Source organism: Neorhizobium sp. T25_13 (assembly GCF_002968675.1).
GTDB lineage: Bacteria > Pseudomonadota > Alphaproteobacteria > Rhizobiales > Rhizobiaceae > Neorhizobium > Neorhizobium tomejilense.
Genome location: NZ_PVBI01000013.1, coordinates 56494 through 112729 on the forward strand (window position 1 = coordinate 56494; position 56236 = coordinate 112729).

Here is a 56236-nt window from a genome sequence, read left to right on the forward strand (position 1 = left end):
GTTGGGATCGAGCGAATTGCCGGGAATGACTTTCACGCCGTGCTCGCGCCAATCGACGTTGGAATGACCGTCATGGTCATCGTCATGAGGGTGGTGATGATCGTCGTGGCTATGGCTCAAGATCGTTCTCATTGACTAGGACGGGGCTCACCAACTCTTGCGAGTAGGGGGTCCGCGAGCCCCTGACCGGCGTCATGCCGGCTGGAGGCCACGTAGCTTTGCTCGAGGAACATGATCAATGGGAACATCCCAAATGTCAAAGACTTGGTAAGGAAAGAATAACTTTCCTGTTTCAAATCAACGCACTGCCACGCGCCGATGGCCCTTTAGCCTCTCCCGCGCGAGCGGCAGATCGAACCGCCGCTTGCCGGTTGCATCGCGGATCGCGGATCGCGTCGCGAACACCGCCGAGGTTCGCGAGTGAAGGAGCCTCAAACGCCCTGAATGAGCGGCAGGACTTCAATCGAGCCCTGGTAGATCATGTCGAGGGCCACATAGACGATGACGGCAAGGCCGACATAGGCGATCCAGCGGAAGCGGGACAGGAGTTTGGCGACGAAGTTGGCCGCCACGCCCATCAGCGCGATCGAGATGATCAGGCCGACGATCAGCACTATGGAATGTTCCTTGGCGGCACCGGCGACGGCAAGCACATTGTCGAGCGACATGGAGACATCGGCGACGACGATCTGGATGGCAGCCTGGAAAAAGGTCTTGTTGGCAGCCTTTTCCCTCGCTTCGGCGGCAGAATGTGCATCGTCGCTGTGGCCTTCGCGCAGTTCGCTCCACATCTTCCAGCAGACCCAGCCGAGTAGCAGGCCGCCCGCAAGCTGGAGCCCCTTGATCGCCAGAAGATAGGTGGCGACGACCGCAAACACGAGGCGCAGCACGGTGGCGGCGGAAATGCCGAAGATGATCGCTTTCTTGCGGAGCGCGGCTGGGAGACCGGCGGCAGCAAGGCCGATCACGATGGCATTGTCGCCGGAAAGAACGAGGTTGATGGCAATGACCTCGAGAAGCGCCGCAAGGCCGCCTGCGGTGAAGAGTTCCATCATGAAGCGTGAACCTGAACCGGGAATAGATTGAGGGTATGAGGCTATGCTGATCTTCTAGTCATGCTTTTATGCGAACTGGTACAGAATATTTCCAAGCGCTTGGCAAGCGTATTTTGCGTTTTGTCAAACGGCATCGTCCGCTATCGAAGCGGATTTCGCCCGGGAAGAAGGCAGACGATCCGAGCCGCAGCTTTTCACCGCGCTCTACCTCCACTTGCCGCGACTCACCTGCCCCCTATATGGCCTCACGGCGGAACAGGTCCCCAACCTGCCACTCAAGGCGCGGAGTTTTTCGCCTCGGGAAGCTGTGGGGGCAAGCGTCCAAGGGATGAAGGAGACGTTGATGGCGCAGAAGGCCGTTGTGCTTGTCGTCGAGGATGAACCGCTGATCCGCTTTACCACGCTCGATGCGCTGGAAGAGGTCGGACATCACGTATTGGAAGCCGGCAATGCCGACGAGGCGATGGTGCTGTTTCGCAACCGCGACGATATCGACATTGTCTTCACCGACGTCAACATGGCCGGGTCCATGGATGGCATTCAGCTTGCTCAGCGTATCCGCGCCATCCGCCCGAGCATCGGCATCATCATCACGTCGGGCGTTGTCAGCCTCGATCCGATGCTTCTGCCGACCAATACGGTGTTCCTGCCGAAACCCTATCAGCACGACCTGCTGTTGTCCTCGATCCACGAGATGATGCCGGGCTGAAACATCGGTGGACCGAAGACGGGTCGCCGGAACCAAGTGGTATGGCTTCCGGTTACCTCCTTCGATCAACCGGAGGAATTTCAGATGCTGAAGAGGTTCATCGCGTTTTCCGCCCCAATCCAAGCGCCGAAGCCCTGACGGTGCCGCGGCCTGAACAGGCGTGCAACTGATAGAGAAACGAAAACGCCTTTACTCTTCGTCAATCTCTATTAAGTTGGTAGACATTGAAGCGGCCACGGAAGCGGATCCAAAACCGTCTTCCCGTGGTCCCCAAGACAGCCTTTCGCCCAGAGCAACCAAGGACGAGGAGTGTGCTTGATGACTTATGATGTCGCCGTCGTCGGTTCCGGTTTTTCCGCTATCGCCCTTACCATCAATCTCCTTCGCTTCCTGCCGTCCTCAGCCTCGATCGCTGTGGTCGGCGATGATCCCGGCTTCGGGCGGGGCACCGCCTACCGCACCGAATTTTACCTGCACCGCCTCAATGTGCCGGCGGCGCGGATGAGCGTGTTTCCGGACCGGCCGGACGAATTCGTCGAATGGCTGCGCCGTCAGGGCAGGGCGGCCTTTCCTGAGGATTTTGCCTCTCGCGGCGACTACGGCCTCTATCTGCGCGACACGCTGGCCTCGTTGCTGAGGCCCCGCGAGCGGCGGGCGCATGTGGATTTCATCCGGGCCAAGGCCACCGCCTGCATCCACTGCGAACAGGACGGGCTCGTCTTCCATCTCGACAATGGCGGCGAATTGCGCGCCCGTACCGTTATCCTGGCACTCGGCGTCGGCAATGCCGATCTGCCTCTGCCGAAGGATCGCATCGATTCGGCCGTCGGCGTCCGAACCATCGACAATCCCTGGCGGCTCGGGTGGCTTTCGCGCGTGGGCCGTACCGACGAACTCTGTATCTTCGGCTCCGGGCTGACGATGATCGACCAGGTCCTGTCGCTGCGGGCCCAGGGCCATCGCGGCCGCATCCATGTCCTGTCGCGGCGCGGACTGGTGCCGCACCCGCATCCGGCCCGGCGCGCCGCTCCGGTCACGCCGGACCTGCCCGATACCCGAGAGATCAGCGCCCTGCTTCACGCTTTGCGTCGGCAGGTGGAGAAGGGTGCCGACTGGCGGGGCGTTGTCGATGGCCTGCGACCGCAGACACAGGCTCTGTGGCAGAGCCTCAATGCCAATCAGCGGTCCCGTTTCCTTCGGCACGCGCTGGCCTGGTGGAATGTCCACCGCCATCGTATCGCGCCTGAGGTATTTGCGCGCTTCGATGCGCTCATGAAGGACGGCACGGTTACCGTGCATGCAGGCTTCCTCCGCTCGATCGACCGGGATGGCGAGGGTCCGCGTGTCCAGTTCAGGCAGCGCGGCACGCCGGACATCCTCTCTCTCCATGCCGACTGGATCGTCAACTGCACAGGTATGGAGCGCGCCGGCATCGGCCATTCGCCGTTGCTGACCGAGATGCGCAATCGACAGATGATCTCCATGGACGAGCTTGGACTTGGCATTTGCGTCGATCGGCAGTCCCGGGTTCTCGACCCGGACGGCCGGCCGCAGCCGGGCCTGTTTGCAGCCGGAGCGCTCACGGCCGGCCAGTTCTGGGAGATCACGGCGGTGCCGGATATCCGTGTCCAGGCGAAGGCGCTTGCCGAAGAGATCACGACCCAGATCGCCCGCGCTGCGCCGCGGACGGCCCGCATCGCGTGATCAGGCATTCTCTGAGCATGATTTTCTCCTGACGGGATATCTGCGGCAGGTTCCTTGCTTTCATGCTGCGGTACCCACGCTAATCTGGAGAAACTCATTGCGCAGAGAGGAATTTCCATGGCCCTGAAACTCGTCGGTCTTGCGGGTAGTTATAACCGCCCATCCAAGACCTTTGCGCTGGTCGAACACATCGCCTCCGTGGCGGCCGAACGTTATGGATTCGACGTCCGGCTTCACGACCTTACCGATGTCGGGCCGTCTCTCGGTCAGGCACAACGCCAGGGCGATCTCGACGAAGCGGCCGCCAGGGTGCTCGCCGATGTCGTGGAGGCCGATTTCCTAATCGTCGGTTCGCCGACCTACAAGGGCAGCTATCCCGGCCTGTTCAAACATTTCATCGATCTGATCGATCCGGAACAACTGCGTGCCAAGCCGATCCTGATCACCGCAACCGGCGGCGGCGACCGGCACGCACTGATGGTCGAACATCAGCTTCGGCCGCTGTTCGGCTTCTTCATGGCCCATACATTGCCGACGGCCGTCTACGCCTCCGATCGCGATTTCGCCGATTATCGCATCGTCTCGGAATCCCTGCAGCAACGGATCGGCTTTGCCGTCGACGAGCTTGCCGCCTTCTTCCCCGTCCGGGAACTCGCTGCCGCCGAGTAACTTTACTTTCGCCGGATTTGTCGTCATCAATCCCCGCCATCGCAATCCGGAGGGGAACGCATGACGATCGAAGAAGACATGGCGAAGATCGCGGAACAGGAGAAGGCACTCGTCTTCGACCGGTTCGACCTGACCACTGCCTGGGACCTCGGATCGCTGCTTCGCCATATGGCCGTCGAACGGGGCCTGAGCGTCGTCATCGACGTGCGGCTGCATTCGATGTCGGCCTTCTACGCGGCATTGGCGGGCACCACCGCAGACAACGAAAACTGGGTACGCCGCAAGCGCAATCTGGTGTTCCGCTTTTTCCAGTCGAGTTATGCAATCGGGCGGAAGCTCGAGCTCCAGGGCGATACGGTGGAAAGCCGATATGGTATTCCCGCAGCGGACCATGCGCCGCATGGCGGCAGCTTTCCGATCAAGGTCGCCGGTGTCGGCTGCATCGGGGCGGTGACGGTTTCGGGCCTGCCGCAGCGCGAGGATCATAACATGGTCGTCGAAGCCCTTGCCCGGATGACCGGCAAGGATATCTCCACACTCCGTCTCGGCTAAGGAGATATGCGATGGCGCAGGCCGACATAAAAACCCCCGAGGAAGTTTTCACCTTCTGGTTCAAGGAGCTGACCCGCAAGGACTGGTTCGAGAAGAACGAGGCGCTCGACGAGGCGATGCGCCGGCATTTCGCGGCCACTCACCTTTCGCTTGCCCGCGGCGAGCTCGACGCCTGGCGGACGTCGCCGGAAAATCGGCTCGCGGCGGTGATCGTGCTCGACCAGCTTTCCCGCAACCTCTATCGCGGCACCCCGCTTGCCTTCGCAACGGATTGGCTGGCCTTGCGTGAGACAAGGCTGGCGATCGAGGCTGGCGCGGATATGGCGGTTCTGCCCGAGCAGCGCGGTTTCTTTTATCTCCCCTTCGAGCATTCGGAGACGCTCGCCGATCAGGATCGGTCGGTTGAACTCTTCGCCTTGCTGGGTGACGCGGAATATCTGGATTATGCGGAACGTCACCGTGCGGTGATCCGCGAATTTGGTCGTTTCCCGCATCGCAATGCGCTGCTCGGCCGGGAATCGACCGCCGCCGAACTCGAATATCTTGCCAAGCCCGGCGCCGGTTTCTGATCTCGAAGTAATTATCGGCGGAACATGCGTGCGACGGCAATCAGGATGCATGCACCGATGAAGCCGGCGATCAGGTAGCCGATCCAGCCGCCGAGCACGACGCCGAAGACGCCGAGAATGGCATTGGCGATGATGGCGCCGACAATGCCCAGGATGATGTTCATGATCACGCCCATGTCGCTTTTCATGAACTTTTCGGCGAGCCAGCCGGCAATGCCGCCGATGATGATGGCTGCGATCCAGCCGATACCTGCCTGTTCCATGACTTACCCTCAATGATTGTTGGGACGGGGAAACGCGAAGAAATGTTCCAGGTTCCAGGAATTGGAACAATTCCTGGAACCTGGACTACAGCATTCCTTTTCTTCGCCCAGAAGTCACTCTATTTTCGCCGACGAATCCGATCGAAAGACAAAAGAGCAGACATTTGACAGAACTTCCCACGACCGGCCCTTCAACCATTCAGCGCATAACCCGCGTGCTGTTCGCCGCACTCATGACCGCCGCCGTCCAGCTGGGCTCGCCGTCGCATGTGTTTGCCCAGACGCAACAGCAGGCGCAGGGACAGCGCCAGGAGCAGGTGCCACCCGACGTCACCCTCGATTCCATCAATTCGGACATGAAGGGCAAGATCGACACGATCCGTCAGCGGCTCGATAGCTTTCGCAACCGGATCCAAAGCGACGCCGATGACGATGCGCGCCTTGCGGAACTCAGGGTCCAGGCGGAAACGATCGTCGGCGAAATGCGCTCGGCCTCAGATGCGATGCGCACCCGCGTCGAACAGATCCAGGCCCGGCTCAAGAGCCTTGGCGAGCCGCCGGCAGCCGGCCAGCCTCCGGAAGCGCCCGCGGTCGTTGAAGAGCGCAATCGGCTGTTGAACGAGCGCTCCGAGCTCAATCTGATCGTCGACGACGCCGGCCAACTTTCCAACAGCGCGAACCAGGTCGCCAACACGATCACCAATTTGCGCCGCACGCTGTTTACCCAGACGCTGTTCCGCCACACCGAACTGTCGGGCGAATTGTTCGCGGATGCTGGCCACGCGTTCGTCGCCGAGGTCAGGAACTTCGGCTCTACCTTCAGCGGCTGGATCAGTTTCGTCTGGAAATTCAAGAAGCTGCAGCTGCTGGGCGCTCTGGCGCTGTCACTTGGCGCGGCCATGCTCTTCCTATCCGGAGGATACCGGCTGTTCGGGCGCTTCATCCGGCGAAACGACCACGAGCATCCTTCCTACATAAGGAGATTGTCGGTGGCCTTCTGGTCGACGGTGATCCAGACCGTGGCGCTAGCGGCCTTTCTGCTCGCTTCCTTCCTGTTCCTCGACGGCTTCAACGTGCTGCGGACGGATATCACGCCGATCGTGGTGACCTTCTTCGGCTTCGTCTGGTTCGTCAATTTCGTCTGGAAGCTCACCTATGGCGTATTGGCGCCGGGCGAGCCGGAGTGGCGGCTCGTCCGCATCACCAATCGCGGCGCCCGCCTGCTGACCCTTGCCGTGCTCGCCATGGCGATCGTCAACGGGCTCGACTATTTGCTCGGCGCGATCAGCGAGGCGCTGAATTCGCCGCTGGTTCTGACCATCGTCAAAAGCCTGCTCGCTTCGGTGATCATCGGCCTGATCCTGATTGCCATCTCCTTCGTCCAGCCGCGGCTTGTCGAGGGTGAAGATCCCGATGGGCCGGGACATCGGTGGCCGCGGTACTTTCCGCTGTTCCTCCGTGTCATGGGTCTGCTCCTGATCCTGTCGGTTCTGACGGGATATGTGGGGCTTGCCCGGTTCGCTTCGACCCAGATCGTGCTGACAGGTGCGGTGATCGTGCTGATCTATATCGGGCTCCTGTCGGGCAGGGCGGTTTCGAAACAGGGATCGTTCACGGATACGGCGGTCGGCCGCCGGCTCGCCGAAAGCTTCAATTTCGGCGAGGTCTCCCTCGACCAGGCAGGGCTCGTTGCTGGACTTGGCATCTACGCCTTTGCGCTGATCCTCGGCATCCCCCTCATCCTGCTGACCTGGGGCTTCCAGATCGCCGATATCGAAGCCTGGATCTACAGTTTCTTCACGCAGATCCGGATCGGCAACATCTCGATCTCGATCGTCGGCATCCTCGGCGGCATCCTGCTTTTCGGCCTCGGTTTCGTCGTCACCCGCTGGGTACAGAAGTGGATCGACGGCAATGTGCTGGCGCGCAGCCAGGTGGATCTCGGGGTCCGCAACTCGGTCAAGACCGGTATCGGTTACCTCGGCATCGGGCTTGCGGTGATCGTCGGCGTCTCGGCCGCGGGCATCGATCTCTCGAGCTTCGCGCTGGTGGCATCCGCCCTATCGGTCGGCATCGGTTTCGGTCTCCAAAATATCGTCTCGAACTTCGTTTCCGGTCTGATCCTGCTCGTCGAGCGGCCCTTCAAGGTCGGCGACCATGTGGTGACCGGGGCGACAGAAGGTATCGTCAAGCGCATTTCGGTGCGCGCCACGGAGATCGAGACGTTCCGTAAGCAGTCGATCATCGTGCCGAATTCCGACCTCATCAATTCGCCGGTCGGCAACTGGACGCATCGCAACAAGATCGGGCGTTCCGAGGTGCCGGTCGCGGTGAGCCACCACACCGATCCGCAGAAGGTGATGGATATCCTTCTGGAACTGGTCGATCAGGTGCCGGAAGTGCTGCGCAATCCGGAACCGCATGTGGAGTTTCTGAGCTTCGGGCCTTCCTCGCTCAATTTCGAACTGAGGTTCCATCTGGCCGACATGGGCGAGGGCTTGAGGATCCGCAACAATCTGCGGATCGCCATCCTCAAGCGGTTCAAGGAGGAGGGGATCGATATTCCGTTCCCGCAGCAGGAAATCATCTTTCATCGGGGCAGACCGATCCCGCAGGAGGAGAACGATGCAAGAGGGGGCGCATGACCGTGCCTCCGCCCGAGCCCGCACGGCCATTCTGAGGGTCGTCGCGGGCTGGCTCTTGGCATGTCGTAAACAGGCGTTTGGCCCGCCTGTCGGAATTGCATAGTCCCTGCAGTTCGCGAAAAGGCCGCACGAGGCCGAAGAGGGGTTCATTCCATGAAGACACATGCACGGGCGGTGGTGATCGGCGGCGGCGTGGTCGGTGTTTCGACGCTTTATCATCTGGCGAAAAAGGGCTGGAGCGATGCCGTCCTGATCGAACGCAAGGAATTGACCTCCGGTTCGACCTGGCATGCGGCGGGCCTTCTGCCGCTTTTCAACCTCTCCTATTCGGTTGGCCAGCTGCACAAATATTCGGTGCGTTTCTATCAGGAACTGCAGGAAGAGACCGGCATGAATGTCGGTTTCTCGAAAGTCTCGAACATCCGTCTCGCCCGCACCAGGGACCGCTGGGAAGAGTACATGTATTATGCCGGGATCGCCGAGACGATCGGCGTCACGGTCAACGTCCTGACGCCCGAACAGGTGAAGGAAATCTGGCCGCTCTGCGAGATGGATGGAATCCTCGGCGCCATCCAGCATCCTGACGACGGTTATATTCAGCCGGCGGACCTCACCCAGGCGCTTGCCAAGGGCGCGCGCGACCTCGGCGCCACGATCTATCGCAACACGACCGTCACCGCCATCGAACAACAGCCGGACGGGCTCTGGAAAGTGACGACTGACAAGGGCGAGATCACCGCCGAACACGTCATTTCCTGCACCGGCAACTTTGCCCGCAAGACCGGCGAGATGGTCGGCATCAACATTCCGGTCATTCCGGTCGAACACCAGTACATCGTCACCGAGCCGCATCCGGCGATCCAGGAGCGCAAGGCCAAGGGCCTGCCGGAAATGGGGGTCCTGCGCGAATCGGACTCCTCCTGGTACATGCGCGAGGAGAATGGCGGCCTGCTGCTCGGGCCTTACGAGGTGGGAGCACCCGTCTGTTACGTCGACGGTCCGTCCGACGAGAGCGAATACGAGCTCTTCAACGAGGAACTCGACCGGCTGATGCCCTATATCGAGACCGCCATCGTGCGCGTGCCTGCCTTCGGCGAAGTGGGCATCAAGAAGGTCTACAATGGCGCGATCGCCTATACGCCGGACGGCTCGCCGATCGTCGGTCCCGCGCCCGGCCTCAAGAACTTCTGGCTGAACGAAGGCCATTCCTTCGGCATCACCGCCGCTGGCGGCGCCGGCTGGCAGCTGGCGGAATGGATCGTCGATGGCGAACCTACCGTCGACATGATGGGCGTCGATCCGCGCCGCTTCGGGCCTTACGCAACGGAAGGCTACCTTATCGAAAAGAACGAAGAGGCTTATGCCAATGTTTTCACGATGCATTATCCTGACGAGGAGCGTTCCGCCGCGCGTCCCTTGAAGACGACGCCGGTCTATGACCGGCTGAAGAAGATGGGTGCCGTGTTCGGCTCCGTCTACGGTTGGGAACGCGCCAACTGGTTCGCGCCTGAAGGCTATGAAGTGCCTGCGGAAGACCTCGGCGTCGGCGTCGACGTGCTGACCGGCCACAATCATGCGCCGGCACTGGAAGATGGCCGGATCGTCGAGAAATGGTCCTTCCGCCGCTCGAACTATTTCGACCACGTTGGCAACGAGGTCAAGAATGTCCACGAGAATGTCGGCGTGCTCGACATGTCGGCCTTCGCCAAGATGGAAGTGTCCGGCCCGGGTGCGCGCGCTTTCCTCGACTCTATCTTTGCCAATGCGATCCCGAAGAAGCGCGGCCGCATCGCGCTCTGCCACCTTCTGACCAAACAGGGTGGGGTGCGTTCCGAGTTTACCGTCTACGAATGGGCACCGGATCGTTTCTATCTCGTGTCGGCGGGCGCCTATGAGGCGCATGACCAGGATTACCTGCGTAAGCTCGCCCCGACAGATGGCTCGGTCAAACTGACCCAGATCACCCAGAGGCTCGGCGTGCTGGTTTTGGCAGGCCCGAAGTCCCGCCAGGTCCTGAAGAAGCTCACCCGCACCAGTCTCGACAACAAGGATTTCCCCTGGCTCTCCGGCAAGGAGATTTCCGTCGGCATGGCGTCCGCCCATGCGCTGCGCGTTAATTTCGTCGGCGAACTGGGCTGGGAACTGCATCACCCGATCGAGATGCAGAACTATATCTTCGACAAGCTGATGGAAGCCGGTGCGGAATTCGGCATCAAGCCTTTCGGCATCCGAGCCATGCTTTCGATGTCGGTCGAGAAATCTTACCGGCTCATCCCGCGCGAAATGTCGATCGAGTACAATGCCTACGAGTCCGGTCTCGACCGTTTCATCAAGACCGACAAGGAATTCCTCGGCAAGCAAGGCCTGCTTTCCTACAAGGAAAAGGGGCTGAAGTGGAATTTCTGCACGCTGGTCATCGAAGGCGCCAATGATGTCGACGCCCGCGGTTCGGAGGCGATCTACAACGAAGATGGCGAATTGATCGGCCGCGCCACCAACGGCGCCTACGGCTGGCGTATCGGCAAGTCGCTGGCGCTTGCGATGGTCAAACCGGGCTATGCAGAGACCGGCACCAGGCTCAAGATCAAGATTCTCGGCAGCCTCTACAATGCCAGTGTTGTGCCGGAAAGTCCGTTCGACACCGACAACACTGCGCTGCGGGCCTGAAAACCGGCTAAAAGTAAGAAGTCATTGACGTTAGCGGGCGGTCTTCGGGCCGCCCGTACCGTTTTGATACCGTAGTGCTGCTCCGATTAACGGTTCTGCAAAGCGTTTCCACTAGGGATGTTATCAGAGGGGATAATATCTTTATTCGATAGGGGCACCATGACATTCCTCGGCATCTCCGGGATGCAGTATTCCGGCCAATCACTGGCAAACTCCCGCATCCTGCTTGCGGAGGATTCGAACGTCTTCACATCGATGATCGGGACCCGGCTCAGGGAGCTGTTTGGCATCGAGGTCGAGATCTGCCGCAACTTCGAGGAATTGCAGTTCGCCTATGACCGCTCCGCCGAGCCGGTGATGCTGGCGATTTCCAATATCAATCTGCCAGGCGCGGAAAACGGGGAAGCGCTGGAGTATCTCGTCGATTTGTCGATCCCGACCATCGTCTTTACCGGGACCTTCCATGAAGAAACCCGCGACAAGCTGCTGACCAAGGACATCGTCGACTATATCCTCAAGGACAATGTCTTCGCGGTTGAAATGCTGGCCGAATCGGTCTGCCGGTTCCTTACCAATCATCGCCACCACGTCCTGATCGTCGACGACAGCCCGACCGCAAGAGCGCTGCTCTCGAGCCGCCTGAAGCGCTACAATTTCCGGGTCAGCGTTGCCGAGAACGGTGCCAAGGCCTTGGATATTCTCAAGAAGAACCCGGATATCGGCCTCGTCGTCACGGACTACAACATGCCCGATATCGACGGCTTCGAACTCACCCGCCGCATCCGTTCGGTGCGCGGCTCGCACGAGCTCAGGATCATCGGCGTGTCGTCCTCTTCGAACCGGCTGCTTTCGGCCCGTTTCCTGAAGGCCGGCGGCAATGACTTCATGCTGCGCCCCTTCATCGACGAGGAATTTTACTGCCGCGTCAACCAGAACCTGGATACGCTCATCCAGATCCGGTCGATGCAGGCAAGACGTCAGGAAACGGCGGTGAAGAACGTCGCCTGATCCCAGAGGAACTCCGTATGCCGTACCTTCTAAGCCAGCATTTCCGGGAGAAGGAGCGCTTGACCCACGGTTTGGCGGCGCCGTTGCCGATCCAGATGGAGGCGGCCCGTCCGATTGCCGATCCGTTGACCGGTTTTGCCAACCTGAAGGAATTTTACCGGCTTGGCGAACCGGTGGTGAGGGAATGTCTTTCCGAGGGGATATCCTGCGCCGTCGCGATCGTGAGCATCGACCATTTCCGGCGGTTGAACGCTGTCCATTGCGAAGAAACCGTCGCCCAAGTCGTCAAGACCACCGCCGCCAGGCTTGGTTCCGCGTGTCGCGGCAGCCGTCATTTTCTTGCGCGGCTGGGTGACGAGGAATTCGGCATGCTGCTGGTCGGTCTCGACGTAGCCGCTGCGACGGAATTCTGCGAGAATCTGAGGCTTGAGGTCGCCGGCATCAGGATCATGTCCGGCGATATCGATTTTTCGATGACCGTTTCGATCGGACTGGCGGAGGTCTGCGGTCCGGAAACGTTCGACAATTACCTCAACGCCGCAGAACAATTCCTGTTCATGGCGAAAAGCCATGGCCGCAACAGAGTGTTTTCCGACTATACGATCGCGCTGCAGGCGGCGGACTGACCCGCCGCAATCCCAGGGCTCAGGCCACGACCCCGGTGCGTGACGTATTCATGTTGAGCTTGCGCTCGGCCCGTTCTTGCTGCGGCGAACGATTATAGACCTCCCGATAACATTTCGAGAAATGCGACGCGGACACGAACCCGCAGGCAACCGCCACCTCGACCACGGGCATCGAGGATTGCACGAGCAGGTGCCTTGCCCGGTCGAGCCGGATTTCCAGATAATAGCGCGCCGGCGAGCGGCCCATTTCCTGGCGGAACAGGCGTTCGATCTGGCGCCGGGAGAGGCCGGCGTCGTCGGCGATCTCGACCAGCGACAGCGGCTCGGAGAGGTTGTTTTCCATGACCTCGATGATCGTCAGAACCTTGGCATTCTGGACGCCGAGGCGGGCGCGCAGCGGCAGGCGTTGGCGGTCATGCGGGTTGCGGACACGGTCCGTCAACTGCTGCTCACAGACGCGGTTGACGAGGTTCTCGCCGAAATCCTGGCTGATCAAGTTCAGCATCATGTCGAGCGAGGCGGTGCCGCCGGCGCAGGTATAGAGGTTCGAATCGACCTCATAGAGATCCGCATAGACTTCCGCCTGCGGGAATGCCTCGGCAAAGCCTGGCAGGTTCTCCCAGTGGATCGCACAGCGCTTGCCGTTCAGCAGCCCGGCCTGGGCCAGAACGTGCGCCCCGGTGCAGAGGCTTCCAACGGCAATGCCGCGGTTATAGGTTTCGCGCAGCCAGGCGTTGACCGACTTGTTGTTGAACTCCTCCACGTAGACACCCGAGCAGACGAGAACCATGTTCGGACGGCTTTCACCGGAGAGGTTGCGACGTTCGTCGGCGAGAGAAGAGTTTACTTCGATCCCGATGCCGCTCGAGGAATAGACTTTTTCGCCGTCGGCGGAACAGAGCCGCCAGGTATAGGCCGAGTATCCGAGCATGCGATTGGCGATTCGCAGCGTCTCTACCGCTGCAGCAAAAGGCAGCATGGTGAAATGGGGAACAAGAAAAAAGACGAGAGAGCGCTTTGCTGCCGGGTTTTTGGTCATCACATTCATGCCGTCATTCCCCTTGTTCGTGGCCGTACATTGCGGCCCGCTTTTCTTCAAAAGCGACATTGGCACGGGGAAAGGCGGCGGAGAAGGGCTTTGGACGACAGGCTGATAACATTTTTGCGACATAAGCGGGTCGCAGACGTAATTGCCAAAGGCGATAGGCTCAAAGCGTGTCTCAGACTACATGGCCCGCTTCGCTGTTCGCGTCGGCGGGCCATGGAGCGGGAGGGTTATCGGCGATGCGGTGCGGCATTGGTCGTCGGCCATCCGATGTCCTTGCGGATTTCTGCCGGCAGACCTTCCAGCATTCTTTCGGTCTGGCGGCGACGCCATTGATCGCGAAGGCTGATAACCGCGTCCAGGGCAGGGCGGATGAGCGAGGCGAACGATGACGGCCGGGACCGGGAGCGATCGCTCTCCTGATAGGTGATCATAGTCATGTCAGTTCTCCTTGGGTGTCTCATGGGACAACGCTCAGTCGGGATAATGAGCGCCATCAATCCATCAATCAATCGGATGCAAGTTATGCGTCTCATGAAATTCTGTTTGGTATCGACGCTTGCTTCCGATGTTTTTGAGTATGCCGCCGGTTTGACATTCAATCAAACGAAATGATATGGTGCTTAAGTTCAGAATTATTGATAGAGGCTGACATGACTGTTCCATTCCGCCCGCCGCTTCCGCTGCTCGATAATGACGTATTGCGCACGTTCGTGGCGATTGCCGAAACCGGCAATTTCTCGACCGCGGCCGATGCAGTTCTGCGTACGCCGTCAGCGGTTTCGATGCAGATCAAGAAACTGGAAGAGCAGTTGAAGACGACGCTCTTCCTGCGTGACGCCCGCTCGGTGTCGCTGACGCAGCATGGCGAGATGCTGCTTTCCTATGCGCGGCGCATGCTGGCGCTCTCCAACGAGGCAGTGTCACGTTTCGTCATGCCGGAACTCTCCGGCGTGGTACGTCTCGGCGCGCCGGACGATATCGCCGAACGCCTTCTGCCGAAGGTGCTCAAGGACTTCGGCGAAAGCTTTCCGGGCATCATGGTCGATGTCACGGTCGACATGAGCCTGGCGCTCAAGAAGCGCATGGACGAGCAGCGGCTAGACCTGGCGCTGATCAACTGTGCCACCCGGCCTTTCTCAACGGCCGGCGAGATGATTCACACGGAACGACTGGTCTGGGCCGGCGCCAAATGTGGCACGGCCTATCTGCGCGATCCGCTGCCGATCTCCGTCTGGGAAGACGGATGCGTGTGGCGACATGATGCAATTTCTCAGCTCGAGAAGCACAAGCGGAGCTATCGCATCGCCTATGCCAGCGCCCATACGATGGCGCAGCGCGCTGCCGTGCTGTCCGATCTGGCGATCGCGCCGTTCCCGCGCTCCTACGTCACCGACGACATGCAGATACTCGGAGCGAAGGAGGGCCTGCCGGAACTCATCAACTTCGATATCCGACTGTTAACGGCACCGCAGCTTTCCGTGCCCGGCAAGGCCGTGGCCGAAAGCATCCGCGAAGCTTTCGGCTCGCTGGTCGCCGCTGCTGCCTGATCCTACTCGCGGCCGCGGCGACGTCTGCGGCCGCCTTCTCCCGAAGCCTCGGCTGGTGCCTTTCGCTCCGGCAGGGTGATGACTGCCGCCAGGTGCGGGAAGACATCGACCTTGTTGGGCAAGGCCATGGCATAGACGAAATGCTCCTGGAATTTCGGCTCCAGGGCTGTTTCGATCTTCTCGATCCTGCGCACGGTTTCCTCGATCTCGCGGCGGTAGCCGCGGTTCAGCAGGCACATCCGCGCCCCCGTGCCGGCGGCATTGCCGACCGATTTGACGCGGGCCAGATCGCAATCCGGGATGAGGCCCAGCACCATCGCGTATTTCGGATCGATGAACGTGCCGAAGGCGCCGGCAAGCCCGATGCGGTCGACATGGTCGACCCCCTGCTTGTCCATCAACAGCTTGACGCCGGCATAAAGCGCCGCCTTGGCGAGCTGGATGGCGCGCACGTCGTTCTGGGTCACGGTGATGCGCTGCTCACCGTCATGCACGAGATAGGAGTAGGTCCGGCCGTTCTGGAGGATGCGCGGGCTGCGCTCCGCCATCGTGCCGTCCACCACGCCGTCTTCCGAGATCAATCCGGCGAGATACATTTCGGCAATCACTTCGATAATCGCCGAACCGCAGATGCCGGTGATGCCGGTCGCAGCGGCTGCATCGGCGAAACCCGGCTCATCCGACCAGGGCTCGATGCCGATCACCCGGAAGCGCGGCTCAAGGGTTTCGGCGTCGATGCGGATACGCTCGATGGCGCCGGGTGCTGCCCGCTGGCCCGACGAGATTTCCGCACCTTCGAAGGCCGGACCGGTCGGCGAGGAGGCTGCGACGACGCGGGTCGAATTGCCGAGCACGATTTCCGCATTGGTGCCGATGTCGACCAGCAGCATCATCTCCTCCTGCCGGTGCGGACCTTCCGACAGGGTTGCCGCGGCGGCATCTGCGCCGACATGGCCGGCGATGCAGGGCAGGAGATAGGTGCGGGTGCCGTCGTTCATCGGCAAGCCGATCTCGGAGGATCTGAGCTTTACCGCCTCGGAAACGGCAAGCGCGAAGGGGGCTCCGCCAAGTTCTGTGGGATCGATCCCGAGGAACAGATGGTGCATGATCGGATTGCCGACGAAGACGCTGTCGAGAATGTCGGTCCGGGACACGCCGCCGTCGGCGCAGACCCTGTCGATCAACCCGTTCAGCGCCGCGCGCACGGCTAATGTCATCGCCTCGCGGCCATCGGGGTTCATCATCACATAGGAAACGCGGCTCATCAGATCCTCGCCGAAGCGGATCTGCGGGTTCGATGTGCCTGCCGACGCCACGGTGCGACCCGACAGCAGCGACGACAGATGCATGGCGATCGTCGTCGAGCCGATATCGCAGGCAATCCCGTAGGCCTCGTTCTTCAGGCCGGGGTAGAGCGCGACGAGGCGGGCGCGATCGTCGTCCCGGTCCTTGTGAATTGCGGCCGTGACCTTCCATTCGCCCTTGCGCAGGATCTGCTGGACCTTGGGAATCAGGTGGAAATCGACATCCAGATCGTCGAAATGCCACTCGGCGGCAAGCGCCGCCTTCAGGCGATCGAGATCGCCGAGCGGTTTTTCCATGTCGGGCTCTTCCACCTCGACATAACACATGCGGATAGCCGGATTGCGGTCGAAGACACGCTCGTCGGCGGCCTTGCGCACCACCTGCGCATTGATCACCGTATCCTGCGGCACGTCGACGACGAGATCGCCGAGAATCTGGGTCGAGCAGGAGAGGCGGCGCCCCTCGGGAAGCCCCCGCACGCGGTCATAGCGCTCTTCCTTCGGGCCGAGCGGTGACAGGTGGTCGTTCGCCGAGGTAATGCCGTGCTTGGCGAAATGTCCCTCCTGGACCGAGACCTGGCAGCGCCCGCAGGTCGCCCGCCCGCCGCAGACGCTCTCCACGTAGACGCCGAGCTGGCGCGCGGCATCGAGCACCGGCGTGCCGACCGGAAACCGGCCGCGCTTGCCAGACGGCATGAAGAGGACGAGGGGATCTCTCTTGGAAATATCCGCCATGATACCTGTACTTACTCCGTCCGCGCTCCGGCGCCAGCCCGTGCGGCCCGGCCGCCGCGTCGGCCGCTGGCAGCCGACGGTGCTGCCGTCGCAGCGGCTCCGCCGCCTTCGACCGGCTTATAGTCGCGATAAGTCATGATCCAGTTACCGCAGTTCTGATCCGTGCCGTTCAGCACGTTGGCGGCGCGCACCGCTTCCATTTCCTGCGGCCGGCAGGGGTTCATGATCGCCGACGTCATGCCGGCGCCGATCACCATCGGGATGAAGCCGGCATTGATGCCGTGGCGGTGCGGCAGGCCGAAGGAGATGTTGGAAAGCCCGCAGGTCGTGTTGACCTTGAGTTCGTTGCGCAGGCGATACAGTAGCGCGAAGACCTGGCGTCCGGCATCGCCCAATGCGCCGATCGGCATGACCAGCGGATCGACGACGATATCATGCGGCTTGATGCCGTAGTCGGCGGCGCGTTCGACGATCTTCTTGGCGACCGCGAAACGGACGTCCGGATCCATTGAAATGCCGGTCTCGTCGTTGGAGATCGCTACCACCGGTACGTCGTATTTCTTGCAGAGCGGCAGGATGGCCTCGAGCTTTTCCTCCTCGCCGGTCACCGAATTGACCAGTGGCCGGCCTTTGGCGACCTTCAGCGCTGCTTCGATGGCCGCTGTCACCGAACTGTCGATCGACAGCGGCACGTCGACGAGGCCCTGGACGATCTCCAGCGTCCGGACGAGCAGGCCAGGTTCGGTCTCGTTGGGATTGACCGAGGTGACCCCGGCATTGACGTCGAGCATGGTGGCACCCGCCGCCACCTGTTCCAGCGCGTCCCTGATGACCGTGTCGAAATTGCCCTCGATCATCTCGGCCGCGAGCTTCTTGCGGCCCGTCGGGTTGATGCGTTCGCCGATCACGCAAAAGGGCTGGTCGAAGCCGATCACGATCTCCCGGGTTGCGGATGCGACGATGGTGCGGGTCATTTCTTCCTCCAGGCGCGCGATGCGGCGCAGAAACGATGTGATGTCTGAACGTCAGGCGGTTTCGCGGCCGCCGGTCTTCACCAGCGCGACGAGTTTTTCCCTGTCATAGGCTGCCTCGAGCTCGGCCGCCGCCCTGTCGGCTTCGGCTTCAAGATCGTCGGAAACGGCGATCGGTTCGGCCTTGCGCCATTCTGCGAGATAGTCGTCGGTACCGGCGGCGCCGCTGCGCATCGCGCACATGTCGATCGCCTCGGTGAAGCGCAGCGACAATTCCCGCTTGGCGGTCTGGCGGCCCTTCTTGATGATCACCTGCGCCGGAATATCCCGCCAGAAGACGACGATGCGGTCGGCCATGAATTCCTCCGTGTTGAGGTGCAGCATGCACGGGTGCGGGCGACAAGACTGCGCTTGCGACGACGTCGCACCCAGCAAAATACGACGCGGCGATGGGATTGCCTTGCGGGACTGCCTTGCCGGATGCTGCTTACCAGATCTTCCGGGTCAGCCCGTGATAGAGCCAGATCCAGATCGGCGGTGGAAAACGCAGTGCGGAGGGGCCTTGCGGCTGGTACGGCTTCAGCGTTCCGTCGATGGCATCCTGAAGCGCGCGGACGCTGATGTCGACGGAAGAGGCGGTCATCAGCAGCGGATAGGTGGCGAGCGAATCCGAGCGCGCCGGCGCCACCCGCTTCTCGTAGAGCGTCCCACCGGTATCGATGCCCTTGTCGACCAGATGCACGGTGGCGCCAAAGTTCTTCTCGTCGCCTTCGACGCGCGACCAGTAACCGCCCATCTGGCCGCGGTACATCGGGTTGATGCCGGCGTGGAAGTTGATCACCGGGCAGGGGACAGCGGCAAGCGTCTGCGGCGACAGGATGCGGCAGGATATGGTGAAGATCGCGGCGGGCTTCAGGGCTGTCACCGCTGCGTGACAGGCCGGATCGTTGAGGGAGGGCACGTGCGCCACGGGGATCGCCGGGTTTGGTTCGGCGGAATGGCCATAGTCGCGGATGATCTCGGCGGATCGTCTTGCCGCAACACTCTTGGTGAGCCTCGACGCGATCATCGTCGCCAGTTGGCCGAGTGCGGTGAACCAGCCGAACCGCCGGGCGCGGCGTTTCAGCAGCGTGCCCTTCGATTCCGGCTGTTCCTCGACGACATGCAGGTCGGGAAAATGTTTTGCCAATGCGTTGATCATCACCTGCGGGTTTAACCCGCCTGATGTCATCACCACGATCCGAGAATTCCCGTCCTGCATCGATCCCCCCGCAAAAAGCGCAGGGCCGCACTCTTCCGCCGAAGGCCCGAAGAAACGGTTAAACCGAGCGTAGTGCCTGCGTGAGGTCGCCGTAGCCGGTGAAGCGGTATTCGTATTCCAGGCCGAGATAATCGGCGGCCCCGCGCGCCTTTTCCTGAAGGACCTTGTCTTCCTCCTGGCTCAGATAGACGAGTTTTCGGTAGTTGCCGAAATACATGTCCTTCAGCTGCGGGTGGCGGTCGAGGCCGAGCGGTTCGATGACGAAGGCCTCGAACTGGCGGGCGAGGAAGTCTGTCAGGAAGAACGAGAACAGGTCTTCGTCCGTTTTTGCGGCAAAAGCGTCGTTTCCGGCAAAGAAGGAATAACAGTGCGGGCCTTCGATGCGGGCGATGCCCTCGCGCTCGCAGAGACGGTCGATGTCGCCGCCGGTTCCGCAATCCGCATAGGCGAAAAAGATCTTTTCGAAACCCGCTTCCCGCGCCTCGGCGACGGCTTTTTCGAGACCCGGAACGATCTTCTGCGGATAGGCGTGCCAGATTGCCGGCAGGCAATTGAGGTCGATGTGATCGAGACCTTGCTGCCTTGAAACAGCGAGGATTTCCCGCGCGATCGCTCCGCACGCGATCACGTGAACTTTTTCGCGAGTTGAACGTTCCTTTGCCGGAAATTCCATTTCCGCCACGATTTCATCTCTCTCCATCGGAGTATTCTAACATGACGGCCAAGACAGTCACGGTGATCGCCGCTCTTTTCGCGACGATGGTTTCTCTCACTTCCTGCGGCAATACCATTCGCGGCATGGGTCAGGATGCGGCCAATACCGTTAATGCCACGCAGGATGCGGGACGCCGGGTCGATCGCGCTGCGCGCTAAGGCGTCGCCGTCAGCAAGCCGTCCGGCGCCTCAGGCGCCGGCGGCAAGGCTGTTGTGCTTGCGGCGGATGTATTCCTTTGCCGTTTCGACAGCGACCGCCGCATCGCGGCAATAGGCATCGGCACCGACCGCCTTGCCGAATTCCTCGTTGAGCGGCGCGCCGCCGACAAGCACGATATAGTCGTCGCGCATGCCCTTTTCCTTCAGCGTATCGATGACGACCTTCATATAGGGCATGGTCGTGGTCAAAAGCGCCGACATTCCGAGAATATCCGGCTGTTCCCGCTCGATCGCATCGAGATAGTTCTCGACGGGGTTGTTGATGCCAAGATCGACCACGTCGAAGCCCGCTCCCTCCATCATCATGCCGACAAGGTTCTTGCCGATGTCGTGGATGTCGCCCTTGACGGTGCCGATCACCATCTTGCCGAGTTTGGGAGCGCCGGTCTCGACCAGAAGCGGCCGCAGGATGAACATGCCCGCCTTCATGGCACTCGCCGATAGCAGCACTTCCGGCACGAAAAGAATGCCGTCGCGGAAGTCGATGCCGACGATGCGCATACCCTCGACCAAGGCCTTGGTGAGGACGTCATAGGGCGTCCAGCCGCGCGCGAGCAGGATGTTGGTCGCCTCCTCGATCTCCTCCTTCAAGCCGTCGTAAAGATCGTCGTGCATCTGCTGCACGAGTTCCTCGTCTGAAAGTTCCGCCAGGATGATTTCGTCGTCGGACATGCAATGCTTCCCTTCGTTCGAGGGGCCGGTTCGAAGGCCGGCAAATCAGACGTTTACCGTCCCGACTATCTGTACCTTTAATTTGCTTGGCAATTTCTTTCGTATGCGACAGCGGCGCGTCGGAAAAACGACGGAAGATCGCTGCGTGATGTCTGTCCTGTACAAACCCGTGACGCAGAAAGGCGGGGCTCGGCTTGCGCTTGAGCCTAGCATGGCGCATCAAAAAAGCTTGAGGCGCTTTTCAAAGCGGAGGCGAGGAACATCATGGACGATTTGACCCCAGAGACGGAACCGGCAGGCAGCGGGGCCAGACGCGGCCGCGGCGAGCGGGGAGCGGCAGGCCGCCGCGCAGCCCGCGCAGGCCACGGTCCCGGCCTTTCCTTGCCCTATATCACCCGCAAAATCGGTGTTTACGAGGTGCTGGACGAGGAGGGTCTTGCTCTCATCGAGCGTAATGCGGATCTGATCCTCGAAGAGATCGGCATCGAATTCCGAGAGGACGAGGAAGCGCTCGAACTCTGGGCGCAGGCGGGTGCCGACGTCCGGGGCCACCGGGTGCATTTCCCCAAGGGCCTCTGCCGCGAACTGCTGAAGACCGCGCCGAGCGAATTCACCTGGCATGCGCGCAATCCGGAGCGCAATGTCCAGATCGGCGGCAAGGCGACCGTGTTCGCGCCGGTCTACGGACCTCCCTTCGTGCGCGACCTCGACGGCAAGCGTCGTTACGCGACGATCGAGGATTTCCGCAATTTCGTGAAGCTCGCCTATATGGCGCCGTCGATGCATTCGTCGGGCGGCACTGTCTGCGAGCCGGTCGACGTGCCGGTCAACAAGCGGCATCTCGATATGATCTACAGCCATATCAAGTATTCCGACAAGCCGTTCATGGGATCGGTCACCGCACCGGAACGCGCCGAGGACACCGTCGCCATGGCGAAGCTGGTCTTCGGCGACGAGTTCGTCGAGAACAATTGCGTCACCCTGAACCTTATCAACGCCAACTCTCCGATGGTGTTCGACGGGACCATGCTCGGCGCGCTGAAGGTCTATGCGCGGCATAACCAGGCCTCGGTCGTGTCGCCGTTCATTCTCTCAGGCGCCATGAGCCCGGTAACGGTGACCGGCACGCTGACGCAGATCCTTGCCGAGGTGCTGGCGGGTGCTGCGCTGACGCAGCTGATCCGCAAGGGCTCGCCGGTGCTGTTCGGTACGTTCGCGGCATCGATCTCGATGCAATCCGGTGCGCCGACTTTCGGGACCCCGGAGCCGTCGCTGGTCTCTTACGGTGCTGCCCAGCTTGCCCGCCGCCTCGGCCTGCCGTTCCGCACCGGCGGTTCGCTCTGCGGCTCGAAAGTGCCCGATGCCCAGGCGGCGCACGAATCGGCCAATACGCTGAACACGACGCTGCTCGCCGGCACGAACTTCGTGCTGCATGCCGCCGGCTGGCTGGAAGGCGGCCTGGTGTCGTCCTACGAGAAGTTCATGATCGACCAGGACCAACTCGGCATGATGCAGAAGATGGCGCAGGGTGTCGATTTGTCCGAAGAAGGCCAGGCGCTCGACGCGATCCGCGAAGTCGGCCCCGGCAGCCATTATCTCGGCTGCGCCCACACCCAGGCGCATTTCCAGACGGCCTTCTACCGTTCGGCGCTGATGGACAACAATTCCTTCGAACAGTGGGAGATCGAGGGCGAGAAGCGGATCGAGCAGCGCGCCAATGCGCTCTGCCGCTCCTGGCTCGACAGCTACGAAGCACCGCCGCTCGATCCTGCGATCGACGAGGCGCTGCTGGCGTTCATCAAGGATCGCAAGGATTCGATGCCCGACGCCTTCACCTGAAGAGAGCCCGATGCCGCCAGGGAGCAAGGCGGTGCCAAGCTGGTAGCGGATTTCGTCCAGGAAGGGGTTTGGCGCCCTCACTACAAATACCAGGGGCCTCGGTGAGGCCGCCTTCACCAGTTCTCGACGAGATTGCCGCGGGGCTCGAACCCCACGGCATCCTGATCCGCGGCGTGGTGAATTTCGGAACGGGCGAGGGACCGTTACTGGGCGACGGCACGCTTGCCAGGTCCGTCGTATTGCTCGGCAATGCCGGCGGTTCGATCTGGCCGTCGTTCACGGAATGGCGAAAACGCCATGACGGTCCCGATCCGCTCGACACGTGGTCGAAGTCCCTGATCCGGCCGCTCGCCGAACAGCTCGGAGCCGCTGCCTATTTCCCGTCCGATCCGCCCTGGCAGCCGTTCCAGCAATGGGCGATGAAGGCCGAAGGTCTGAAGTCGTCGCCGCTCGGCATCCTCATCCATCCGCAGTTCGGACTCTGGCACGGTTATCGCGGCGCTATGGGTTTTCCTTTCGCGATAGAGAGTTCGCCGGGTGAGGCCAAGCATCCTTGCGAGAGCTGCGCCGAAAAACCCTGCCTGTCGGCCTGTCCCGTCAATGCGGTCGGCCTGTCGGGCTTCGACATTCCCCGATGCAGCGCCTATCTTGAAAGCGATGCGGGCAGGGTGACCTGCATGGTCTCCGGCTGTGTTGCCCGCAATTCCTGTCCGGTCGGTGTGCAACATCGCTACCCGCTGGAGCAGCTCCGGTTCCATATGGAAGCGTTGGTGCGGTGAGCGAAAAAAGTTTTTCTTGGGTACCCAAGGAATTTCCGGAGCGAAACGTCTAAGCTCTTAAGCGACGGAAAAGCGGGCGGATAAGTGAGCGCGGAAATCCTCGATAAGGCATGCCAGGGCGACCGCAATGCGTTTTCAGCGCTCGTCGCGGCGCATTACGATTTTATTCATGCCGTCGCCTGGCGCTGGTGCGGCTCTGAAAGCGATGCGGAAGACATCGCCCAGGATGTCTGTATCCGCCTGGGCAAGGCGATCCGCAGCTTCAAGGGGCAGTCGGCGTTCCGCACCTGGCTCTACACGCTGACACTGAATGCGGTGCGCGACCATCAGCGCCAGTCCTCCCGCCGGCGACGGGACCAGGACCGGCTTGCAAACGACCCGATCTTCTTTTCGCATCTGGAGCCGGAGGAAGACGATCGCGGCAACTGGCTGTGGGCCGCGGTGCGCCGTCTGCCGGAAAAACAGCGGGATGCGGTCCTGCTGGTCCATGGCGAAGGGCTCTCCCATGCGGCTGCGGCGGGCGTTCTCGACTGCAGCGAAAACACGGTCTCCTGGCATCTGCATGAGGCTCGCAAACGATTGAAGGACCTTCTGAAGAAGGAGGCGGTTTGACCATGACGGACGAATTCGACCAGCTCGGCAATTTGGCCCCGGCGCCCCGCGCTTCCGATGCGGCACGCGCCCGTGCGCTTGCCGCCGCCATGCAGGCGTTCGACGAGACGGAAAAAAATGCCGCACCCGGCAAAGGAAGTTCCTGGTGGCAGCGTCAAAGCTCCGTTCTCAACCGGATCTGGAGCACTCGCATGGTCACCCAACACCGTTATCTCGCCGGCTCTGCGCTTGCGACGATGCTGATCATTCCCACAGCCGCACTGCTGACATTCGAACTGACGCGCGGAAACCTGCCGAACTCAGGCCAGGTCGCCCTGCCGCAAGTCCTGGACGCGCCGAAGCCCACTGTGGAAAGAGGTCCGGTGCCGCCGGTCGCGAAGCCGGCTGAACCGCGGCAGCAGGAAGCGGCACGGGGCAGTGACGGTGCACCATCGGCTCAACCCTCCAGGCAAAGCGATTTTGCCGAGTCGGATATTGCCCGGCTGCTGAACAAGCGGGAGGCCAGCGGTGGCGCGGCCAAAGGAAGCGTGGCGCCCGGTCCCGTGGCACCGCCGCCGGTCATGGCTGAGCGTGCGGTACCATTGGCCGCCGCTCCCCGTTATGCGCCAACCGAGCGTGAAATCCTGCCGACACTCGAAGAAAGCCGCGACCGTTTCGCCAATGCGAACACCAATCCGGTAAGGAGCGTCGCGACCGATCCGGTCTCGACCTTCTCCGTCGACGTCGATACCGCGTCCTACGCCTTCGTCCGACGCTCGCTGCTGGAGGGACATCTGCCTGATCCCGACAGTGTGCGTGTCGAGGAGATGATCAATTATTTCCCCTATGACTGGCCACGGCCGCAGACGGTCGACGAACCGTTCCGCACCACCGTCACCGTCACGCCGACCCCGTGGAATAGTGGCACGCGGCTGATGCATGTGGCGATCAAGGGCTTCGAGACCGCGCCGGCCGCGCAGCCTGCCGCCAATCTCGTTTTCCTGATTGACGTATCGGGCTCGATGAACGCGCCAGACAGGCTGCCTTTGCTGAAAAGCGCTTTCCGGCTGCTGGTCGGCAAGCTGAAACCGGAGGACAAGGTCTCGATCGTCACCTATGCAGGCAATGCCGGGACGGTGCTTGAGCCGACGTCTGCCCGTGAGCGGGACAAGATTCTCGCTGCAATCGACAATCTGCGGCCCGGCGGCTCGACGGCCGGCGCCGAAGGCATCGATGCGGCCTATCGCCTGGCCCGCCAGGCCTTCATCCAGGGCGGCGTCAACCGGGTGATGCTGGCGACCGACGGCGATTTCAACGTGGGCGTTTCGAGCGACGAAGAGCTCAAGCGGATCATCGAGCAGCGCCGCAAGGACGGCATCTTCCTGTCGGTTCTCGGTTTCGGAAAGGGCAATCTCAACGACAGCCTGATGCAGACGCTCGCTCAGAACGGCAACGGCACGGCCGCCTATATCGATACGCTCGCCGAGGCGCAGAAGGCGCTTGTCGACGAGGCCGGCTCGACGCTTTTCCCGATCGCCAAGGACGTCAAGATCCAGGTGGAGTTCAATCCGCAACAGATCGGCGAATATCGTCTGGTCGGTTACGAGACCCGGGCGCTAAAGCGCGAGGATTTCAACAACGACCGGGTGGATGCCGGCGATATCGGCTCCGGCCATACGGTGACGGCGATCTACGAGGTGACGCCGAAAGGCAGTGCCTCGGCGCTCAACGACCCGCTCCGTTACGGCCCGGCCGCGGCGTCGGCGCCCATCCCGGTCTCCGGTGAAATGGCCTTCGTCAAAATCCGCTACAAGCAGCCGGATGGCGACACCAGCAAGCTGATCACCACCCCGGTCACGGAGATGAATGCGGTGCGCGACTTCTCGGCGGCACCTCAGGACGTGCGTTTCGCCACGGCCGTCGCCGCCTTCGGTCAGAAACTGCGCGGCACCGATGCGCTCGATGCCTATCCCTACCGCCTGATCCTCGACATGGCGCGCAATGCCCGCGGCGAGGATGCGTTCGGATATCGGAGCGGGTTCCTCGACCTGATGCGGCTCGCCGAGACCCTGGACCGTCGTTAGACGGCACTCAAACCTTGGGGTATGCCCGCTCCAGGCCGCCGGAGCGGGCAAGCCCGTCGCGAAACGCTGAATAGGCCGGATGCTGGCTGGACTTCGCCGCTTCCATCAGCCGGATCTGCAGCCGGGCAGGGGCGATGTCGCCGATCCACTCGCCGCATTTCTGCAGCTTCAGCGAATTCAGGAACTTCGCTTCCGACGCGTTATGCAGGTGGAGGTGCAAACCATCGAGCAGCAGGTCGTCGGACGTCGGATTGTCCATCAACAGCATCAGCCAGGACTGATTTTCGGCCGAGAAAGTGGAAAGGCTTTCCGCTACCGTCTCCCGGCTGCCGATCGGGGATATGTTTGCCATGTCTGTGTCCTTCAGCCCAACGCGTCAGCCGCGGCGGCGGCGTCTTTCCCGGCCGGAATCTCCGCCCGATTCACTGGCTGTCTTATTGCGCAGCGGGCCGATCTTGTCGACGATTTCCTCGATCGTCGGTCGCGGCCGAGGGGTATAATCGTCGAGTGCGGCGCGCATGGCGGCCAGATGTTCGCAGGACGTGCCGCAGCATCCGCCGATGATCTTTGCGCCGGCATCGCGGGCAAGCCTTGCATATTCGGCCATCAGCGGCGGCGTACCGGAATAGAAGATCTCGGCGCCGCGAAATTCCGGAATGCCGCAATTGCCCTTGACGATGGTGACGGCGTCAGGATCGGCGGCGGTGATGTCGAGCAGGCTCGACAGGATATCGGACGCGCCGACACCGCAATTGGCGCCGGCCGCGACCGGACCTTCACCGACATCCTTCGCCACGCTGTGGATCTGCTTGGGATCGAGCCCCATCATCGTCCTGCCGGCCGTGTCGAAAGAGCCGGTATAGGTATAGGGCAACCCGGTCCTGACGGCAGCCTCGGCCGCCGCGCGGATTTCTTCCGGCGCGGACATGGTCTCGATCCAGGCGATATCGGCGCCGCCGGCCTTCAGGCCCTCGATCTGTTCCGCGAAGGCGGCGACCGCATCCTCGTAGGTCAGGGCTCCGAGCGGAACGAACAATTCGCCGGTCGGTCCGACCGAACCCGCGACGATCACCTTGCGGCCCGCTCCGTCTGCCACCTTGCGGGCAATCTCGGCAGCAAGCCGGTTGAGTTCGTGCACCCGGCCTTCCGCCTTGTGCAGCTTCAGCCGTTGGCGCGTGCCGCCGAAGGAATTGGTGAGGATGATGTCTGCGCCTGCATCGACGAAATCCTGATGCAGCTTCTCGATCTTTTCAGGCGCGGCCTCGTTCCACAGTTCCGGCGCTTCGCCGGCCTCGAGGCCCATGGCGAAGAGATTGGTGCCGGTCGCGCCGTCGGCCAGTAGCACGCCCTTTTCGGCCAGAAGTTCGGTCAGTGCGTTGGCGGTCGGCATGGCGGCGCTCCTTGCAATGGAAATATCATATAAAGAATCCTTTATATGATTGCAACTCGCCGCCGCATGCCTCTTCGCGACGCCGGCGGCTTCAGCAGCGCCGGTTCAAACAATCGCGTCAGAGTGCTGCCTTGATCTTGTCGGCGACGTCGGGAGCGACCCACTTGGTCCAGATATCCGGACTGCTTTGCAGGAAATGTTTGGCGGCGGCTTCGTTGGTGCTCTTGTTCGCTTCCTGCCAGGCCAGCACGCTGTTGACCGTCATATTGGTCCACTTACGCCTCTTGATATAGTCCATCGCCACCTCGGCCTTCTGAGCGAACTGTTTGGTGACCAGAGTGAAGGCCTGGGACGTCGGATAGGAGTTGACCTTCGGGTTCGGGCAGTTGGGAACCGCGGTGCAGGCGTCCCAATCGGCCTTGTCGTGCGGGACGTTGAAGGAGAGCTTCACCATCTCGTATTTGCCGAGGAAGGCGGTCGGCGCCCAGTAGTAGCCGAGCCAGCCGGTCTTTTTCTCGAAGGCGTTGGTGATCGGACCATCAAGGCCGGCGGCAGTGCCGGTATCGATCAAATCGAACTTCTTTTCCTCGGCGCCAAGCGCCCTGAACAGGTTGGCGGTCGAAACCTGGCAGCTCCAGCCGGACGGGCAGTTATAGATGGCACCCCTTCCAGCCTTCTGCGGCGTCGGGAAAAGATCCGGATGCATCAGTGCCTGCTGCACGGTCTTGATATCGGGATGGGCGTCGGCCAAGAATTTCGGAATCCACCAGCCTTCGACGGCCCCGTCGGAGAGGATCTCCGCGCCGACGATCATGCGGCCCTCGGCAACGGCCTTGTCGAGTGTGGTGCGCACCGAGTTGATCCAGAACTCCGGCGCCAGATCCGGCTGGCCTCTTTCGTTCATGGACGTGAAGGTCGGAAGCGTGTCGCCCGGGACGAGCTGGACCGTGCAGCCGAAACCTTGTTCGAGGATGATCTTGTCGAGATTGGCCGCAATGCCGGCAGAAGCCCAGTTCATTTCGGCGATCGAGACTGAACCACAATCGGCTTGTGCCGAACCTGCAAAAGCATAGAGACCGCCGGCGAAGACCATGGAAGCGAGGATTTTTTTCATTTTGGGACCTCCCGGTCTTTCCTTTCACTGTTCACTTCAATCGAGCGCGAGGTGGTGCATGTTCTGCGACAGCTTTCCACGGATACTGTGCACTTATTATGTCAGCTCAAATCACGGTACGTCTTCCTCATCAGAAAGCAACATTTGCAGACCCGCGAGCGCGAAACAGTGTCGTGTCAGGTTGGGCCTTTTTCCGGTAGCCGCCGCTGTTCACGTCGTCATTCTTGCGGAAAGAACAGAAAATTGAGAAAAACGCGCGGCTTACGGGGTTCACTAACCATCCGGTAAGAATGTCGCGTTATTGCTTTTCATGCGGGCGGTTAGCTCGCGCTTGGCGCCGGATCAGGTAGTGCGTACCGGTCGCCCTCGCCGTCCGATGGCAGGCCCTGTTTTGTTGGCCCGCGGACACTTCATCTTTCGATCGTTGTCAAATTCGCGATTGTCAAATACGGGGCCACGGCCTCCTTTGCCAAATGTGCGGATTTGTGGCCGAAATCGGCTGGCCGGACGCGGCCAGCCGTGGCTGCCTGCGGCGATGAAGCCGAGCAACGGCAAGCGGGTGTTGGTTGACACTTCGCGTATATAGCTGCACCATTTGACCGTAATGCGAATCCAGAGACATCATCACCAACAGGGCCGGACGCCTCCTGTCTACGAATCGTCCGGTCCCCTCTGGTTCAGGCCATTTTCTCCATGACACGCACCGGTCACGTCACCCTTGTCCTCGGCGGCGCCCGCTCGGGCAAATCCGGGTTTTCGGAAAGGCTTGCCCATGAGAGCGGCCTGGAAAGGCACTACGTTGCCACCGGTCGTGCCTATGACGACGAGATGCGCGTGCGCATCGCCCGGCATCGTGTCGATCGCGGAGACGGCTGGACCACGCATGAAGTGCCGCTCGATCTGGTGGAGCGATTGGCCGAAATCGATGCGCCGGGGAGGGTCATCCTTGTCGATTGCCTGACGCTCTGGCTTACCAACCTGATGATGGACGAGTGCGATATCGACACTGCCGCGGTCGCATTCGTGCGCCGGTTCGAAAGCCTCTCGGCGAAACTGATCGTCGTCTCCAACGAGGTCGGCCTCGGCATCGTGCCGGACAACAGAATGGCGCGGGAGTTCAGGGACCATGCCGGTAGGCTGCATCAGCGGATCGCGGCATCTGCCGACGAGGTCTTCTTCGTCGCCGCCGGTCTGCCGATGAGGATGAAGGGCTAGAAGCCGAGCCAGACGCGGACGGGATGGGTCGGATCGGCGAGCAGCTTCAGGGCGAGCGCCAGGCAGGAGATGACGAGCAGCGGCTTGATCAGTTTCGCGCCGTTCTTCATGGCCAGCCGTGAGCCGACCTGGGCGCCGAGGAATTGGCCGGCGCCCATGATCAGGCCAATCTTCCAAAGTACGGACCCGGTTGCCGCAAAGACCAGGAACGAGCCGAAATTCGAGCCGAGATTGATGAGCTTGGTATGGGCGGTCGCCTTCAGCATGCCAAAGCCGGCGAGCAGCACGAAACCCAGCATGTAGAACGAGCCGGCGCCAGGTCCGAATATGCCGTCATACAGGCCGACCAACGGAACGATCGTCACCCCGAATACCAAGGGCGTCACCCGGCGGTGACTGTCGATATCGTTGAGATTGGGTTTGATGGCGAAGAACAGCGCGATGGCGATCAACAGGAACGGGATTGCCGCGGCAAGCCAGCCCGCCGGCACCAGTGACGCGAGCGCGGCGCCGACGGCCCCTCCGATCAGCGACATCGCCGCCATCGGCAACTGGCTTTTCAAGTTCACATGGCCACGGCGCGCATAGGCGATCGTCGCGGATGCCGATCCGAACTGCGATTGCAGCTTGTTGGTGGCGAGCGATTCGAGCGGCGGGATGCCGGCGATCAGCATGACCGGAATGGTGATGAGCCCGCCACCGCCGGCGATCGAATCGACGAAACCGGCAAAAATCGCGGCAAGAAACAGCAGGAAGAGGAGTTGGAATGCAAGGTCGGTCAAGGGAAGGAGACTCTGTCGGCGGAAGCGCATCCGGACGGGTGCGGCGTGCTTCTTGCATCGAACCGTCGCGACTGCAACCGCCTCCAGCGGGACCCCAGCCATGTTGCTTCCGGGATTGCGCATCATCGGTTTGGCGTTATTGTGCGCGGCTTTCGAAGAGCCGAACGAGGAAAAGCTTATGCACAAGGTCATTTTCGATACGGACCCCGGCGTTGACGATGCGATGGCGCTGCTCTTTCTGCACCGGCACCCGGAAATCGATCTTCTCGGCGTGACGACCGTTTTCGGCAATGTGTCCCTCGATCTCACCACCCGTAATGCGCAGTTCCTGCATCAGGAATGGGGAATCTCCGCGCCGATCGCCAGAGGCGCCGACAGGACGATCGATCCGCTGCGAAGCGACGATCGCGCCGCTTCCGTCGTGCACGGTCTGGACGGTCTCGGCAATATCGGCCTTCCTGAGACGATCGACTGGCCGCTCGATCCGCGTCCCGCCTACCAGTTCATCATCGATACCGTCCGCGACAATCCGGGCGAGGTGACGCTGATCGCCGTCGGCCGCATGACAAACCTGGCGCTGGCGCTGCAGGCCGATCCGGATTTCGCCGGTCTCGTCAAGGAAGTCGTCGTCATGGGCGGCGCCTTCGATGTGAACGGCAATGTCACGCCGGCAGCGGAAGCCAATATCCATGGCGACCCGGAAGCCGCCGACATCATCTTTACCACACCCTGGAAGGTCACCATCGTCGGGCTCGACGTGACGCTGAAGACGATCATGACCGGGGAGTATCTTGCCGACATGGCCAAGTCGGGCGAAAAGGCGGTGCAGCTGCTATCCGACCTGTCGCAATATTACATCGAGTTCTACAAGAGCCGAGTCGGCATCGCCGGCATGGCGGTGCATGACAGCACGGCCTGCGTCTATCTGGTACGGCCGGACCTCTTCATTCTCCGCAGCGGCGCGGTGCGAGTCGTCTGCGGCGGCATTGCCGACGGCGAAACGATCCAGGCCCCCGACAGCGGCCGCAAGTTCGTCGGCACGGCCTGGGACGGCCAGCCGAGCCAGTGGGTGTGCACCGATGTCCGATCGGGCGAGGTTCTGGAGGTGATCCGGGCTGCGCTGGTCGACAGCCGGGCCTCCGGCGCCTAGGCGATTGCTGTTTCGGCAACAGTTCCGGTGCAAATTTTCATGCGGGAAGACGAAGCCATTGGCATTTGTGATCGATTTCCCTATGTGGAACCTTGATTTTGATATTCGACAAAGGACATGGGCGTGACAGCTACATTCGATAAAGTTGCCGACATCATCGCTGAGACCAGCGAAATCGATCGCGAGACGATCACGCCGGAAAGCCACACGATCGACGACCTGGGCATCGACAGCCTGGATTTCCTGGATATCGTGTTCGCAATCGACAAGGAATTCGGGATCAAGATTCCGCTGGAACAGTGGACCCAGGAAGTCAACGAGGGCAAGGTTTCGACCGAAGAGTACTTCGTGCTGAAGAACCTGTGTGCCAAGATCGACGAGCTGAAGGCGGCCAAGGGCTGATCGTCACTGATCATCCCGGGCCGGCAAACTCATGCTGCTCGAATATTTCCAGATGATCGACCGCGTCGAAGCGGTCGATCTTGGGGCCAAAGTGTTGAAGGCGCGGTCTGTCGTGCCTTCCAAAAGCCCTGTCTTCGAAGGCCATTTTCCCGGAATGCCGCTGGTGCCGGGCGTGCTCCTGATCGAGACCATGGCGCAGGCCTCCGGTTTCCTGGTGCTTGCCGCCACCGATTTCGCCGCCATGCCGTTCCTGATGTCGGTCGACGGCGCCAAGATGCGCGCCTTTGTGGAGCCCGACGCAGTTCTCGACATCGAGGCGTTTCTGGAGCATGAGGGGTCCGGTTACGCGGTGACCAAGGCAAAGATCACGTGTAACGGCAAGAAGGTCTGCGACGCACAGCTCAAACTGCGCACCATGCCGTTCAGCGAAATCCCGCTGGCGCCGGTCATCCGCAAGCGTGCGGAAGAGGTCGGCCTGATGGATGCGATTGCCGCAAGCGCATAAAAGCCCGCCCGTTCAGTCCGGTGGGTCAAAGAGGACATTATGAAGTCTGACAATGATGTCGTGATCACTGGTATCGGGATCGTCACCAGCCAGGGCGTGGGCAAGGAGCCGCATATCGCGCTCCTGTCGTCGCCGGAAGCGGGTGCCCCGAAAGTCGAGACCGATCGTTTCGCGCCGTATCCGGTGCATCTGATGCCCGAGATCGACTGGTCGGCGCAGATCGCCAAGCGCGGCGACCAGCGCCAGATGGAGAACTGGCAGCGGCTCGGCGTATTTTCGGCCGGCCTTGCTCTCGACGACGCCGGCCTGAAGACCGATGCGGACGCCTGCGCCTCCATGGACATGATCGTCGCCGCCGGTGGCGGCGAGCGCGACATCAAGGTCGATTCGCTGATCGTCGACGAAGCGCTGAAGCGCAACGACCGCGAAATGCTCTTGAACGAGAAGCTGACCACCGAGCTCCGCCCGACGCTGTTTCTGGCCCAGCTTTCCAATCTGGTCGCCGGCAATATCTCGATCGTCCACAAGGTCACCGGTTCCTCGCGCACGTTCATGGGTGAAGAAGCGGCCGGCATTTCCGCCGTCGAGACCGCCTTCCACCGCATCAAGGCCGGACAATCCACCCACAGCCTCGTCGGCGGGGCCTTCGTCGCCGAACGGGCCGACATCATTCTTCTGGTCGAAGGCATCCAGGCGCATGCGACGGGTGGCTGGCATCCGCTCTGGTCACGCTCGACCGACAATGGCGGCGGCATGATCATGGGTACTGTCGGGGCCTTCCTGGTGCTCGAATCGCGCGCCCATGCACAAGCGCGCGGCGCCCATATCTACGCAGTCATCGACGCGATCGAGGGCGATCGCGGCAATCGCGATGAAGGCAGGCTCGAAAAGCGCATCACCCGTCTCGCCGGCCATGCCTCGGGCATTTCCAAGGCCGATACGATCGTGTTTTCGGGCGCGAGCGGCGTCGTCGATCTCGCGACGCGGGAGAAGGCGCTGCTGGAGACCGAATTCCCCGGCGCCGCGATCCGCGGATTTGGCGGTATCACCGGCCACGGCATGGAGGCGCAGTTCCCATTGGGTCTGGCGCTTGCGGCACTGACCTTGGATGGCGCGGCAAAAGTTCCCACATTCGATGCCCAGAACGAAAAGCCGATGACGGCGCCTGCCAAACACGCAGTGGTGACGACGGTCGGTTATACGCGCGGCGAGGGCCTTGCAGTCCTCTCGGCCGCGTAAAGGAGCTATGATGAGCGACAACCGCTTCAAGGATCATCTCGGCCGCCCGATCATCGCGATCACCGGCATGGGCGTCATCACCTCGCTCGGCCAGGGCCTTGCCGACAACTGGGCGGCGCTGACCTCCGGCACCTCCGGCATCCACAAGGTGACCCGCTTCCCGACCGAGGGCCTGTCCACCCGGATCAGCGGCACGGTGGATTTCATCGCCGTTCCGGCTGAAAACTCTGTCGAACGCTCCTTCGCCTTTGCCCGCGAGACGACGGTCGAAGCGCTTGCGCAGTCGGGTCTTTCCGGCGATTTCGACGGACCGCTCTTTCTCGCAGCACCGCCGGTCGAGCCGGAATGGAGCGATCGTTTCGCGCTAGCCGACCGCGCTCCGCCTTCGAAGGCCGAAGGCGACGCCTATGACCGTTTCCTCGCCGCAATGCGCGAACGTGCCGACCCGGTCTTCCTTGAAGCCGTGCAGTTCGGCTCGATCTCCGAACGCCTTGCCGACAAGTTCGGCACCCGCGGACTGCCCGTGACCCTCTCGACAGCCTGCGCCTCCGGCGTCACGGCCATCCAGCTCGGCGTCGAAGCGATCCGCCAGGGCCGCACCGACCGTTCGCTGGTGGTCGCGACCGACGGCTCGGTCAGCGCCGAGGCGCTGATCCGCTTCTCGCTCCTTTCCGCACTCTCCACCCAGAACGACCCTCCGGAAAAGGCTTCCAAACCGTTCAGCAAGGATCGCGACGGTTTCGTCATCGCCGAAGGTGCGGCGACGCTGGTGCTTGAATCGCTCGAATCGGCAATCGCCCGCGGCGCCAAGGTGCTTGGCATCATGAAGGGCTGCGGCGAAAAGGCCGACCATTTCCACCGCACCCGTTCCTCGCCGGACGGTGGCCCGGCGATTGCGACGATCCGCGCGGCGCTGGCAGACGCCGGCATGGATGAGGGCAGCATCGGCTATATCAATGCGCACGGCACCTCGACGCCGGAAAACGACAAGATGGAATATGGTGCGATGCTCGCCGTCTTCGGCGACCGGCTGAAGGAAATCCCGGTTTCCTCCAACAAATCGATGATCGGCCATACGCTGACTGCGGCCGGCGCTGTCGAAGCCGTCTTCTCGATCCAGACGATGCTGACAGGAACCCTGCCGCCGACCATCAACTACACCAACCCCGATCCGACGATCGTGCTCGATGTCGTGCCGAACAAAAAGCGGGATGGGCAGCCGACGGCGGTCCTTTCCAACTCATTCGGCTTCGGCGGACAGAACGCCAGCCTTGTCATGGCGCTGGAACCGGCTTAGAGACCGTCGCCAATCACGTTTGACGAATTGGGACGCCTCCGGGCGAAGGAAGACCTATTATGCGCGCTCTGCAACTGATCGATGACCGGAAGCTCGAAGCCGTGGACATTCCCGAGCCCGAGGCCCCCGGCCCAGGCGAGGTAACGCTGCGGGTCAAGGCCGTCGCGCTCAACCATATCGACGTCTGGGGCTGGCGCGGCATGGCGTTCGCCAAGCGCAAGATGCCGCTGACGATCGGAGCGGAAGCCTCCGGCGTCGTCGAGGCGATCGGGCCGGGCGTTTCGAACGTCCTGCCGGGCCAGCTCGTGTCGATCTACGGCGCGCGCACCTGCGGCCTCTGCAAGCCCTGCCGCGAGAAGCGCGACAATCTCTGCGAACACGTGTCGGGCGTGCACGGCTTCCACCTTGACGGCTTCGCGCAGGAAAAGGCCAATTTGCCTGCTCGCCTTCTCGTACCTGCACCTCCAGGCGTCGATGCGGTCGCCGCAGCGCTGGCACCGGTCACCTTCGGGACGGTCGAGCACATGTTGTTCGACAATGCCAAGCTGCAGCCGGGCGAAACCATTCTGGTCCATGCCGGCGGCTCGGGCATCGGCACGGCGGCGATCCAGCTCGCCAAGAAGATCGGCTGTACGGTGATCACCACGGTCGGTTCGGACGACAAGATCGAACGGGCCAAGGCGCTCGGCGCCGATCACGTCATCAACTACCGCACCGACCGGTTTGAAGGCGTCGTGCGCAAGCTCACCAAGAAGAAGGGCGTCGACGTCGTCTTCGAACATGTCGGCAAGGACACCTGGGCCGGCTCGATGCTGTGCATGAAGCGCGGCGGGCGCCTCGTCACCTGCGGCTCCACGTCCGGCATCTCGACCGACATGAACCTGATGATGCTGTTCCAGCAGCAGCTGAAGCTGTTCGGCTCCTTCGGCTGCCGCATGGAGAACATGGCGAATGCCATGCAGAAGATGGCCCAGGGCATCGTTCATCCGGTGATCGACACGGAAGTCACCTTCGCCGAGATCGACAAGGCGCTGGAACGGATGGAAACCCGCCAGGTGTTCGGCAAGATCGTGCTCCGGATGGACTGAGGCGTCCCCCGTGAAGATGTTCCTTACCCGGATCGCTCTGGCGCTACTCCACTTCCAGCAATGGCTGGTGGCGCAGAGCGCGTTCGGGCTCCTGAATTTCCTGAAGATCTTTCCCGCCGATCCGGGCATCCGGTTCGCCGACCGGATGGCGCGTCATATCGGCCCGAAGCTCGGCCGCCACAAGCTGATGCTCGTCAACCTGCGCAACGCCTATCCGGAAAAGACCGACGAGGAGCTTGAGGAGATCGCCATAGCGAGCTGGGGCCATATGGGCCGGCTCGCCGCCGAATACGTCTTCCTCGACCGGCTGTTCGATTTCGATCCGGAACAGGACAAGCCGGGCAGGGTGGAAGTCTCCGGTATTCCGATCTTCGCCGACCTGCGCGACAATCCGCGGCCGTTCATCGTTTTCACGGCCCACACTGGCAATTTTGAACTGCTGCCGGTCGCCGGCAATGCGTTCGGCCTCGAAGTGACGGTTCTCTTCCGGCCGCCGAACAATCCTTATATCGCCGACAAGGTCTTCGCCTTCCGCAGCGCCCGCATGGGCCAGCTCGTGCCTTCGCATGCCGGCTCGTCCTTTGCTCTGGCGCGCAAGCTCGAAACGGGGGGCGGTGTCGGCGTTCTGGTGGATCAGAAGTTCCGCAAGGGCCTCAAGACCAGCTTTTTCGGCCAGCCCGTCCAGACGAGCCCATTGCTCGCAAAGCTGGTTCGGCAGTTCGATGCCGAAGTTTATCCGGCTCGCTGTATCCGGTTGCCGGGCAATCGTTTCCGGCTCGAGATCGAACCGAAGGTAGAACTGCCGCGGGACGCCAACGGCAAACTCGATCTCCAGGCGACCGGGCAGCTGCTCAACGACAAGGTGGAAAGCTGGGTTCGCGAATATCCCGAACAATGGCTCTGGTACCACGACCGGTGGCATATCAAGCGCTATCTGTAAGCAGATTTTGAGATTTTCCGGGCCGCGTTGCTGCGGTCTCTGCTTTAAGTCACCGGCCAAAAATTGGGTTTGCTTTTGAGGGATAAATTAATCTGAATCGCATTGAATATTGGGAGGCGCCGATCTTGGGGAAGAATCGGCGATAATCTCCGGCACGAGGGGGAGGGCATTTTGGAAGCGTTGATCGATCTGTTCTGGTCAAAATATGCCGATCTGCGGCAGGCCGTCGAACGCAACGACGATCATGCAACCGCCTCGCTCGATCGTGACCTCGATCCGCTTCTGCTCGCTGTGTTTTCGAGCCAGAGCAAGGATCCGGCCAGCATCCAGGCGCAATTCCGCTTCGCACTCGATCTCCTGAACGAAGAGGCCGACGATCGCGGCTGCGTCCGTCGCAACGGACATCTGCTGCAGATGCTGGTGGAACGCTACGTCGTTCCGGAGACCGGCCTGTCGGCCAATCGCCGTCCGGAGCCGGAACCGCAGGAGCACGCGGTGATCGCCGATGCGACGGCGGACGGTTTTCTCGACGACGCCCTGCTCAACCGGATTTCCGACCGTATCGTGGTGATCGCGCCGGGCTATCGGATCTTCTACTCCAACGAGACCAACGCACGCCGTCTCGATCTCGATCGCGACGCGCTGATCGGCCGGCATTTTGCTGAATTCGTCGGCCTCCACCGTTTCAAGAACGATTTCAAGCCGAACCTCGATCGCTGCTTTGCGGGCGAGAGCATATCGTTGACTTACGCCGATCAGACTGACGGCCAGACGGTCGTCGTCCGCTGCCGCATGTCGCCCTGCGTTTCGGGATCGTCGCAGCTGATCGGCGCGCTTCTGGTGATGCAGGAAACCGCCGACCGACGTCGGCGCCCCGCGGCCTGACCTTTACTTGTCCGACCAGATGGCCAACTCGTAGCCTTCCGGATCGGCAAAGTGGAAACGCCGTCCGCCGGGAAATGAGAAGATCGGCTTGACGATGCTGCCGCCGGCTTTTTCGGTCCGCCGGAGGGCGTCTTCCAGATCGTCCGCGAAGAGAATGACGAGTGGGCCGCCCTTGGCTGTTACATCCGCCGATTTCGCAAATCCGCCCGTCAGCCGTCCGTCCTGGAACTCGCAGTAATCCGGTCCGTAGTCCGTGAAAGTCCAGCCGAAGGCCGAGCCGTAAAAGGCCTTGGCAGCTTCGACGTCCTTCACATTGAATTCGATATAGTCGATCTTGCGATCCGCTCCCTTGGTTCCCATGGGATCCTCCTATTTCCTTTCTTCCAGCAGGTTCTTCAGCGTCCTGAGATCCTTCCGCACATGGGCGGCATCTGCCTCGAAAGCCGAGTCGTCAAGGTCCGGGCGCTGGAACAGCGTGAACATGACTTCCGCGCCATCGCCGTTCGCCACCACGCGTAGGGGGTTTTCGACGACGAGACCGTTTTCCATCGTCACCGTGTGGTCGAGGATGCCGAATGGATTGTCGGGCGAGAACCGCACGCGTACGAGGCCGACCGGTCCGCCGTCGCCGATCCAGTCGTCACCGTTCTGGGTAAGCCCGGCGGCAAGGCCAGATGCCCAGAGCGGCATGTTTTCAGGCCGGCTCGCGAAGGCGTAGACGTGCTGCCAAGGTCTCTCGATGCCGACATGAATTATACGGGCGGGCAGGGTGGTCATGGTGGAATCCTCGTTTTTTCCCACGGTCTAGCCGATGAGAAACAGCGGTTCTTGAACAAAACGGACAATCAGCTGCAAAGTTGCCCGCGAATTTCTCTCGGCGTCAAAGTCGTCAGCTCCTTCACGTCCCGCGTCATGTGCGCCTGATCGGCATAGCCGGCTTCAAGCGCGAGAAGAGCGAGGTTCCCGGATGCGGGCTGGCGCACCATGCGAAGAAAGCGCTGGAGGCGAAGGATGCGTTCAAGCGTTTTTGGCCCATACCCGAAGTGATCGTGGCTCCGGCGGCGCAAGGTGCGTTCGCCGAGCGCCTGCGTCGCCGACATGCCCTGCAGCGCGCCGCTGCCGAGCTCGTTGAAGAGCGTTTCGACCAGGTTCTGGGGGTCGGCAGCCAGCAATGCCTCTTCTGCCGCCCAAGCCGCGAACAGCCGCCGCCTTTCCATTGCACAGTCCTCTTCGGCCAGCCGTTCTTCCATCGTTCGGACGTCGTCCCGGAGCTCGTGGAGCGGCACGGCTCGTCCGACCAGCTCGCGGAGCGGCACGTCGAGCCAGTTTAAGGCCGCACCCGGCCTGAAGCGCAGGCCGAGGATGGTTTCACCGGGGGCGAGGGCAGGGAAGGCAGCTGTGCGGTCGGGGCCGATCACCATCAGTTGACCGCCGGCCCAGATCAGGTCCGCGCAGCCGTCCGGCACCACCGCAATCTGGCCCTCGAATTCCTGCGGCAGGCGGTGCGACCAGACACGGCAAAACAGCTTCGAAAGCGGCCCGTGCGCCGGTCGCTCTCGGTAAGTGCCGGCGCGCATTGCCAGTATCGGCGTATCCTTGCGCGTATCTTTGGCCGTATTCATACCTCCTTGTGGCATCCGAATTTGGCAGCCGCAAGACGCCGTCCGCCTCGGAGAAAACAGGTCGCTGCGTCGCCGCGGCGAAGACGGAGTGTCATGGAAATTTAATCGTTTAGCGTCGCCATCGCCTTGCCGTTTCCCTATATGAATGCGACAACACCCTCGAATCTCATTATGGAGGCACATCCGTGGAACAGGCAGAAATCGGCCTTATCGGGCTCGGCGTCATGGGCTCAAACCTCTCGCTCAACATTGCCGAAAAAGGCAACAAGATCGCCGTCTTCAACCGGTCTCCGGAAGCGACCCGCAAGTTCTACGCCGAGGCCGGCGAACTGCAGGGCCAGCTTGTCCCCTGCGAGACGCTCGAGGAATTCGTCGCCGCCATCCGCCCGCCGCGGCCGATCATCATCATGATCAAGGCCGGCGATCCGGTCGACCAGCAGATGGAACTCCTGAAGCCTTACCTTTCGGCCGGCGACATCATGATCGATGCCGGCAATGCCAATTTCCGCGACACGATGCGCCGCTTCGACAATCTGAAGGACAGCGGCCTGACCTTCATCGGCATGGGCGTCTCCGGCGGTGAAGAAGGTGCGCGCCACGGTCCGTCGATCATGGTCGGCGGCACCGAGGATAGCTGGAAGCGCGTCGAGAAGGTGCTGACCTCGATCTCGGCAAAATTCAACGACGAGCCTTGCGTCGCCTGGCTCGGCGAGAACGGCGCCGGCCATTTCGTCAAGACCATCCATAACGGCATCGAATATGCCGACATGCAGATGATCGCCGAAATCTACGGCATCCTGCGCGATGGCCTCGGCATGAGCGCGACCGAAATCGGCGACGTATTCGGCAAGTGGAACGAGGGTCGCCTCAACTCCTACCTGATCGAGATCAGCCAGACGGTGCTGAAGGCAGCCGATCCGATTTCCGGCAAGCCGATGGTCGATGTCATCGTCGATGCCGCCGGCCAGAAGGGCACCGGCAAGTGGTCGGTCATCGAAGCTCAGAACATGGGCGTTGCCGCGACCGCCATCGAAGCTGCCGTCGCCGGCCGTGTCCTGTCGTCCCAGAGAACGGAACGCCTGGCTGCCGAAAAGATCTTCGGCCTCCCGAAGGTCGCAGAAGCGCCGAAGGATAAGGCTGCCTTCATCGCCGACCTCGAAAGCGCGCTGCTCGCTGCCAAGATCGCCGCCTATGCGCAGGGTTTTGCCGTCATGTCGGCAGCGTCCGCCGAATATAACTGGAACCTGCCGATGCCGACGATCGCCAAGATCTGGCGCGCCGGCTGCATCATCCGTTCGGCCTTCCTCGATGAGATCACATCGGCCTTCACCAAGGATCCGCATGTGGCGAACCTGATCGTTACGCCGGCGTTTGCGCAGATGGTCAAGGATACGGACGCCCCGCTGCGTCGCGTCGTGTCCTACGCCGCTCTCTCCGGCCTGCCGGTTCCGGCGCTGTCCTCGGCGCTCTCCTATTTCGACGCCTATCGTCGCGGTCGCGGCACCGCGAACCTCATCCAGGCGCAGCGCGACTTTTTCGGCGCCCATGGCTTCGACCGCCTCGATGGCGTCGACAAGCACCATGGCCCGTGGGGCAGCGGCCTTAGCGAGTTCGCCTGATCATTGATCCACGCAATGCAAAACGCCCGCCGGATCCGGCGGGCGTTTTTGTTTTGGTCCCAAGTGCTTAGTCCTTGGGCGCCATCTTCGACCAGACGGGGCTGGCGACGCTCTGCAGCAGTTCCGGGCCGACGCCGTCGATGCGCGCCATCAGGGCCTTGGCGAGTTCCCGACCGGCCTGGCGGATATCCTCGCTCACCGTATAGATCTCCGGCCTAATCCAGTTGAGGAAATCGGCTGACTGCTTCGATACCATGTCGACGTCGTGGCCGAGTTTCTTACCCGCCGCCTCGAGCCCGGCCACCAGGGCGATCGTCGCCGACCCGCTGATCGAGATGATGCCGTCCGGAGGCTCGGCAGCGCGCATCATGCGTTCCGCATAGGCGCGGGTTTCTTCAAGCGGCGTCTCGCTGGTCACCCGGCCCATCGGCACTTCGGTTGCACCGAAATCGGCAAGCCCACGTTCGAAGCCCACGCGGCTGTGGACGTAGAACGAGAAGCGGCTTCCCGGCGACAGGAACGCGATCCTGCGACGGCCTTTTTCTACCAGTTTCTGAACGGCCTTGTAGGCATAGGCCTCGTTGTCATAGTCGTGGTAGGGATGGATTATTCCCATGTCGGTGCGGCCGTGGGTGACGAAGGGCAGGTTCCGCTCCGTCATCAGCCGTACCCGCGCATCGTCGGGCTCGATCCGCGAGATGATCACTCCGTCCGCCGAGCCGGTGTCGAGGATATAGCGTACCGGCACCATCGGATCCTTCTGGAAGGAATGCGGCGTCACCACGAGGTGATATTGCGTGCCGCCCAGCACTTCCGAAATGCCGTGCACCATCTGGCTGGTGAAGCCCATCAGCTCCTCGTCGATGCTGAGCACCAGGGCGATGACATTGGTCTTGCCGGTCCTGAGGCGCACGCCGGCGCGGTTCGGCTGGTAGCCGAGCTGGTTGGCGACGAGGCGAACGCGCTCCTTGGTGTCGGCCCCGATATCCGGCGCATCCTTCAGTGCCCGCGAAACGGTGGTGATGCCGAGGCCCGTCATATAGGCGATCGTTTTCAAGGTAGGACGTTCACGGACCGCCGTCTGCGTTCCGCCCGTCCTTGGTCTTCCGCTGTCATCCATGATTTGCCGTCGCTGCCCCCGAGTCAGGTGGCCACTATAAAGGGCCGAAGCTTGCCCGGAAACGTCGCGACACCTCCCTGTCCTCCAATACGAAATTAATAACTGAAACGATACAGGTAAAATGTCGAGAGGAATTTTGCCCAATGGGAAACCCCTATTCCTCAGAGTTGCACAACGCAGGTGCGAAATGATTTTTTGCAGATGCGAAAATCAGACCTCCTGATATTGCCCACTAGATGCCTATATACTGGCTTCTGATCCTTCTTGAGGGGCGGCTGAACGAGCCAACAGATTTCCCGAAATTCCTCTTTCGGTTGTATTTTCTCGACTCGCGAATTTTTTCGGACAAAACCGGTTGCGTCATATCGGTGATTGCCTTACGTTTTTACGGCAACGTTTCAGTGAGGGAGGAGACTCATGAATATTCGTTCTATGGCGGCTGTTCTTGCCGCAACCGTGATGCTGCCGTTAGGCGCGGCTCATGCCACAGATCTCGAAGTCACCCATTGGTGGACATCCGGAGGCGAAGCTGCCGCAGTCGCGGAACTCGCCAAGGCTTTCAACGCAACCGGCAACAAATGGGTTGACGGCGCGATTGCAGGTTCCGGTGGCACTGCCCGTCCGATCATGATCAGCCGTATCACCGGCGGCGATCCGATGTCGGCCACCCAGTTCAACCACGGCCGCCAGGCCGAGGAACTGGTCCAGGCAGGCCTGATGCGCGATTTCACCGATCTCGCCAAGAAGGAAGGCTGGGACAAGATCGTCCGCCCCGCGGGCCTGCTGAAATCCTGCACTTTCGAGGGCAAGATCTACTGCGTGCCGCTCAACATCCATTCCTGGCAGTGGCTGTGGCTTTCCAACGATGCCTTCAAGAAGGCGGGCGTAGCGGTTCCGAAGAACTGGGACGAGTATGTCGCAGCGGCTCCGGCGCTTGAAAAGGCCGGTATCGTGCCGCTCGCAATCGGCGGCCAGGCCTGGCAGTCGACCGGCCTGTTCAGCGTGCTGACGGTCGCGATCGGCGGCAAGGAAATCTACCAGAAGGTCTATGGCGACAAGGACGCAAAGGTCGCGGCCGGTCCGGAAATGGCCAAGGTCTTCAAGGCAGCCGACGATGCCCGCAAGATGTCGAAGGGCACCAACGTCCAGGACTGGAACCAAGCGACCAACATGGTGATCACCGGCAAGGCCGGCGGTCAGATCATGGGTGACTGGGCGCAGGGCGAATTCCAGCTGGCCGGCAAGAAGGCCGGCGTCGACTATACCTGCCTGCCTGGCCTCGGCGTGAACGAGGTGATCTCGACGGCCGGCGACGCCTTCTACTTCCCGGTCCTCAAGGACGCGGCGAAGACGAAGGCACAGGAAGCGCTCGCCTCGACGCTTCTCGACGCCAAGACCCAGGTTGCCTTCAACCTCAAGAAGGGCTCGCTGCCGGTACGTGGCGACGTCGATCTTGCGGCCGCAAACGACTGCATGAAGAAGGGTCTCGAGATCCTTGCCAAGGGCAATGTCGTCACCAGCACCGACCAGCTTATCACGCAGGATACGCAGAAGCAGCTGGAAGACCTGATGTCGCAGTTCTTCGCCAACACGTCGATCACTGCCGAGGAAGCCCAGAAGCGCTTCGTGGCTATTTTCTCCAAGGCCGGTTGATCCGACAGACAGCGATCCAACAGCCGGCTCCGCGTCCGAGAGGGGCGGGGCCGGTGGTGGCTTGCTTCCTGCAGCCTTTGCTATCCAGAGGAGTTGACCATGGCGGCGCACACTCAGCCCGGCCGACCCAACCAGTTATTCCGCAATCTCAATTCGAAGATTGCCTCGATCCCGATGATGCTGACAGCCGTGGTGATTTTCCTCGGCGGCACGATCTGGACCGTCGTTTATTCCTTCACCAATTCCAAGCTCCTGCCGCGCCTGTCCTTCGTCGGTCTGGAACAGTATGAGCGGCTCTGGGATACGCCGCGCTGGATCGTCTCGATCCAGAATCTGGCGACCTACGGATGCCTGTCGCTGATTTTCAGCCTGACGATCGGTTTCCTGCTGGCGGCCCTGATGGACCAGAAGATCCGTTTCGAAAATACGTTCCGGACGATCTTCCTCTATCCGTTCGCGCTGTCCTTCATCGTTACCGGCCTTGTCTGGCAATGGATCCTGAACCCCGAATTCGGCGTGCAGTCCGTCGTCCGCTCGCTCGGCTGGACGAGCTTCACCTTCGATCCGCTCTACAATTCCGACATCGTCATCTACGGCATCCTGATCGCCGCGCTCTGGCAGGGGACGGGGCTCGTCATGTGCCTGATGCTCGCCGGCCTTCGCGGCATCGACGAGGACATCTGGAAGGCCGCGCGCGTCGACGGCATCCCGATGTGGAAGACCTATCTCTTCATCATCATCCCGATGATGCGGCCGGTCTTCGTCACCACGCTCGTCATCATCGCCAGCGGCATCGTCAGGATCTACGACCTTGTCGTGGCGCAGACGAGCGGCGGCCCCGGCATCGCCTCCGATGTGCCCGCCAAATACGTCTACGACTACATGTTCTTCGCCCAGAACCTCGGCCAGGGCTTTGCGGCATCCACCATGATGCTGCTCGCCGTCGCCATCATCATCGTTCCCTGGGCCTATCTCGAATTCGGAGGACGCAAGCGTGGATAAATCGCTCACGATGCCCGCTTCTGGGCCCGTTTCTAGGCCCGGCATTTCCGCTCCGGCCGGTTCCCGGCTGGAAACCGGGCCGCAGGGAAAACGCCCTCGCAAGGTGCTCTCGTCGCGCAATATCATTGTCTACGGCGCGCTCGGCCTTGCGGCAATTTATTACCTTATTCCTCTCTATGTGATGGTCGTCACCTCGCTGAAGGGCATGCCGGAAATCCGTCTCGGCAATATCTTTTCGCCGCCGATGGAGATCACCTTCGAGCCCTGGGTGAAGGCCTGGGCGGAGGCCTGCACGGGCTTGAACTGCGACGGCCTTTCGCGCGGCTTCTGGAATTCGGTTAGGATCACCGTTCCATCGGTGATCGTGTCGATCGCGATCGCCTCGGTGAACGGTTATGCGCTCGCCAATTGGCGGTTCAAGGGCTCGGAGATTTTCTTCACGATCCTGATCGTCGGTGCATTCATCCCCTATCAGGTGATGATCTATCCGATCGTCATCATACTGCGCGAAATGGGCCTCTACGGCACGCTCTACGGCCTCATCCTGGTGCATTCGATTTTCGGCATGCCGATCCAGACGCTGCTGTTCCGCAACTATTTCGTCTCGCTGCCGGAGGAACTGTTCAAGGCGGCCCGCATCGACGGGGCGGGGTTCTGGCAGATCTATTTCCGGATCATGCTGCCCATGTCGCTGCCGATCTTCGTCGTCTCGATGATCTTGCAGACCACCGGCATCTGGAACGACTTCCTGTTCGGCGTGGTGTTCACCCGGCCGGATACCTATCCGATGACGGTTCAGCTCAACAACATCGTCAATTCCGTCCAGGGCGTGAAGGAATACAACGTCAACATGGCGGCGACGCTGTTGACGGGTGCGGTTCCGCTGATCGTCTATTTCGTTTCCGGCCGGCTTTTCGTCCGCGGTATCGCGGCCGGCGCAGTCAAAGGGTAAGCCTGATGCTCAACAATGTTTCCGCGCGCACTCAGAGCAGCGTTTCCATCCGCGAACTGTCGCTGTCCTTCGGCTCGGTGACGGTGCTCGAAAATCTCAACCTCGACATCCATGATGGCGAGTTCCTGGTCCTTCTCGGCTCGTCCGGCTGCGGCAAGTCCACGCTCTTGAACTGCATTGCAGGACTTCTCGAGCCGACCGAAGGCCAAATCTTCATCAAGGACAAGAACGTCACCTGGGAGGAACCCAAGGACCGCGGCATCGGCATGGTGTTCCAGTCCTACGCGCTCTATCCGCAGATGACGGTCGAGAAGAACCTCTCGTTCGGCCTTCGCGTCGCCAAGGTTCCGAAGGACGAGATCGATCGCCGCGTGGCACGCGCCTCAGGCATTCTGCAGATCGAACCGCTGTTGAAGCGCAAGCCCTCGGAGCTCTCCGGCGGCCAGCGCCAGCGCGTCGCGATCGGCCGGGCGCTGGTGCGCGACGTCGACGTCTTCCTGTTCGACGAGCCGCTGTCGAACCTCGACGCAAAACTACGCTCCGAACTGCGCGTCGAGATCAAGCGGCTGCATCAGGCGCTCAAGAACACGATGATCTACGTCACCCATGACCAGATTGAGGCGCTGACGCTGGCCGACCGCATCGCCATCATGAAGAGCGGCGTCATCCAGCAGCTCGACGATCCGGTGACGATCTACAATCGCCCGAAGAACCGCTTCGTTGCGGGTTTCATCGGTTCGCCATCCATGAATTTCCTGACCGGCGAACTCGTGGATGAGGGCGGCCATACCGTCTTCAAGACCAATGGCGTCAGCTTCTCGCTCGACGGTTACGATGCTTACGAGCCGCTGAAGGGCGGGCGCAAGGTCATTCTCGGCGTCCGTCCGGAGCACATCAAGGTGGACGGCGATATCGCCGGCGGCGAAGTGCATGAGGCGGTGGTCGATATCGAGGAGCCGATGGGCGCCGACAACCTGCTCTGGCTGAAACATGCAGGCCACGTGATGTCGGTTCGCATCGGCGGCGCTCGGCGTTATGCCGTCGGTGCCAAGGTGCGCCTCGCCTTCGACATGACCATGGCTTCGCTGTTCGACGCGGGAACGGAAGAGCGGATCTGATGTTTGCGCCGAGCCAGTCTGATGGGGGCCGGTTACGCTTGCGCCGGGCAGTACCCCCCTCTGTCCTACCGGACATCTCCCCCTCAAGGGGGGAGATCGACTCATGGCAACGTCTCACTATCTTCGACGCTCACGGTCGAAGTGACCCGGGCGCGCCCAGCCAATCTCCCTCCTTGTGGGGGAGATGCCCGGCAGGGCAGAGGGGGGCTTTCTCGGCACGCCGTAAATTTTGCGGACCGGTGCAATGACCACGATCGATCTATCCGGCCCCTGGCAGCTCGCATCTGCCGACGGAACGCATCGCACCCAGATGCCGATCCCGGGCGACGTTCACACTGCGCTGAAGACGGCCGGCATCATTCCCGACCCGTATTTCGGGCGCAACGAGAACGACGTGCAATGGGTCGCAAATGCAGACTGGACGATCGAGAGGCGCTTCACGCTCGATGATCCCACGGGCTCCTGGTATCTCGACATCACCTATCTCGATACGGTCGCGACCGTCTTCGTCAACGATGTCCCGGTCCTTCAGGCAGATAACTGTTTCCGCCGTTACCGGCCGGACGTGTCGAAGGCGCTGAGGGCCGGCGAAAACACGATCCGCATCCTTTTCCATTCCAGCATCACCGAAGGTGCGGAGCGGCAGGCGCGGCAGCCCTTCTACATTCCCTATTCCACGACCAATTCGCCGATCCCGAACGGCAATATGCTGCGCAAACCGCAATGCCATTTCGGCTGGGACTGGAATGTCGCGCTGGCGCCGCTCGGCCTCTACGGCGAAATCGCGCTGAAGCGGCTCGAAACCGCCCGTATCGAACACATCGTCACCAGCCAGAGACATGAGGCGTGCGCGGTCGATCTCATCGTAACGGTGACGCTTTACGCTGAAGGGCAAGGTGTCCTGCCGGTGTTCCTTTCGCTCGGCGAAGAACGAGTTCGGCTCGATTGCGGCGTGCGCGCCGGCGAAATCGCGGTAACCCATGTTTTTCATATCGAAGAGCCGGAATTCTGGTGGCCCTCCGGCAGTGGCGAGCAGGCGCTCTACCAATTGACGGTCGGCACCCCCACCGAAGCCATTACCCGCCAGATCGGCATCAGGACCGCCGAACTGCTGACCGATCCGGACGAAGCGGGCAGCCGTTTCGCATTCCGCATCAACGGCCGCGAAATCTTCTGCCGCGGCGCGAACTGGATTCCCGCCGACGCGCTGTTTTCTCTCTCGAGCCGGGAGAAAACCGAGGACCTGCTGCGCTCCGCCGTCGATGCCAACATGAACATGATCCGGGTCTGGGGCGGCGGTTTTTATGAAGCGGACTGGTTCTACGATCTCTGCGACGAACTCGGCCTGATGGTCTGGCAGGATTTTCAGTTCGCCTGCAACCTCTATCCCTCGACCTCGGATTTCCTCGAAAACGTCGCGGCGGAAGTCGAGTACCAGGCCCGCAGGCTGATCTCGCATCCATCCATCGTGCTCTGGTGCGGCGATAACGAGCTGGTCGGCGCGCTGACATGGTTTCCGGAATCACGTGAGAACCGCGACCGCTACCTCGTCTCCTACGATCGGTTGAACCGCGTCATCGAGCAGGCGCTCGAAAGGGCCGCGCCCGACGCCATCTGGTGGCCGTCCAGCCCCGCATCCGGTTATCTCGACTACGGCGACGCCTGGCATGCGGACGGTTCGGGCGACATGCATTACTGGTCGGTCTGGCACGAGAACAAACCGTTCGCCGACTACCGCTCCGTTCGCCCGCGCTTCTGCTCGGAATTCGGCTTCCAGTCCTATACGTCACTGCCGGTGATCGAGACCTATGCCGCCGCCAGGGACATGAATATCGCCTCGCCCGTCATGGAGCATCACCAGAAGAATGCCGGCGGCAACGAGCGCATTGCCGGCACGATGTTCCGCAACTTCCGCTTTCCGACCGATTTCGCCAATTTCGTCTATCTCAGCCAGGTTCAGCAGGGATTGGCGATCAAGACGGCCGTCGATTTCTGGCGGTCGCTGAAGCCGCATACGATGGGCGCGCTTTACTGGCAGCTCAACGACACCTGGCCGGTGGCTTCGTGGTCGAGCCTCGACTATGGCGGCAGCTGGAAAGTGCTGCACTACATGGCGAAGCGCTTTTTCCAGCCGGTCACGGTTGCGGCGATCCCGTCAGACGACGGCCAGGAGATCCGTTTCTCGCTCGTCAATGACACAGCCGTCGATGTGGCGGTGACCTTCAATTTGTCGCTCCTGACGCTCCGGGGCGAGCGCAGCTCGCTTCGGAGCATCGAAGCCGTCTGCACACCCGATGCAGCCGTCACCGTGCTCACCTTGCCGAGCGCGGATATTCCCGACGGGTCGGTCCTTGCCTGGAGCTTTACCGCGTCGAACGGCATGGCCGGCGAGGGGCATCATGTGCCGGGCAGCTACAAGGCCCTGGAGCTCGAACCGGCAAGGCTTGAGCTTGCCGTGTCTCCATCCGGTGACGGAGCTTTTGACCTCGTCGTCAAGGCTGACGGCCTTGCGCTTTTCGTGCTGATCGAGAGCGGTACGGCCGGCCGTTATTCCGACAATGCCTTCGATCTCGCCCGCGGCGAAAGCCGCAGCATCCGCTTCACGCCCGCCGCGCCGACGGACGCGATCCCGCAATTCCGCATCTACGACCTCTATTCCTGCCACGCAGCAGGCGAGGGTATTATCAAGGGAGGAACACCATGACGAAACTCGGTTTTCAGCTTTATTGCGCACGCAACTTTCCGCCGCTCTCGGATGTCCTGAAGAAGGTCGCGCAGGCAGGCTATACGGAGGTCGAAGGTTATGGCGGCATCTATGCGACGCTTGACGAAGCAGGCCTGAAGACGCTCAAAGGTGATCTCGATGCCAACGGCCTGACCATGCCGACCGGTCATTTCGGCATCGACCTTCTCGAAAAGGAGCCGGAACAGGCGCTGCTGATCGCCAGGACACTCGGCGTCGAGGCAATCTACTGCCCGCATCTGCTTGCCGACCAGCGGCCGACCGATGCCGCCGGATGGTTCGCCTTCGGCCAGCGGCTGCAAAATGTCGGCAAACGTTATTGGGATGCCGGCTACACGTTCGGCTGGCATAACCACGACTTCGAGTTCAAGACCCTGCCGGACGGCTCGACGCCGCAGGAACAGATCCTTGCCGGCGGTCCCGATCTCGCCTGGGAAGCGGATATCGCCTGGGTCATCCGCGGCGGCGCCGATCCGTTCGCCTGGATCGAGAGCTACGCCAAGCGGATCACCGCCGTTCACGTCAAGGACATTGCGCCGGCCGGCGAAAACGCGGACGAGGACGGCTGGGCCGATGTAGGCCACGGCACTGTTCCGTGGAAGGACCTGATGGCGGCGCTGAAGAAGACGTCCGCAAAACATTACGTCCTCGAACACGACAACCCGAAGGACCTCGACCGGCTGCTGACGCGCTCGATCGCTTCCTTCAAGACCTATTGATCACAGATTTTTTGGAGTTTTCCATGCCCAAGGAACTTGGCGTCGGCATCATGGGATGCGGCAATATTTCCACGACCTACTTCAAGCTGTCGCCGCTCTTCAAAGGCCTGAAGGTTCTCGCCTGCGCGGATCTCAACGCGCAGGCAGCCCAAATGCGCGCTGAGGAATACGGCGTCAAGGCACAGTCGATCGAGCAGATGCTTGCCAATGACGAGCTCGACGTGATCGTCAACCTGACCATCCCGGCGGCGCATTTCGCGGTCTCGAAAGCAATTCTCGAAGCCGGCAAGCACGTCTACTCGGAAAAGCCCCTCGTGATCACGCTGGAGGAAGGCAAGGCGCTGCAGGCGATCGCCAAGGAGAAGGGCCTGTCGGTCGGTTGCGCGCCGGACACCTTCCTTGGCGGTGCGCACCAGCTCGCGCGAAAATATATCGACGAGGGCGGTGTCGGGCGCATCACGTCAGGCACCTGCCACGTAATGAGCCCGGGCATGGAAATGTGGCATCCCAATCCCGGCTTCTTCTTCCTCGAAGGCGGCGGCCCCATCCTCGATCTCGGCCCTTATTACATCGCCAACCTCATCAATTTCCTCGGTCCGGTGAAACGGGTCGCGGCACTGACGTCGATGGCGAACCCGACGCGCCTCGTCACCAGCGAACCGCTGAAGGGCCAGGTGATCCCGGTCGAGACGCCGACCAACATCCACGCGCTGCTCGAATTCGTCAGCGGCGCGACGATCACCCTGTCGGCAAGCTGGGATGTCTGGTCGCACCGCCACGCCAATATGGAGCTCTACGGCACCGAAGGGTCGATCTTCGTGCCAGACCCGAACTTCTTCGGCGGCACCGTCGAGGCGAGCGGCCGTAACAAGGATATCCAGCCGCTGGAACCCTGGGCTCACCCGTTCGGCATCGACAACCAGGAACATCCGCAGGGACCGCGTGCCAACTATCGTACGGCTGGTCTTGCGGACATGGCGATAGCGCTGATCGAGGGTCGCGATGCCCGCTGCTCGCTGGAGCGCACGCTCCACGGCGTCGACGTCATGACCTCGATCCTGAAGTCCGGCGAGGAAGGGCGGTTCATCGAGCTTTCGACCACCTGCACCCAGCCGGCGGCGCTTGGCATCGACGAGGCGCTGGCGCTTCTGCGCTGATCGGCTATGAATGCGGCGCGCACCGCCTGAGACACCGGCGCGCCGCATTTCATTCGGAGGATTTCGATCATGACCTGGCAACCCGCGTCTAACCGCTACGAAACCATGAAGTACAACCGCTGCGGCCGTTCGGGACTGAAGCTCCCGGCGATCTCGCTTGGCCTCTGGCACAATTTCGGCGACGACACACCGCATGAACGCAAGATCGCGATCGCCCGCCGGGCCTTCGACCTCGGCATCACCCATTTCGATCTCGCCAACAATTATGGCCCGCTGCCCGGCAGCGCCGAGACCGCCTTCGGCCAAATCCTGCGCGAGGATTTCAAGGGATATCGCGACGAGCTGATCATCTCCTCGAAGGCCGGCTACAACATGTGGCCGGGTCCCTATGGCGAATGGGGCAGCCGCAAATACCTGATCTCCTCCTGCGACCAGAGCCTGAAGCGGATGGGCCTTGACTATGTCGACATCTTCTATTCACACCGCTTCGACCCCGACACGCCGCTCGAGGAGACCTGCGGCGCGCTCGATCATATCGTCCGTTCGGGCAGGGCGCTTTACGTCGGCATCTCGTCCTACAATTCGAAGCGTACCCAGGAAGCAACGGCGATCCTGAAGGAGCTCGGGACGCCTGTTCTCATCCACCAGCCGAGCTATTCGATGATCAACCGCTGGGTCGAGGAAGATGGCCTGCTCGATACGCTGGAAGATCTCGGCATCGGCTCGATTGTCTTTTCGCCATTGGCGCAAGGCATGCTGACCTCGAAATATCTCGGCGGCATTCCGGAAGACAGCCGAGCCGCGCAGGGCAAGTCGCTGCGGCCGGCCTTCCTGAACGACCGGAACATCGCCAATCTCAAGGCGCTTAACGCGATCGCCGAAAAGCGTGGCCAGACGCTGGCGCAGATGGCGCTCGCATGGGTCCTGCGCGGTGGCCGCGTGACCACGGCACTGATCGGCGCCAGCCGTCCGGAACAGGTCGAGGACTGCGTCAGGTCGCTCGACAATCTGGAGTTCACGGCGGACGAACTCGTCGAGATCGATACCTATGCCAAGGATGCCGACATCAACCTCTGGGCCAAGTCGGCCGAGCGGGCAGGGCCGCAACGCTGATCCTGCTCCCCGGCGGCCGGGCCGCCGGGCATTTTCATATGTCATTGGGAGGAAGACAGGACATGATCCACAACCCCATCCTGCCGGGCTTCAATCCCGATCCGTCCATCTGCCGCGTCGGCGAGGACTATTATATCGCCACCTCGACCTTCGAATGGTACCCGGGTGTGCAGATCCATCATTCGCGCGACCTGGTGAACTGGACGCTAGTGCGTCGGCCGCTGGAGCGGGCGAGCCAGCTCGACATGCGCGGCAATCCCGACAGCTGCGGCATCTGGGCGCCGTGCCTCTCCTATTCCGACGGGCTGTTCTTCCTGGTCTACACGGACGTCAAACGCTTCGACGGCAACTTCAAGGACGCGCATAATTACATCGTGACTTCGCCGACGATCGAGGGCGAATGGTCCGATCCGATCTATGTCAATTCCTCCGGGTTCGACCCCTCGCTTTTCCACGACGACGACGGACGCAAGTGGTTCCTCAACATGCAATGGAACCACCGCACCGAAAGTTATGGCGGCGCCCCGAAACATCCGGCCTTCGACGGCATCCTGCTGCAGGAATGGGATTTCGAGACGAGGGCGCTGAAAGGCCCGATCAAGAACATCTTTGCCGGCAGTTCGCTCGGCCTCGTCGAGGGGCCGCATGTGTTCAAGCGTAACGGCTGGTATTACCTGACGACTGCCGAGGGCGGCACGGGTTACGACCATGCGGTCACAATGGCGCGCGCGCGTTCGATCGACGGGCCGTACGAGATGCATCCGCAGACGCACCTCATCACCTCGAAGGACCATCCGAAAGCCGTTCTGCAACGTGCCGGCCATGGCCAGTACGTCGAAACGCCTGAAGGCGAAGCATACCACACCCATCTCTGCGGCCGGCCGCTCGCCCCGCAACGCCGCTGCACGCTCGGCCGCGAAACCGCGATCCAGAAATGCATCTGGGAGGACAACTGGCTCTATCTCGCCCAGGGCGGCGTCGTGCCGGATGTCGACGTGCCCGCACCGGGCGATGCCAGGCATATCGAACAGCCTGCCCGCATCGAGCGCTCATTCGAAGACAACGTCCTGCCGCCGGAATTCCAGTGGCTGCGTACGCCTCATCCGGATCGCCTGTTCAGCCTGATCGAGCGTCCCGGTCACCTGCGCCTTTTCGGCCGCGAAAGCATCGGTTCCTGGTTCGAACAATCGCTGGTCGCCCGCCGGCAGGAACACCATTCCTTCCGCGCCGAGACCGTGGTCGAGTTCTCGCCCGAGACTTATCAGCAGGTCGTGGGCCTGACGCATTATTACAATCGCCACAAGTTCCATTCGCTGGTGGTGACCCTGCATGAAAAGCTTGGCCGCGTGGTGACGGTCTTCTCCTGCCCGGGTGATTTTCCGCATGGGCGCATGAGCTTTCCGGCAGGGAGCGGCGTTTCCGTACCCGACGGCCCGGTACATCTCGCCATGGAGATCCGCGACAACGACCTGCGATTCTTCTGGCGCGCCGGCGGCTCCAACGAGTGGCAGGAACTTGGCCCGGCGCTCGATGCCGGCGTCATCTCCGACGAAGGCGGCCGCGGCGAACACGGTTCCTTCACCGGCGCATTTGTTGGCCTCTTCGCCTTCGACACGTCGGGGCGGGCGAAGACGGCGGATTTCGACTATTTCGTTTATGAGGCGCTAATGCAGTAAATTCTAAATATCAGAAAGTCAGCGGAAGACATTAATTTCATTACAGAAATGTAATGCATCAATTCAGATACGGTTCATCTTGCGGGTCCTAGTTTCCGGGCGTGCTCAACACGAGGAGACGCCCGATGAAAAAGTTCTTTGCAATCCTTCTTTCCGCAGCCGTGCTTGCCGCTCCGCTTGCCGCCCAGGCGCAGGATCGTCATTCCGGTCCGGATCGGACCAGGACCGTGACCCGCACGGTGACGATTCAGAAGAAGGTCGTGGTCGTGAAGCCGCGCTGGTCCAAGGGGCATCGCATGACGGCCGACGAACGACGCCGTATGGCGGAAATCCGCGATTACCGTCGTTATCGCCTCTCGGCTCCGCCTCGCGGTTATCACTGGGTCAAGGTCGACAACGATTTCCTGCTGGTCGGCGTCGCAAGCGGCGTGATTTCGAGCTTCATCGCGGCTCGCTGAGAAAGATCGGCCTGCGGGGTATTTGCCTTCCCTCCCGCCGCAGGCCTCCCACATTCGCGGCTATGCGACCGGCGATCGTGCTTTCGGTGGCTGGTCTCAGGTCCTTTGGGACAGGCATTCCTTCATCGAGCGGGCAAGTCCGCGCATCAGTTCGAAATAAAGGCCGGGACCGGGCTTCAGCGTCGCCGCTTCCGGGTCGAGCGTGCCTGAACGGGCAGGCGTGCCTTCCGTCACCACCGCCACCAGCTTCGGCTCGAATTGCGGTTCTGCGAAGACGCACGTGGCGCCTAGTTCCTTCACCTTCTTCTGGATTTGGTCGATGCGTTCGGCGCCGGGCACAGTCTCCGGGCTGACGGTGATCGAACCCGCGACGCTCGCCCCATAACGATGCTCGAAATATTGATAGGCATCGTGAAAGACGATGAAAGGCTTGTTCTTGACCGGCGTTATCGTCGCCTTGATCTCGGTATCGAGCGCGTCGATATCCCTCATCAGCGTCGCGCCGTTTGCTTGATAGGCGGCGGCATTCGCCGGGTCGGCACTGACGAGTGCCTTTTCGATTTCCATGGCCATCGCCTTGGCATTCATCGCATCGAGCCAGAGATGCGTGTCGAAGCCACCGTGGTCGTGATGGTCATCGTGGTCGGCATGATCGTCGGCAGGCTTTGCATGGTCCTCATGTTGATGGTCGTCATGCTCGGCTGCTTCTCCCCCTTCATCCCCGTCGACATGGGCCTCGAAGGCGCCGCTCTCGCGGAACGGCAGTTTTTGCAGTCCAGGTGCATCCTCCAGCTCGATCACTGTCGCGGAGGCCGCCAGCGCATCCAGCGGCTTTTCGAGGAAGGCCTCGATGCCGGGGCCGACCCAGAAGATCACGTCGGCGCCTTCGATGGCGGCTGCATTGGAGGGCTTCAGTGCGAAAGTATGTGGCGAAGCCGCGCCATCGACGATCAGCTTCGGCTCGCCGACGCCCTTCATGATCGAGGCGACGAGCGAATGGATCGGCTTGATCGAAACCACCACGTCTGGGGCCGCAACGCCAGGGC

55 protein-coding genes (2 of these 55 running past the window's edge) are annotated in these 56236 nt (G+C 61.5%); 35 read left to right on the top strand and 20 right to left on the bottom strand.

What is annotated here, in order from left to right; genetic code table 11:
* On the bottom strand, positions 1–120 hold the start of the coding sequence (locus tag C5J22_RS24680; protein ID WP_245282787.1) for a cupin domain-containing protein. It extends 390 nt beyond the left edge of the window; 120 of the gene's 510 nt are visible here — the first part of the coding sequence; its start codon is at positions 118–120; its stop codon lies beyond the left edge, outside the window.
* Positions 121–431: 311 nt separating this feature from the next.
* The gene (locus C5J22_RS24685; protein WP_105440470.1) at positions 432–1052 is read right to left on the bottom strand and encodes a YjbE family putative metal transport protein; all 621 of its coding nucleotides are present in this window, start codon (positions 1050–1052) and stop codon (positions 432–434) included.
* A 346-nt stretch (positions 1053–1398) separates the two neighbouring features.
* Here C5J22_RS24685 and C5J22_RS24690 point away from each other — a divergent pair, with 346 nt between their 5' ends.
* The 5 genes from C5J22_RS24690 to C5J22_RS24710 all read left to right on the top strand — a co-directional run bounded on the left by C5J22_RS24690 (position 1399) and on the right by C5J22_RS24710 (position 5258).
* Positions 1399–1764, top strand: a complete 366-nt coding sequence (locus C5J22_RS24690; protein ID WP_046636327.1) for a response regulator — start codon at positions 1399–1401, stop codon at positions 1762–1764.
* Between the two features lie 318 nt (positions 1765–2082).
* Positions 2083–3468 carry an FAD/NAD(P)-binding protein gene (locus C5J22_RS24695; RefSeq protein ID WP_105440396.1) on the top strand — a complete coding sequence of 462 codons (1386 nt, stop codon included), beginning with the start codon at positions 2083–2085 and terminating at the stop codon, positions 3466–3468.
* 117 nt (positions 3469–3585) lie between these two features.
* Positions 3586–4137 carry an FMN reductase gene (msuE, locus tag C5J22_RS24700; protein WP_105440397.1) on the top strand — a complete coding sequence of 184 codons (552 nt, stop codon included), beginning with the start codon at positions 3586–3588 and terminating at the stop codon, positions 4135–4137.
* Positions 4138–4197: 60 nt separating this feature from the next.
* A complete protein-coding gene (locus tag C5J22_RS24705; RefSeq protein ID WP_105440398.1) occupies positions 4198–4689 on the top strand; it encodes a heme-degrading domain-containing protein in 492 nt (163 codons plus the stop codon).
* An 11-nt stretch (positions 4690–4700) separates the two neighbouring features.
* Positions 4701–5258, top strand: a complete 558-nt coding sequence (locus C5J22_RS24710; protein WP_105440399.1) for a DUF924 family protein — start codon at positions 4701–4703, stop codon at positions 5256–5258.
* Between the two features lie 11 nt (positions 5259–5269).
* Here the strand turns inward: C5J22_RS24710 and C5J22_RS24715 are convergent, their stop codons facing one another.
* Positions 5270–5521, bottom strand: coding sequence for a GlsB/YeaQ/YmgE family stress response membrane protein (locus C5J22_RS24715; protein WP_105440400.1), 252 nt, complete (start codon positions 5519–5521; stop codon positions 5270–5272).
* A 233-nt stretch (positions 5522–5754) separates the two neighbouring features.
* Here C5J22_RS24715 and C5J22_RS24720 point away from each other — a divergent pair, with 233 nt between their 5' ends.
* From C5J22_RS24720 to C5J22_RS24735, 4 genes are all read left to right on the top strand, one after another.
* Positions 5755–8166 (top strand): mechanosensitive ion channel domain-containing protein, encoded by a 2412-nt coding sequence (locus tag C5J22_RS24720; protein WP_105440471.1) that lies wholly within the window; start codon positions 5755–5757, stop codon positions 8164–8166.
* Positions 8167–8319: 153 nt separating this feature from the next.
* Entirely contained in the window at positions 8320–10833 is a 2514-nt protein-coding gene (locus tag C5J22_RS24725) for an FAD-dependent oxidoreductase (RefSeq protein ID WP_105440401.1), read from the top strand.
* A gap of 159 nt (positions 10834–10992) precedes the next feature.
* Positions 10993–11841, top strand: a complete 849-nt coding sequence (locus C5J22_RS24730) for a response regulator (protein ID WP_105403490.1) — start codon at positions 10993–10995, stop codon at positions 11839–11841.
* A gap of 17 nt (positions 11842–11858) precedes the next feature.
* Positions 11859–12467, top strand: coding sequence for a GGDEF domain-containing protein (locus C5J22_RS24735; RefSeq protein WP_105425864.1), 609 nt, complete (start codon positions 11859–11861; stop codon positions 12465–12467).
* 19 nt (positions 12468–12486) lie between these two features.
* Here C5J22_RS24735 and C5J22_RS24740 read toward each other — a convergent pair whose 3' ends face one another.
* Positions 12487–13506 carry a GlxA family transcriptional regulator gene (locus tag C5J22_RS24740; RefSeq protein WP_105440472.1) on the bottom strand — a complete coding sequence of 340 codons (1020 nt, stop codon included), beginning with the start codon at positions 13504–13506 and terminating at the stop codon, positions 12487–12489.
* A gap of 236 nt (positions 13507–13742) precedes the next feature.
* Positions 13743–13952: a hypothetical protein gene (locus C5J22_RS24745; protein ID WP_105403492.1), complete on the bottom strand. Its 210-nt coding sequence runs from the start codon at positions 13950–13952 to the stop codon at positions 13743–13745.
* A gap of 213 nt (positions 13953–14165) precedes the next feature.
* On the opposite strand from C5J22_RS24745, the gene C5J22_RS24750 reads away from it, so the two are divergent.
* Positions 14166–15062 carry a LysR family transcriptional regulator gene (locus C5J22_RS24750; protein ID WP_046611350.1) on the top strand — a complete coding sequence of 299 codons (897 nt, stop codon included), beginning with the start codon at positions 14166–14168 and terminating at the stop codon, positions 15060–15062.
* A 2-nt stretch (positions 15063–15064) separates the two neighbouring features.
* Here the strand turns inward: C5J22_RS24750 and C5J22_RS24755 are convergent, their stop codons facing one another.
* The 5 genes from C5J22_RS24755 to C5J22_RS24775 all read right to left on the bottom strand — a co-directional run bounded on the left by C5J22_RS24755 (position 15065) and on the right by C5J22_RS24775 (position 20033).
* Positions 15065–17101, bottom strand: coding sequence for an ASKHA domain-containing protein (locus tag C5J22_RS24755; RefSeq protein WP_105440402.1), 2037 nt, complete (start codon positions 17099–17101; stop codon positions 15065–15067).
* An 11-nt stretch (positions 17102–17112) separates the two neighbouring features.
* Positions 17113–18075 (bottom strand): methyltetrahydrofolate cobalamin methyltransferase, encoded by a 963-nt coding sequence (locus tag C5J22_RS24760; RefSeq protein WP_105440403.1) that lies wholly within the window; start codon positions 18073–18075, stop codon positions 17113–17115.
* A 51-nt stretch (positions 18076–18126) separates the two neighbouring features.
* Entirely contained in the window at positions 18127–18429 is a 303-nt protein-coding gene (locus C5J22_RS24765; RefSeq protein ID WP_046667157.1) for a virulence factor, read from the bottom strand.
* Positions 18430–18559: 130 nt separating this feature from the next.
* A complete protein-coding gene (locus C5J22_RS24770) occupies positions 18560–19333 on the bottom strand; it encodes a formyl transferase (protein ID WP_105440404.1) in 774 nt (257 codons plus the stop codon).
* Between the two features lie 58 nt (positions 19334–19391).
* Positions 19392–20033 carry a DUF1638 domain-containing protein gene (locus C5J22_RS24775; RefSeq protein ID WP_105440405.1) on the bottom strand — a complete coding sequence of 214 codons (642 nt, stop codon included), beginning with the start codon at positions 20031–20033 and terminating at the stop codon, positions 19392–19394.
* 14 nt (positions 20034–20047) lie between these two features.
* Between C5J22_RS24775 and C5J22_RS24780 the strand changes: the two genes are divergently transcribed.
* Complete coding sequence (locus C5J22_RS24780; protein WP_105403498.1) at positions 20048–20206, top strand: entericidin; 159 nt, start codon at positions 20048–20050, stop codon at positions 20204–20206.
* 30 nt (positions 20207–20236) lie between these two features.
* Here the strand turns inward: C5J22_RS24780 and C5J22_RS24785 are convergent, their stop codons facing one another.
* Positions 20237–20938, bottom strand: coding sequence for a B12-binding domain-containing protein (locus C5J22_RS24785; RefSeq protein ID WP_046599807.1), 702 nt, complete (start codon positions 20936–20938; stop codon positions 20237–20239).
* Positions 20939–21202: 264 nt separating this feature from the next.
* Here C5J22_RS24785 and C5J22_RS24790 point away from each other — a divergent pair, with 264 nt between their 5' ends.
* From C5J22_RS24790 to C5J22_RS24805, 4 genes are all read left to right on the top strand, one after another.
* Complete coding sequence (locus tag C5J22_RS24790) at positions 21203–22777, top strand: trimethylamine methyltransferase family protein (RefSeq protein ID WP_105440406.1); 1575 nt, start codon at positions 21203–21205, stop codon at positions 22775–22777.
* Between the two features lie 101 nt (positions 22778–22878).
* Positions 22879–23556, top strand: a complete 678-nt coding sequence (locus C5J22_RS24795; protein ID WP_105440407.1) for a ferredoxin — start codon at positions 22879–22881, stop codon at positions 23554–23556.
* Positions 23557–23640: 84 nt separating this feature from the next.
* A complete protein-coding gene (locus C5J22_RS24800) occupies positions 23641–24168 on the top strand; it encodes an RNA polymerase sigma factor (protein ID WP_105440408.1) in 528 nt (175 codons plus the stop codon).
* Positions 24165–26231 carry a VWA domain-containing protein gene (locus tag C5J22_RS24805; protein ID WP_105440409.1) on the top strand — a complete coding sequence of 689 codons (2067 nt, stop codon included), beginning with the start codon at positions 24165–24167 and terminating at the stop codon, positions 26229–26231. The genes C5J22_RS24800 and C5J22_RS24805 overlap by 4 nt, the downstream gene beginning before the upstream one ends.
* Positions 26232–26238: 7 nt before the next feature.
* Here C5J22_RS24805 and C5J22_RS24810 read toward each other — a convergent pair whose 3' ends face one another.
* The 3 genes from C5J22_RS24810 to C5J22_RS24820 all read right to left on the bottom strand — a co-directional run bounded on the left by C5J22_RS24810 (position 26239) and on the right by C5J22_RS24820 (position 28735).
* Entirely contained in the window at positions 26239–26583 is a 345-nt protein-coding gene (locus tag C5J22_RS24810; protein WP_105440410.1) for a hypothetical protein, read from the bottom strand.
* Between the two features lie 24 nt (positions 26584–26607).
* Positions 26608–27621: a betaine--homocysteine S-methyltransferase gene (gene bmt / locus C5J22_RS24815; protein WP_105440411.1), complete on the bottom strand. Its 1014-nt coding sequence runs from the start codon at positions 27619–27621 to the stop codon at positions 26608–26610.
* 118 nt (positions 27622–27739) lie between these two features.
* Positions 27740–28735, bottom strand: coding sequence for an ABC transporter substrate-binding protein (locus C5J22_RS24820; protein ID WP_105440412.1), 996 nt, complete (start codon positions 28733–28735; stop codon positions 27740–27742).
* A gap of 693 nt (positions 28736–29428) precedes the next feature.
* On the opposite strand from C5J22_RS24820, the gene cobU reads away from it, so the two are divergent.
* Positions 29429–29950 carry a bifunctional adenosylcobinamide kinase/adenosylcobinamide-phosphate guanylyltransferase gene (cobU, locus tag C5J22_RS24825; protein WP_105440413.1) on the top strand — a complete coding sequence of 174 codons (522 nt, stop codon included), beginning with the start codon at positions 29429–29431 and terminating at the stop codon, positions 29948–29950.
* Here the strand turns inward: cobU and C5J22_RS24830 are convergent.
* Positions 29947–30732 (bottom strand): TSUP family transporter, encoded by a 786-nt coding sequence (locus C5J22_RS24830; RefSeq protein WP_105440473.1) that lies wholly within the window; start codon positions 30730–30732, stop codon positions 29947–29949. The two genes, cobU and C5J22_RS24830, sit on opposite strands and share 4 nt — an antisense overlap.
* A 178-nt stretch (positions 30733–30910) precedes the next feature.
* Here C5J22_RS24830 and C5J22_RS24835 point away from each other — a divergent pair, with 178 nt between their 5' ends.
* The 8 genes from C5J22_RS24835 (at position 30911) to C5J22_RS24870 (ending at position 38238) form a co-directional block, all read left to right on the top strand.
* Positions 30911–31882 carry a nucleoside hydrolase gene (locus C5J22_RS24835; protein ID WP_105440414.1) on the top strand — a complete coding sequence of 324 codons (972 nt, stop codon included), beginning with the start codon at positions 30911–30913 and terminating at the stop codon, positions 31880–31882.
* A 117-nt stretch (positions 31883–31999) separates the two neighbouring features.
* Positions 32000–32284 (top strand): acyl carrier protein, encoded by a 285-nt coding sequence (locus C5J22_RS24840; protein ID WP_092662234.1) that lies wholly within the window; start codon positions 32000–32002, stop codon positions 32282–32284.
* Between the two features lie 31 nt (positions 32285–32315).
* Positions 32316–32789, top strand: a complete 474-nt coding sequence (locus C5J22_RS24845) for a 3-hydroxyacyl-ACP dehydratase FabZ family protein (RefSeq protein WP_037082199.1) — start codon at positions 32316–32318, stop codon at positions 32787–32789.
* 39 nt (positions 32790–32828) lie between these two features.
* Entirely contained in the window at positions 32829–34028 is a 1200-nt protein-coding gene (locus tag C5J22_RS24850) for a beta-ketoacyl-ACP synthase (protein WP_105440415.1), read from the top strand.
* Positions 34029–34038: 10 nt separating this feature from the next.
* Complete coding sequence (locus tag C5J22_RS24855) at positions 34039–35325, top strand: beta-ketoacyl-ACP synthase (RefSeq protein WP_105440474.1); 1287 nt, start codon at positions 34039–34041, stop codon at positions 35323–35325.
* Positions 35326–35384: 59 nt separating this feature from the next.
* Complete coding sequence (locus C5J22_RS24860) at positions 35385–36413, top strand: zinc-binding dehydrogenase (RefSeq protein WP_105440416.1); 1029 nt, start codon at positions 35385–35387, stop codon at positions 36411–36413.
* A gap of 10 nt (positions 36414–36423) precedes the next feature.
* Positions 36424–37353, top strand: coding sequence for a lipid A biosynthesis lauroyl acyltransferase (locus tag C5J22_RS24865; protein WP_105440417.1), 930 nt, complete (start codon positions 36424–36426; stop codon positions 37351–37353).
* Between the two features lie 171 nt (positions 37354–37524).
* Positions 37525–38238 (top strand): PAS domain-containing protein, encoded by a 714-nt coding sequence (locus tag C5J22_RS24870; RefSeq protein ID WP_105440418.1) that lies wholly within the window; start codon positions 37525–37527, stop codon positions 38236–38238.
* A 3-nt stretch (positions 38239–38241) separates the two neighbouring features.
* Here the strand turns inward: C5J22_RS24870 and C5J22_RS24875 are convergent, their stop codons facing one another.
* The 3 genes from C5J22_RS24875 to C5J22_RS24885 form a co-directional block, all read right to left on the bottom strand.
* Complete coding sequence (locus C5J22_RS24875; RefSeq protein ID WP_105415981.1) at positions 38242–38598, bottom strand: VOC family protein; 357 nt, start codon at positions 38596–38598, stop codon at positions 38242–38244.
* Between the two features lie 9 nt (positions 38599–38607).
* Positions 38608–39015, bottom strand: a complete 408-nt coding sequence (locus C5J22_RS24880; RefSeq protein ID WP_105440419.1) for a polyketide cyclase — start codon at positions 39013–39015, stop codon at positions 38608–38610.
* Positions 39016–39083: 68 nt separating this feature from the next.
* Complete coding sequence (locus C5J22_RS24885) at positions 39084–39815, bottom strand: helix-turn-helix domain-containing protein (RefSeq protein ID WP_172746770.1); 732 nt, start codon at positions 39813–39815, stop codon at positions 39084–39086.
* 230 nt (positions 39816–40045) lie between these two features.
* Here C5J22_RS24885 and gndA point away from each other — a divergent pair, with 230 nt between their 5' ends.
* On the top strand, positions 40046–41479 hold the full coding sequence (gene gndA / locus C5J22_RS24890) for an NADP-dependent phosphogluconate dehydrogenase (RefSeq protein WP_105440421.1): 1434 nt from the start codon (positions 40046–40048) through the stop codon (positions 41477–41479).
* A 67-nt stretch (positions 41480–41546) separates the two neighbouring features.
* On the opposite strand, the gene C5J22_RS24895 is transcribed toward gndA, so the two are convergent.
* Positions 41547–42599 (bottom strand): LacI family transcriptional regulator, encoded by a 1053-nt coding sequence (locus tag C5J22_RS24895; protein ID WP_105403514.1) that lies wholly within the window; start codon positions 42597–42599, stop codon positions 41547–41549.
* Between the two features lie 417 nt (positions 42600–43016).
* On the opposite strand from C5J22_RS24895, the gene C5J22_RS24900 reads away from it, so the two are divergent.
* From C5J22_RS24900 to C5J22_RS24950, 10 genes are all read left to right on the top strand, one after another.
* Entirely contained in the window at positions 43017–44252 is a 1236-nt protein-coding gene (locus C5J22_RS24900) for an ABC transporter substrate-binding protein (protein WP_046666978.1), read from the top strand.
* Between the two features lie 99 nt (positions 44253–44351).
* Positions 44352–45254, top strand: a complete 903-nt coding sequence (locus tag C5J22_RS24905; protein WP_007760323.1) for a carbohydrate ABC transporter permease — start codon at positions 44352–44354, stop codon at positions 45252–45254.
* 10 nt (positions 45255–45264) lie between these two features.
* Complete coding sequence (locus C5J22_RS24910; RefSeq protein ID WP_105440475.1) at positions 45265–46206, top strand: carbohydrate ABC transporter permease; 942 nt, start codon at positions 45265–45267, stop codon at positions 46204–46206.
* 5 nt (positions 46207–46211) lie between these two features.
* Complete coding sequence (locus C5J22_RS24915; protein WP_105425845.1) at positions 46212–47324, top strand: ABC transporter ATP-binding protein; 1113 nt, start codon at positions 46212–46214, stop codon at positions 47322–47324.
* Between the two features lie 244 nt (positions 47325–47568).
* The gene (locus tag C5J22_RS24925) at positions 47569–50028 is read left to right on the top strand and encodes a glycoside hydrolase family 2 protein (protein WP_105440422.1); all 2460 of its coding nucleotides are present in this window, start codon (positions 47569–47571) and stop codon (positions 50026–50028) included.
* Positions 50025–50786 carry a sugar phosphate isomerase/epimerase gene (locus C5J22_RS24930; RefSeq protein ID WP_105440423.1) on the top strand — a complete coding sequence of 254 codons (762 nt, stop codon included), beginning with the start codon at positions 50025–50027 and terminating at the stop codon, positions 50784–50786. The genes C5J22_RS24925 and C5J22_RS24930 overlap by 4 nt, the downstream gene beginning before the upstream one ends.
* A 23-nt stretch (positions 50787–50809) precedes the next feature.
* Positions 50810–51943, top strand: a complete 1134-nt coding sequence (locus C5J22_RS24935) for a Gfo/Idh/MocA family protein (RefSeq protein ID WP_105440476.1) — start codon at positions 50810–50812, stop codon at positions 51941–51943.
* A 69-nt stretch (positions 51944–52012) separates the two neighbouring features.
* Complete coding sequence (gene mgrA, locus C5J22_RS24940; protein WP_105440424.1) at positions 52013–53056, top strand: L-glyceraldehyde 3-phosphate reductase; 1044 nt, start codon at positions 52013–52015, stop codon at positions 53054–53056.
* Positions 53057–53118: 62 nt separating this feature from the next.
* The gene (locus tag C5J22_RS24945) at positions 53119–54732 is read left to right on the top strand and encodes a glycoside hydrolase family 43 protein (protein WP_105440425.1); all 1614 of its coding nucleotides are present in this window, start codon (positions 53119–53121) and stop codon (positions 54730–54732) included.
* Positions 54733–54857: 125 nt separating this feature from the next.
* A complete protein-coding gene (locus C5J22_RS24950; protein ID WP_105440426.1) occupies positions 54858–55190 on the top strand; it encodes an RcnB family protein in 333 nt (110 codons plus the stop codon).
* 96 nt (positions 55191–55286) lie between these two features.
* Here C5J22_RS24950 and C5J22_RS24955 read toward each other — a convergent pair whose 3' ends face one another.
* A protein-coding gene (locus C5J22_RS24955; RefSeq protein ID WP_105440427.1) for a zinc ABC transporter substrate-binding protein crosses the window boundary here: on the bottom strand, positions 55287–56236 show its 3' portion. 55 nt of this gene lie beyond the right edge of the window; only the last 950 of its 1005 coding nucleotides appear in the window; its start codon lies beyond the right edge, outside the window; it ends in the stop codon at positions 55287–55289.

Excerpts from the sequence above, each read along its gene's own strand:
- C5J22_RS24685 (WP_105440470.1), bottom strand. The coding sequence starts at position 1,052 with ATGGAACTCTTCACCGCAGGCGGCCTTGCGGCGCTTCTCGAGGTCATT.
- C5J22_RS24690 (WP_046636327.1), top strand. The coding sequence starts at position 1,399 with ATGGCGCAGAAGGCCGTTGTGCTTGTCGTCGAGGATGAACCGCTGATC.
- C5J22_RS24695 (WP_105440396.1), top strand. The coding sequence starts at position 2,083 with ATGACTTATGATGTCGCCGTCGTCGGTTCCGGTTTTTCCGCTATCGCC.
- msuE (WP_105440397.1), top strand. The coding sequence starts at position 3,586 with ATGGCCCTGAAACTCGTCGGTCTTGCGGGTAGTTATAACCGCCCATCC.
- C5J22_RS24705 (WP_105440398.1), top strand. The coding sequence starts at position 4,198 with ATGACGATCGAAGAAGACATGGCGAAGATCGCGGAACAGGAGAAGGCA.
- C5J22_RS24710 (WP_105440399.1), top strand. The coding sequence starts at position 4,701 with ATGGCGCAGGCCGACATAAAAACCCCCGAGGAAGTTTTCACCTTCTGG.
- C5J22_RS24715 (WP_105440400.1), bottom strand. The coding sequence starts at position 5,521 with ATGGAACAGGCAGGTATCGGCTGGATCGCAGCCATCATCATCGGCGGC.
- C5J22_RS24720 (WP_105440471.1), top strand. The coding sequence starts at position 5,755 with ATGACCGCCGCCGTCCAGCTGGGCTCGCCGTCGCATGTGTTTGCCCAG.
- C5J22_RS24725 (WP_105440401.1), top strand. The coding sequence starts at position 8,320 with ATGAAGACACATGCACGGGCGGTGGTGATCGGCGGCGGCGTGGTCGGT.
- C5J22_RS24730 (WP_105403490.1), top strand. The coding sequence starts at position 10,993 with ATGACATTCCTCGGCATCTCCGGGATGCAGTATTCCGGCCAATCACTG.
- C5J22_RS24735 (WP_105425864.1), top strand. The coding sequence starts at position 11,859 with ATGCCGTACCTTCTAAGCCAGCATTTCCGGGAGAAGGAGCGCTTGACC.
- C5J22_RS24740 (WP_105440472.1), bottom strand. The coding sequence starts at position 13,506 with ATGACCAAAAACCCGGCAGCAAAGCGCTCTCTCGTCTTTTTTCTTGTT.
- C5J22_RS24745 (WP_105403492.1), bottom strand. The coding sequence starts at position 13,952 with ATGACTATGATCACCTATCAGGAGAGCGATCGCTCCCGGTCCCGGCCG.
- C5J22_RS24750 (WP_046611350.1), top strand. The coding sequence starts at position 14,166 with ATGACTGTTCCATTCCGCCCGCCGCTTCCGCTGCTCGATAATGACGTA.
- C5J22_RS24755 (WP_105440402.1), bottom strand. The coding sequence starts at position 17,101 with ATGGCGGATATTTCCAAGAGAGATCCCCTCGTCCTCTTCATGCCGTCT.
- C5J22_RS24760 (WP_105440403.1), bottom strand. The coding sequence starts at position 18,075 with ATGACCCGCACCATCGTCGCATCCGCAACCCGGGAGATCGTGATCGGC.
- C5J22_RS24765 (WP_046667157.1), bottom strand. The coding sequence starts at position 18,429 with ATGGCCGACCGCATCGTCGTCTTCTGGCGGGATATTCCGGCGCAGGTG.
- C5J22_RS24770 (WP_105440404.1), bottom strand. The coding sequence starts at position 19,333 with ATGCAGGACGGGAATTCTCGGATCGTGGTGATGACATCAGGCGGGTTA.
- C5J22_RS24775 (WP_105440405.1), bottom strand. The coding sequence starts at position 20,033 with ATGGAGAGAGATGAAATCGTGGCGGAAATGGAATTTCCGGCAAAGGAA.
- C5J22_RS24780 (WP_105403498.1), top strand. The coding sequence starts at position 20,048 with ATGACGGCCAAGACAGTCACGGTGATCGCCGCTCTTTTCGCGACGATG.
- C5J22_RS24785 (WP_046599807.1), bottom strand. The coding sequence starts at position 20,938 with ATGTCCGACGACGAAATCATCCTGGCGGAACTTTCAGACGAGGAACTC.
- C5J22_RS24790 (WP_105440406.1), top strand. The coding sequence starts at position 21,203 with ATGGACGATTTGACCCCAGAGACGGAACCGGCAGGCAGCGGGGCCAGA.
- C5J22_RS24810 (WP_105440410.1), bottom strand. The coding sequence starts at position 26,583 with ATGGCAAACATATCCCCGATCGGCAGCCGGGAGACGGTAGCGGAAAGC.
- bmt (WP_105440411.1), bottom strand. The coding sequence starts at position 27,621 with ATGCCGACCGCCAACGCACTGACCGAACTTCTGGCCGAAAAGGGCGTG.
- C5J22_RS24820 (WP_105440412.1), bottom strand. The coding sequence starts at position 28,735 with ATGAAAAAAATCCTCGCTTCCATGGTCTTCGCCGGCGGTCTCTATGCT.
- cobU (WP_105440413.1), top strand. The coding sequence starts at position 29,429 with ATGACACGCACCGGTCACGTCACCCTTGTCCTCGGCGGCGCCCGCTCG.
- C5J22_RS24835 (WP_105440414.1), top strand. The coding sequence starts at position 30,911 with ATGCACAAGGTCATTTTCGATACGGACCCCGGCGTTGACGATGCGATG.
- C5J22_RS24840 (WP_092662234.1), top strand. The coding sequence starts at position 32,000 with ATGGGCGTGACAGCTACATTCGATAAAGTTGCCGACATCATCGCTGAG.
- C5J22_RS24845 (WP_037082199.1), top strand. The coding sequence starts at position 32,316 with ATGCTGCTCGAATATTTCCAGATGATCGACCGCGTCGAAGCGGTCGAT.
- C5J22_RS24850 (WP_105440415.1), top strand. The coding sequence starts at position 32,829 with ATGAAGTCTGACAATGATGTCGTGATCACTGGTATCGGGATCGTCACC.
- C5J22_RS24855 (WP_105440474.1), top strand. The coding sequence starts at position 34,039 with ATGAGCGACAACCGCTTCAAGGATCATCTCGGCCGCCCGATCATCGCG.
- C5J22_RS24860 (WP_105440416.1), top strand. The coding sequence starts at position 35,385 with ATGCGCGCTCTGCAACTGATCGATGACCGGAAGCTCGAAGCCGTGGAC.
- C5J22_RS24875 (WP_105415981.1), bottom strand. The coding sequence starts at position 38,598 with ATGGGAACCAAGGGAGCGGATCGCAAGATCGACTATATCGAATTCAAT.
- C5J22_RS24880 (WP_105440419.1), bottom strand. The coding sequence starts at position 39,015 with ATGACCACCCTGCCCGCCCGTATAATTCATGTCGGCATCGAGAGACCT.
- C5J22_RS24885 (WP_172746770.1), bottom strand. The coding sequence starts at position 39,815 with ATGCGCGCCGGCACTTACCGAGAGCGACCGGCGCACGGGCCGCTTTCG.
- C5J22_RS24895 (WP_105403514.1), bottom strand. The coding sequence starts at position 42,599 with ATGGATGACAGCGGAAGACCAAGGACGGGCGGAACGCAGACGGCGGTC.
- C5J22_RS24900 (WP_046666978.1), top strand. The coding sequence starts at position 43,017 with ATGAATATTCGTTCTATGGCGGCTGTTCTTGCCGCAACCGTGATGCTG.
- C5J22_RS24905 (WP_007760323.1), top strand. The coding sequence starts at position 44,352 with ATGGCGGCGCACACTCAGCCCGGCCGACCCAACCAGTTATTCCGCAAT.
- C5J22_RS24910 (WP_105440475.1), top strand. The coding sequence starts at position 45,265 with ATGCCCGCTTCTGGGCCCGTTTCTAGGCCCGGCATTTCCGCTCCGGCC.
- C5J22_RS24915 (WP_105425845.1), top strand. The coding sequence starts at position 46,212 with ATGCTCAACAATGTTTCCGCGCGCACTCAGAGCAGCGTTTCCATCCGC.
- C5J22_RS24925 (WP_105440422.1), top strand. The coding sequence starts at position 47,569 with ATGACCACGATCGATCTATCCGGCCCCTGGCAGCTCGCATCTGCCGAC.
- C5J22_RS24930 (WP_105440423.1), top strand. The coding sequence starts at position 50,025 with ATGACGAAACTCGGTTTTCAGCTTTATTGCGCACGCAACTTTCCGCCG.
- C5J22_RS24935 (WP_105440476.1), top strand. The coding sequence starts at position 50,810 with ATGCCCAAGGAACTTGGCGTCGGCATCATGGGATGCGGCAATATTTCC.
- mgrA (WP_105440424.1), top strand. The coding sequence starts at position 52,013 with ATGACCTGGCAACCCGCGTCTAACCGCTACGAAACCATGAAGTACAAC.
- C5J22_RS24945 (WP_105440425.1), top strand. The coding sequence starts at position 53,119 with ATGATCCACAACCCCATCCTGCCGGGCTTCAATCCCGATCCGTCCATC.
- C5J22_RS24950 (WP_105440426.1), top strand. The coding sequence starts at position 54,858 with ATGAAAAAGTTCTTTGCAATCCTTCTTTCCGCAGCCGTGCTTGCCGCT.